This window comes from uncultured Chryseobacterium sp. (assembly GCF_913776365.1).
GTDB lineage: Bacteria > Bacteroidota > Bacteroidia > Flavobacteriales > Weeksellaceae > Chryseobacterium.
On sequence record NZ_CAJYMO010000283.1, the window covers coordinates 1 to 41,825 of the forward strand.

Below are 41,825 nucleotides of genomic sequence, written 5' to 3' on the forward strand. Positions count from 1 at the left end.
GTTATAAATATTTTTTTATTCGAAATTTTGAGGTTGTGAAAATATAAAAATAAATCCAAACCTCAAATTTCCGAATCATTAATTTTAGTTAAGATCTTCGAATTCTTTTTTAGAACCTACGATCACACTCTGGTATTCCTTAAGACCTGTACCTGCAGGGATTCTGTGCCCCACGATTACATTTTCCTTAAGACCGTTCAGATCATCTACTTTCCCTGCTACAGCAGCTTCATTCAGTACTTTAGTCGTTTCCTGGAATGATGCCGCAGACATGAAGGACTTGGTCTGAAGTGCCGCTCTGGTAATTCCCTGCAGCACTGGTGTGGCGGTTGCAGGCAGTGCTTCTCTTACTTCTACCAATGCCTGGTCTTCACGTTTCAGCTTGGAGTTTTCGTCCCTCAGTTCTCTTGCCGTGATCATCTGTCCCGGTTTGAAGACTTTGGAATCTCCTGCCTCAACCACTACCTTCAGTCCGAATACCCTGTTGTTTTCTTCAAGGAAGTCATACTTATGCTCAAGGGCTCCTTCAAGGAACTGGGTATCCCCACCGTCAACAATAGATACTTTCGTCATCATCTGTCTTACAATGATTTCAAAGTGCTTATCATCAATTTTTACCCCCTGAAGACGGTATACTTCCTGAATTTCATTTACCAGATATTCCTGAACCGCCGTTGGGCCTTTGATTCTTAAGATATCGTCCGGAGTGATGGACCCGTCGGAAAGAGGCGAACCTGCTCTCACGAAGTCATTCTCCTGTACTAAGATCTGATTGGATAATTTAACTAAATAAATTTTTCTTTCACCGGTCTTAGCCTCAACGATAAGTTCCCGGTTACCTCTTTTGATTTTTCCGTAAGAAACCACCCCGTCAATTTCGGTAACCACCGCTGGGTTGGATGGGTTTCTCGCTTCGAATAATTCGGTAACTCTCGGAAGACCTCCGGTGATATCCCCTGCTTTGGCAGATTTTCTAGGGATCTTGATCAAGACTTTACCGGCCTTGATTTTTTCACCATCATTTACCATCAAGTGGGCTCCTACCGGTAAGTTGTATGCTTTCTGCTCAACCCCTTTGGAATCTACCACTTTCAGGGTAGGTACGGCTTTCTTGTTTCTGGATTCAGAGATTACTTTCTCTTCGAATCCGGTCTGTTCATCGATTTCCAGCTGGAAGGAAATACCCTGGATGATGTCCTCGTATTCTACCTTACCGGAAGTTTCGGCAATGATAACCGCGTTATACGGATCCCATCTGCAGATTACGTCTCCTTTCTTCACCTTATCACCCGGTTTTACGGATAGTATGGAACCATAAGGAACGTTGGCAACCATTAACGGAGTCCTGGACTCGTTGTCGGCAACCAATCTGAATTCCGTTGAACGGGAAACCACAACCTCAGCCGTGTTGCCGTTTTCATCTTCGGAAGTAATGGTTCTTACTTCGTCCATTTCCACGATACCGTCTCTTCTGGCTACAATGGACGGGTTTTCGGAAACGTTTCCTGCAGTACCCCCCTGGTGGAAGGTTCTCAGCGTAAGCTGGGTTCCCGGTTCCCCGATGGACTGTGCTGCAATAACCCCCACGGCTTCACCCATGTGGATGGTTTTACCGGTGGCCAGGTTTCTACCGTAGCATTTAGCACAGATCCCTTTTTTCGCCTCACAGGTTAACGGTGAACGTACTTCAACCGCTTCCAGTCCTGCTTCTTCAATTCTTCTGGCTAATGCTTCGTTGATTACTTCGTCTGCATTGATGATCAGCTCATCGCTTTCAGGATCGTAAATATTATGTAATGATACCCTACCTAAGATTCTTTCGGAGATTCTTTCAACGATCTCGTCATTCTTCTTAAGCGCAGTAACTTCTGTACCTCTTAGTGTTCCACAGTCATCCTCGGTAACGATAACGTCCTGTGCAACGTCTACCAGTCTTCTCGTTAAGTAACCGGCATCGGCCGTCTTAAGAGCGGTATCCGCAAGACCTTTACGGGCACCGTGGGTAGAGATAAAGTATTCAAGGATGGAAAGACCTTCCTTAAAGTTGGCAAGGATCGGGTTTTCGATGATCTCCGCACCGGTAGAACCGGCTTTCTGCGGCTTGGCCATCAATCCCCTCATCCCTGATAACTGACGGATCTGCTCCTTGGAACCCCTTGCACCGGAATCCAGCATCATGTATACGGAGTTGAAACCACCCTGGTCGGTTTTCATCCTGCTCATGATCATTTCCGTAAGTCCGGCGTTGGTGTTGGTCCATACGTCGATTACCTGGTTGTAACGTTCCGTATCGGTGATAAGACCCATGTTATAGTTGGCTCTGATCTCGTCTACGGTTTCAATAGACTGGGCAATCATTTTCTTTTTCTCTACAGGAACTACGATATCTCCTAATGAGAAAGAAAGACCTCCTTTGAATGCATTGGAATATCCCAAATCCTTCATCGCATCCAGGAACTTCACGGTAGTCGGGAAATCCGTATCCGCGAGAATTTTACCGATAACGTTTCTCAGTGATTTCTTGGTAAGAAGTTCATTGATGTACCCTGACTGTTTCGGTACAATCTGGTTAAACAGGATTCTACCTACTGAAGTTTCGATGAGCCTGGTTACGATTTCTCCGTTTTCTTTAACCGGAAGTCTGCATCTTACTTTAGCATTTAAGGATACCCTTCCTTCCGCATAAGCGATTTCCGCTTCTTCAGGAGAATAGAAGGCAAGGCCTTCCCCTTTCACTTTCATTTCATCCGTAGAGCTCAGTTCTTTGGTCATGAAATACAGACCCAGAACCATGTCCTGAGAAGGTACCGTGATCGGAGAACCGTTTGCCGGGTTCAGAATGTTCTGGGAGCCCAACATCAGCAACTGCGCTTCAAGGATTGCTTCAGGACCCAGCGGTAAGTGTACCGCCATCTGGTCACCATCGAAATCCGCGTTGAAGGCCGTTGTTACCAACGGGTGAAGCTGGATCGCTTTCCCTTCGATCATTTTAGGCTGGAATGCCTGGATCCCCAGTCTGTGAAGCGTAGGTGCCCTGTTCAGAAGAACCGGGTGGCCTTTCATCACGTTTTCAAGGATATCGTATACCACAGGTTCTTTCCTGTCGATAATTCTTTTGGCTGATTTTACGGTTTTTACAATTCCTCTTTCAATCAGTTTTCTGATGATGAACGGCTTGTACAATTCCGCTGCCATATCTTTAGGGATACCGCACTCGTGAAGCTGTAAGTTAGGACCTACAACAATTACCGAACGCGCAGAGTAATCTACCCTTTTTCCTAACAGGTTCTGACGGAAACGACCCTGCTTCCCTTTCAATGAATCAGACAGGGATTTCAATGGTCTGTTGGATTCAGATTTTACTGCAGACGATTTTCTGGTGTTATCGAATAACGAATCTACCGATTCCTGAAGCATACGCTTCTCGTTTCTCAGGATCACTTCCGGAGCTTTAATCTCCAATAGTCTTTTCAGACGGTTGTTTCTGATGATCACCCTTCTGTAAAGGTCATTAAGATCGGAAGTTGCGAAACGTCCACCATCCAACGGAACCAATGGTCTCAATTCCGGCGGGATAACGGGAAGTACACGCATAATCATCCACTCAGGCTTATTGATCATTCTTGTGTTGGCACCTCTCAATGCTTCTACAACGTTCAGTCTCTTAAGCGCTTCTGTTCTTCTCTGTTTAGAACCTTCGTTGTGGGCTTTGTGTCTCAGATCGAAAGACAAGGCATCAAGATCGATTCTTTTCAATAATTCCTCAACCGCTTCAGCCCCCATTTTGGCGATGAATTTATTCGGATCGGAATCATCAAGATACTGGTTCTCTACCGGAAGGGTTTCCATAATGTCCAGGTATTCCTCTTCTGTAAGGAACTCCATGTTTTCAAAATCGGAACCGTCCAGTTTTTTGGCGATACCCTGCTGTACCACTACGTATCTTTCGTAGTAAATAATCATATCCAGTTTCTTGGAAGGGATTCCCAGCAGGTAACCGATTTTATTCGGTAAAGAACGGAAATACCAGATGTGTGCGATAGGGACAACCAGGTTGATATGCCCGATTCTCTCTCTTCTTACCTTTTTCTCGGTAACCTCTACACCACAACGGTCACAAACGATCCCTTTATACCGGATTCTCTTGTACTTTCCGCAGGCACATTCGTAATCTTTTACAGGACCGAAGATTTTTTCACAGAACAAACCGTCTCTTTCAGGCTTATGCGTTCTGTAGTTGATGGTTTCCGGCTTCAATACCTCTCCTCTCGATTCCTGAAGAATGGATTCCGGTGAAGCTAAACCGATCGTTATTTTATTAAATCTACTTGATTTATTTTTATTTGACATTTGTTAGATTTTAAATTTTAGATTTTAGATTTTAGATTAATTTCCGGGTGTTGCCACCCGGTATTGATAATTTAAAATTTAAAATTATTCCTCTAGTCTTACGTCTAATCCAAGACCTTGCAGCTCATGCAGCAATACATTGAATGATTCCGGAATTCCTGGTTCAGGCATCGATTCTCCTTTTGCAATCGCTTCATACGTTTTTGCTCTACCGATAACGTCATCCGACTTCACGGTAAGAATCTCTCTCAGGATGTTGGATGCTCCGAATGCTTCAAGAGCCCAAACCTCCATTTCCCCGAATCTCTGGCCTCCGAACTGTGCTTTACCACCTAACGGCTGCTGTGTAATCAGTGAGTAAGGACCGATGGAACGTGCGTGCATCTTGTCATCTACCATGTGTCCCAGTTTCAGCATATAGATAATTCCCACGGTTGCTGCCTGGGTAAACCTTTCTCCGGTACCACCGTCATACAGGTGGGTATGTCCGAATTTAGGAAGACCTGCCTTATCGGTATATTCCGTAATCTGATCAAGGGTGGCCCCGTCGAAGATCGGTGTAGCGAACTTCAGTCCCAGCTTCTGACCTGCCCATCCGAGAACGGTTTCGTAAATCTGACCGATGTTCATACGGGAAGGTACCCCAAGCGGGTTCAACACGATGTCTACCGGTGTTCCGTCTTCCAGGAACGGCATATCTTCTTCACGAACTATTCTTGAAACGATCCCTTTGTTACCGTGACGTCCCGCCATCTTATCCCCAACATTCAGTTTACGTTTCTTCGCAATGTAAACTTTAGCCAGCTTCATGATTCCTGCCGGAAGCTCATCCCCGATGGAAATTGCAAATTTCTCACGGTTTTTCACTCCCTGGATATCATTGTACTTGATCTTGTAGTTGTGGATCAGCTGTTTGATCAGTTCATTTTTGTCATTATCAACCGTCCAGTCCGAACCGCTCACGTTTACATAGTCTTCTACTGAAGTCAGTAACTTATGCGTGAACTTCACTCCTTTACCGATAATTTCTTCGTCAAGGTCGTTTTTCACGCCTTGTGAAGTTTTACCGCTTACCAGGGTATTCAGCTTTTCAATTAATGTATTTCTCAGGTCGTCAAACTTCGCTTTGTACGTATTTTCAATCTCTTCAAGCTTCAGTTTTTCTTCCGTTCTTTTCTTTTTATCCTTGATGTTTCTGGAGAAGAGCTTTTTATTGATCACCACCCCTCTTAAAGAAGAGTCGGCTTTCAGGGAAGCATCCTTCACATCACCGGCTTTGTCACCGAAGATCGCTCTCAGTAGCTTTTCTTCCGGAGTCGGGTCAGATTCCCCTTTCGGAGTGATCTTACCGATCATGATATCACCAGGCTTCACTTCAGCCCCGATTCTGATCATCCCGTTTTCATCAAGGTCTTTGGTTGCTTCTTCAGAAACGTTCGGAATATCGGCTGTCAGTTCTTCCATACCTAATTTGGTATCACGAACCTCAAGGGAATATTCGTCTACGTGAATGGAAGTAAACCAGTCTTCACGGACTACCTTTTCGTTGATTACGATCGCATCCTCAAAGTTATACCCTTTCCAAGGCATGAACGCAACCACCAGGTTTCTACCCAATGCCAGTTCTCCTTTTTCAGTAGCATATCCGTCGCAAAGCACCTGTCCTTTTTCTACCACATCTCCCACTCTTACGTTCGGTCTCAGGGTAATGGTTGTGCTCTGGTTGGTTTTTCTGAACTTGGTCAGGTTATAGGTTTTTGTAGCAGACTCGAACTGTACCAGATCTTCGTCTTCACTTCTTTCGTATTTGATCACAATCCTGTCGGCATCCACATACTGTACGGTACCGGTACCTTCAGCATTGATGAGGATCCTTGAATCCCTTGCCACCTGCTGTTCAAGCCCTGTACCTACGATCGGAGCCTGCGGCTTCAACAAAGGAACGGCCTGACGCATCATGTTGGATCCCATCAGGGCCCGGTTCGCATCATCATGTTCCAGGAACGGAATCAATGAAGCGGAAATACCGGAAATCTGGTTCGGTGCCACATCGATAAGGTCTACCTGGCTTGGTTCCACTACCGGATAGTCACCATCCAGTCTTGCAATGATCCTGTCGGTTTCGAACTCACCGCTGTCGCTCAGCTCAACGTTGGCCTGTGCAATTACTTTGGATTCTTCATCCTCTGCATTCAGGTAGATAGGATCTGAATTAAGATCGATCTTGCTGTCTTCTACTTTTCTGTACGGCGTTTCAATGAAACCTAACCTGTTGATTTTCGCATAGATCCCTAAAGAGGAGATCAGACCGATGTTCGGTCCTTCCGGCGTTTCAATCGGACAGATTCTTCCGTAGTGGGTATGGTGAACGTCACGTACCTCGAAACCTGCTCTCTCCCTTGATAAACCGCCTGGCCCTAATGCGGAAAGTCTACGCTTGTGCGTAATTTCCGACAGCGGGTTCGTCTGGTCCATGAACTGGGAAAGCTGGTTGGTTCCGAAGAATGAGTTGATTACAGAAGTTAATGTTTTTGCATTCACAAGATCCAGCGGGGTAAAGATTTCGTTATCCCTAACGTTCATCCTTTCCTTGATGGTTCTGGCAATTCTTGAAAGACCTACCCCGAACTGTCCTGCCAGCTGCTCGCCTACGGTTTTGATTCTCCTGTTGGACAAGTGGTCAATATCATCCACATCGGTTTTTGAATTTACCAGCTCGATCAGGTGTCTTACGATGGCAATGATGTCTTCTTTGGTAAGAACCTCAGTCGTTGTAGGGATGTTCAGACTTAATTTCTTATTCAGCCTGTAACGTCCTACTTCCCCTAATGAATATCTTTGTTCGGAGAAGAATAATTTCTCAATAATTCCTCTTGCCGTTTCCTCATCAGGCGGATCTGCATTTCTTAACTGACGGTAGATGTATTCCACCGCTTCTTTTTCAGAGTTGGTTGGATCTTTTTGTAATGTATTCTGAATAATGGAGAATTCATTGCTGTTTTCCTTATGGATCAGGATTGATTTCACACCGGCATCAAGAATAAGATCAAGATGTTCTTTTTCAAGAATGGTTTCCCTGTCCAGGATGATTTCGTTTCTTTCGATAGAAACCACCTCTCCTGTATCTTCATCCACGAAATCCTCGAACCAGGTGTTCAGCACCCTTGCAGCCAATGTCCTTCCTTCTACTTTTTTAAGGGCGGCTTTGGAAACTTTCACTTCCTCAGCAAGGTCGAAGATCTGAAGGATATCCTTATCGGATTCATAACCGATGGCTCTTAATAAAGTGGTTAACGGTAATTTTTTCTTACGGTCGATATACGCGTACATCACGCTGTTGATATCGGTGGTAAATTCCATTCAAGATCCTTTAAAAGGAATGATTCTTGAATAATATAGCTTGGTTCCGTTGGCGTGGTAAGTCTGCCCGAAGAATACACCAGGTGAACGGTGCAGCTGCGTAACGATTACCCTTTCAGCACCATTGATGATGAAAGATCCGCTAGGCGTCATATAAGGAACCGGGCCTAAATATACATCCTGAACGACCGTCTGGAAGTCTTCATGCTCAGGATCAGTACAGTACAGTTTAAGTCTTGCTTTAAGAGGCACGGAATACGTCAATCCTCTTTCCACACACTCATCGATAGAGTAACGCGGAGAATCTACCAGATAATCCAGGAATTCCAGCACAAACTGGTTTCTTGAATCCGTAATCGGGAAGTTTTCCTGAAAAGTCTTGTAAAGACCTTCATCGGTTCTGTCTTCAGGAAGCGTATCCAGCTGGAAAAACTCTTTGAAAGACTCAATCTGGATATCCAGGAAGTCAGGAGTAATGATTTTTCCTTTTGCTGACGAGAAATTGATCCTCGGCGTCCCCTTAGTTGTTGCTGTTGTTTTACTCATAAAACTTGTAAGAAGGGTTAAAAAATATTTTGATTCATTAAAAAATATCAGAAAGATCAGGAACAAAGTATTCTGAAAAAGGAAAAAGTGTTTTGGCGCTCACGAAAGACCTGTTTCTTTTAACTTTATGCTTAGTTCTTTCTAACTGCAACACTGGTATATCTTTTCACAGCGTAATGCAAAATATTTTTATCACTTTTGAAACGGTAACCGTCATGTATTTATAAAACACGAAAGCCCTTTCACAATCATGAAAGAGGTGATATTCAGTATTTTATAGATATATGTACAATTATTCGCGCCAAAAGAGACAGCAAAGATAGGAAAATTTTATTTTTCAGGCAAATAATTATATCTTTTTTATCAGGATATCCATATTATATGGTGCTCACTTTCAAATGCAATCATAAAAAAGAAGGCTGGAGATCCGGAATGGGTTAATTCCTTACTTCAGCCTCCTCCGCTTGTTTTTACAGAGCATCAGGAGCTGTTCTGTACTTGTCATCATTAATAAACAGGCTTTACCTGCTTATGGCCAGACTACTGTATTTTTACGGTTTCCAGAACGACCATACCGTGCCGTTGAATACAGCCAACTGATGGGCCGCCGTATCATAGGCCATCATCCCAGCGGAAGGATTGATGATGTTCAGATGTGGGCTTGCCATCTTTGGAAGTACCATTGCTTTGTTGGTATCCGTAAGGACCAGAATTCCTGGCGTGGGGTCGGTTGCCGGACTGCTGCCGATTGCTACCCTTGCCGACGCCAGTTCCGTTTTGGTATCCTGCAGCAGTGTGCTTACGATTCCGGTAAGATCCACACTCATGTCAATCCAGGATCCCGATTTGCGGTATTTTACTTTTTTATCGGTAATATCATAGACCAGGGTACCATCTACTGCGCCCGAAACTGAGGATGCCGCCGTTACCCAGGGCAGGATCATCCCTCTGTTGCCCGTAGCAAATTCCAGCGATACCGATGAATTGCTGACTGCTGATTTTCCGATGGCCACCTGAGAAAAAGCTATCCCGGAAAGAAAAAGCAATGCTGTTATGATTATTTTTTTCATTATGTAAATTTTTTATTATTAATTAATTCCGATACACAGGGCATTACTGCCCCATGCATCAGAAATTAAAAAGTAATCCCCCATTAGTCCGGACAGGTTTGCGTGGTCATGCAGCTCCATCCGAAGGTTGTTCCGTTATCTGTAGTGGTATACACTTTCAGACAGTTATTGGTGGTATCGTATACCATCATTCCTTCAATAAAATTGGCAGGCGGAATGCCTACAGGGTTCCCTGACGAATCGAAAGCCACCCGGTTTACGACGAAGCCTTTCGTTTTAGCTTCGAGTGCCGTCCAGGCTCCTTTCCTTACCATCGGCCAGTTGTCTGAATTGATCCCGGCTCTTCCAAGCGCTGAGATTCCGAAATCGGTATTCAGGGTTGTCCCGGAAGTAGCGGCTGGCTTGTAACAGCTGAGGCTGATACAGTTGGCAGGCTGGGAGGCCGCATTCTGGGATGTACCAATGCCCTGCCCCTGGTCATTACCGATATCGGCCGCTCCACCAGCGTTAACCAGCACTGGAACACCCTGTGAATCGATGCATGAAGCGGAAGCGCAGATGTTTTTGTTCGGAGCAGTGGATCCTGGTCCTGAAATTACCGCACCTGCGGCAGTTACCAGCTGGTTCGGGCTCACATTTTCATCTCCTTCCACAGCATCCGGACAACCATCGTTGTCGGAATCCAGATCATATTGGTTCGGTATACCGTCGCCATCGGTATCGCATAATTGCAGCTGACTGGCTCCGAACACGAAATTCACATAACTTTCGGCTACAGTGTATTTAAAAGAAATCGAATTATGAACGCCAGGAACTTTCACAATAACGTATGCTTCTTTCCCTGTAATCTGTGTTGGAGAATTTTGCACAAAAGAACATGGCGATCCTGTACAGGTAGACCATACCACTTCTACCGGCCTGTCAAAAATTACAGGTACAGTAGGTCCGCCCCCTAATGAGGCAAACACCAGTACAGGATCTACTAACGATTGATCGAAGGTCATCACGTTATTGGAAATCTGATCATTCCGGATCGTAGGATTGTTATTCGGCACGCCGTATGACGCAGGGAAAACAGAATGCTGGAATACGCCTGTGGTTGAAGACATCGGCTGATCAGACGTAAAAGTATATCCTACTCCGTTAATACTTCCTTTGGCTACCTTATTATCCGGCGAGAAAGATACAGGACCTGTCCAGTAGAATTGCGTCGGACATTCCAGGGTATCCAGGATTCCGTCGTTGTCATCATCCAGATCCACGCTGTTGATGATTCCATCTCCGTCAGAATCATCAGACGGTGCATACGGGCCGCACTCAGCATCCTTAACGGCATTATTCTGCGAGCTGCCAATGCCTTGTCCCTGATCATTGCCGATATCGGCTGTTCCACCTGTATTTACCAGTATTGGAACCCCTTGCGAATCAACGCATGATCCTGAAGCACAGATATTGCTGTTTGGCGCAGAAGATCCCGTACCTGAATTTACCGTACCCGCTGCAGTGACCAGCTGTGACTTTATTACGTTCTCATCTCCTTCCAGGGCATCTACACAGCCATCGTTATCAGAGTCCAGATCCAGACGGTTCGGTATGCCGTCGCCGTCGGTATCGCATTCTCCTGACGATGCATTGAAAAATGCCTTGTTTCGTATTTTCTGAAGATTGGTTGCTCCACCCGTAGAACCGGTGAAACCCATATATGCTTCTGTTGCTCCGTTTAAGAAATCATTGGCAATATCCGTTTTTGTCTGGAAGATCATGGAATTGTCCAGATAGATTTCGAGCATTTTAGTAGAAGCTACATAGTTGATTTCTACAGGATGCCAGGCTCCGTCTTCAAGATTCTTTCTAACGTAGGATACATTATTGTTTATCCAAGGAATGAATGTCGCTCCATTTCCTTTCTCGATAGCAATATGATTGTATCCGTCCAAATCATTTACACTAGCATCATTCGGGTACGTATCAAATTCTACTACCATCGCCGGGTTTACCCCTTGTATGCCAAGGCCTCCCCCCAGACTTCCTGCAGTAGTAATTCCATTGGTCTGCAATGCAAACGCAACACCGTCTGCACCATCATGATTCCCCATGTAAATATCAAAGCGGTAATTAAAGTTATTGGTAACATTAATTTTTTGTTTATACCAAATCTGGCCAGCCTGATTATTTGTGTCATTGGTAATAACGATCTCATCATTATTAATATAAGCATTTGTATTAAGCTGCCAGTTGCCCAAGCTTGTGGCAGAAGGGCATTCTACCGAATCTAGTATTCCGTCATTATCATCATCAAGGTCATCGATATTCAGTATCCCGTCGCCATCAGAGTCATTACCGTTTGCCATTAATGCAAAGTATCCTGTATTCAGATTGGTTAAGCCAATCTGGCCGTTGGAATTCAATGCTCCTAAATCCACTGCTCCGGAAGTGAAATCACCATCTGCATCCCACACCATATGCCAAGATAGATTGACCAGGTCCAGACGGATGAACTGGAGATTTGCAGATTGTGAAAATCCTGTATTTTGTACTCTCCACTCACGGGCAAGCCTTGTATTGAAGCCGGACATCAAATCTGTGGTTATTCTTGTTTCTGCAGAAGCATTATCGTCTCCTACCATCAGATAATTCCTATCATTGTTAACAGGTGTCCTACCTGATATGGCATTTGGAGAACTGAAATCCATATCCGTTGATAATGTCAGGATTGCTCCATTATTAACTGATTTTGAAACTTTCTGCTCCAGTCCTGAAATATCATCTCTTCCAATTCCGGCCACATTGCTGTTATAGCCTGCAATTGCCGTCCAGAAAGCGGTTCCTGAGGAACTGATATAATTTCCGGATTTAGTATACCCGTATTTAAGCGCCAGATAAGATTCTACTTTATTCTGGTCTGCAGCACTCAGCGCTGTATTATAGGTAATATACTCCGGAGAAACCACATAAGAATTTTCACCATTACTGCCTCCGATTGTTCCCCTGAAGGCCGTTGTATTTGAAGTAGTTCCCGAAAGGATGCTGAAACTGTTTCCGTAGAATGCGAACGGTCCGCCATTTCTGATGTAGGTATACTGTCTTACATCCGTAGTAGAAGTCATAACCGAGTTGGTTCCTATGGTCAAGCTGTTAGGATCTCCCTCATAATATACGGTATTCATCTTGTTATTATGATATCCTAATAAGATATTACCCGTTGCAGATCCGAATACACGCCCATTCAATCCTGCTGTTTTAAGCTTCGAAACTCCAAACACGGAATATGTATTGCTTACATCCAATGCAGCAGGAAGTGTAAAGATTCCGGATCCGTTAAAACTATAAGAACCATTGAAGTTGACAAGGTCGTTTTCTGTATTGTAAGAAATTGTCCCTGTACCGGTAGCATCGTTTGTATTCAATGCATTTTTCCAGATCGTACCTGTATTGTATGTATTCTGCTTGTTCCATGAAACCAGTCCTGCATTGACTCCTCCCGGCGCTGTGGCCAGTGCGGAGAAAGTATAAAACTGGCCGGAGCTGAAGCTGGCCGTGGCCGTATAGTATTGGACTCCTGCAATGGTCTCAAGGGTCATTTCCGTTCTGGTATCGCTGCCGTCAAAAGTGGCGTCGTTGCTCACGACCAGATAAGGCCTGGAAACATTACCCGCAAGCTGATCCAGCTGAATAGCCACTTTTACATTTCCAACTGTACCTGTTTTCTGTACTTTCCAGATCCTGGTCATTCGCTGGGAAGAGTTTCCGAAGGCAAACGGAGTGGCAAAATTGGTGTTCCCGGTATCCGATCCCCAGACAAGTGACGAAAGGTCTGCCGTGAAGGCATTGGTATTGGCAGCATTGGTGGCTGAGATACCGATATTCCCGATCACCGGCTGGAAGCCCGTGCTGGAACTTTTTGCCTGCTTCTGGCTGAGTGTGGAAGCGTCATCCCTCATGATCCCGGCAATATTGTTGCTGTATGCGGCATTTGCCGAGGCATCCCAGATCACTCCGGAAGCAGAGTTGGTATAATTCTGCGCCGTAGTCTGGTCTAAGGTAAGTCCGTACTTAATGGCGTTATAAGAATCCACCCGGTTCCTTTCATTGGCAGAAAGTGCCCTGTTGAAGACAATAATATCCCCGATGCGGCCATTATAACCGGATGCAATAGTCATAGCACTATTATTACCGGTATAAGCTACCAACGTACTTCCTGAAGCAATCTGCAATCCATTTCTCCTGAGGGAAGTCTTCGGTGTCAGGGAGCTGTTGTTCCATCCGGTCCACAGATACGGAACGTTAAGCGTTCCGCCCCAGGCAGCCTGGATACGGCTGCTAAGCGCACCATCCCAGTAAAAATTACTGTCACCCCACGGAGCATGCATATTTAACTGACTTCCGGTGCCCAACGATTCAAAGAAGACAGAACTATTTGTTAATGAAGTTGCTGCATTTACAACGAATGCTGAAGCATCGGTGTAGGTATTGCCGCCTAGAATTCCATCCATATCAGACATGTTCTGAGAACCGTTGAAGTTCATCACCGGGTTGAAGTTCAGGTTATCCGTAATGTTATTACGATAAGTAGGACGGCCTGAAGCGGCGGCCTGCATGGTATGATTGCTGCTGCCGCTCTGGTCGGTCCAGTTGGCAACCGCATTGGTATCCGCTGCCGGTGTTACACTTTGTATAACATCTGCCCGCATCGAAGGCCATGAGTTGAAGCCTGTTACCGTGAAACGGATATAACGTGCTGTAACCGGTGAAGTAAAGATATTGGAAACCTCTGAATTCTGATCGAAGTTTGCCTTATACGTCCTTCCCATATCGGTATAGTTTGTCCCGTCTGTGGAATAGCTTACCGTATAACCGGTCACCCATTGGGCTGCGTTGGCACGGCCTTTTGTTACCACTCCGTTCACCGTCTGTGAAGATCCTAAATCAAGGGTCAGGTAGTCGCCTGTTATCTGCGATGCCGGGGTCCATGATGAACCTGAAGTTAAAGTGGAGTTGGCAGGTACCAATGAGGTATCTGAATTGGTTGTACTCGCCGTCCTGCTTCCTGCCGGAACGTTGAAATTTGTTGTTCCTGAAAGGCTTCCCGCGTCAGCGCGCAGCCATACTCCGGCTCCGGCTACTCCTCCGGGTCCTACCCCTTTTCCTGAGAAAGTAAAGAACTGACCATTGGCAAGGTCAACAGTGGCTGTATAATACCTTACACCGCCCAGATCTTCCTGGCTCATGGCAATCCTGTTGTCGCTACCGTCAAAAACGGCATCATTGCTTACCACCAGCTGAGGATCGGTAACCGCTGTAATCTGATTTACCGGCACTGCTACTTTCACAGTTCCCACAGTTCCCGTTTCCTGAACTTTCCAGATCCTGTCCATTCTGTACGTGGAAGTACCGAATACGAATGGGGTTGCAAAGAATGTATTTCCGGTATCGGAACCCCAAACCAGGTAACTCTTATCCGAAGTAAAATCATTGCTGTTGGCTGCATTGTTTACTGTAATATTCCCATTTCCGATAACTGGCTGCAATCCTGCATTCTGGGAAACTGACTGTTTCTGGCTCAGCGCCGTGGCATCATCCCGACCGATTCCTGCAATATTGTTCTGGTAAGTGGTATCACCGGTCCAGTAAGTAGTGGTTCCGTCGGCGCCAAGGTAGCTGAATGGTGTTGCTGTATTTCCCAGAGTAATCCCATACCGTATAGCCAGATAAGAATCAATACGTTGTCTGTCCGTGGTGGAAATTACCTTATTGTACATAATGTATTCTCCGATATTCCCGTTGAAATATCCTCCCATTTCTCCATATCCCAAACGGGCCAGGCTGAATCCTCCCGGTACGGAAGCATTGGTACCGGTACCGGTCTGTACATTATCCCTGTAGGTCAGCATCTGGCCTGAAGGATTGGCATAGGTGTAAGCATTCAGATAGCTGAAATTCGGATTGACAGCTACGGAACCTCCGTAGTTCGGCTGGCTGTTTCCACAGCCTACATCCATCCATAGATTTCCGAAATTATTCCAGATCAGATCACCGTTTCCTCCGCAGGAACTATAGATGTCGGATATCCCGTTGTTTGCAGCTGTACTACTGTTAAATGCCACAATCTGGGTATGGCTGTTATTGATATTACCATTCAGTAACGTGGATAAAGATGAAGAGATATCCATCAGGTCATTTCCGTCAAACCTTGCTACCGTATTAAAATTCATGATTCCTGTGGAAGGCTGGCTTGCAGCATTAGCCTGAAGATAAGTCCTGCCACCCCTTGAAAGGTCCTGCCATTGTCCGGCTGAAAAGCCTTTATCTCCTTTCACCCAAAGGTCAAGTCCTGAGATAACCCCTCCCGGCGCTGCGATATAGCTGGCAAAAGTAAAGAATTCTCCGGAATTCAGATTTGCGTTAGCGGTATAATATGCCACTCCGCCCAATGTTTCCTGGGTCATGGCAACGCTTGTATCATTCCCGTCAAATACATTGTCCGTACTAACTATCAGTACAGGTTTACTGGCAGCAGCCATCTGGCTTACCGGAAGCGCAATTTTTACATTGCCTACAGTTCCGGTTTTCTGCACCTTCCATATTCTGGACATTCTATAATTGGATGTTCCAAATGCAAAAGGCGTTATAAAATCTGTGCTTCCTGTATCCGCTCCCCACAGAAGTGATGAAAGATCCGCAGTAAAGCCATTTGAATTATCAGTATTCGAAGCTGCAATATTACCATGGGCAATCACCGGCTGTATGCCAGGATTTGAGCTTTTCGACTGCTTCTGGTTCAGCATAGAGGCATCGTCTCTCATAATTCCGGCAATATTGGTGTTATAGCCGGCATTCAAAGAAGTATCCCAGACGATTCCGGAGGCAGAATTGGTATAATTCTGTGCGGTGGTCTGATCCAGGGTTAATCCATATTTGATCGCCATATAGGATTCTACACGGTTTCTTTCCGCTGCTGAAACAGCCCTGCTGAATACGATAATATCCCCCATACGGCCATTATAGTTTCCTTGTCCGACATAAGCTCCGAAATACATAGGGCTGTTGTTTCCGGTATAGGCATTCATAACGGTTCCTGAGATAATCTGCAACCCGTTTCTCCTGAGCGAAGTCTTCGGTGTCAGCGAGCTGTTATTCCAGCCGGTCCATAAATAAGGTATTCCCAGCGTTCCCCCCCAGGCTGCCTGGATACGGCTGTTTGTGGCTCCATCCCAGTAAGCCGTCCCATCGGTCCATGGCGTATGAATCTGTAAAAAGTTTCCTATTCCTAATGCTTCCTGGAATATACTGTGGTTGGTAAGTGTTGTGTTTGCCCCGGTAAAGAATGCTGAAGCATCGGTATAGGTGCCTGTTCCCAGGATCCCATCCGGATCCCACATATTCTGGGAACCGTTGAAATTCATCACCGGGTTGAAGTTCAGGTTATCCGTGGTGTTATTACGATAAGTCGGACGGCCTGAAGCAACGGCCTGCATGGCATGGTTGCCGCTTCCGCTCTGGTCGGTCCAGTTAGCCACTGCATTGGTATCCGTTGCCGGTGTTACGTTTTGTATAACATCTGCCCGTAATGACGGATGCCCGTTGAAGCCTGTTACTGTAAAGCGGATATACCTTGCCGTAACCGGAGAGGTAAAGATATTGGAAACCTCGGAGTTGTTATCCGTATTTCCTTTATAATTCCGTCCCATATCGGTATAGTTTGTACCGTCGGTAGAATAGCTCAGCGTATAGCTGGTAACCCACTGTCCGGCGTCTCCCCTTCCTTTGGTCACTACCCCGTTTACGGTCTGTGAAGAACCCAGATCCAGGGTCAGGTAATCGCCTGTAACCGCTGTGGAAGGCAACCACGCATAGGACGAGGCCAGGGTAGAATTGGCTGCCGTATAGGTTGCATTATAGTTTGTGCTTCCTGTCCTGCTTCCTGCCGGAACGTTGAAATTGGTAGTTCCTGAAAGGCTTCCCGCATCGGCACGAAGCCATACTCCGGCTCCGGCTACTCCTCCCGGACCGGTTACCGTTCCCGAGAAGGTATAGAACTGTCCTGTCGTAAAATCCACGGTAGCTGTATAATACCGGATGCCGCCCAGGTTTTCCTCAATCATGGCTACCCTGGTATCGGAGCCGTCGAATGAAGTGTCATCGCTTACCACCAGGCTCAGGTTTTTGACTCCGGAAATCTGGTTTACCGGCACTGCTACTTTCACGGTTCCTACGGTTCCCGTTTCCTGTACTTTCCAGATCCTGTCCATTCTGTATGTGGAAGTACCGAATACGAAAGGAGTAGTGAAGAAAGTACTTCCGGTATCCGAGCCCCAGATCAGTGAGGACCGGTCAGCAGATAAGTTATTGCTGTTGTTGGCATTGGTGTCGGTAATATTCCCATTCCCGATCACCGGCTGCAGACCTGCATTCACACTTTGGGACTGTTTCTGGTTCAGTGCCGAGGCATCGTCCCTGGAAATCCCGGCGATGTTATTCTGATACACAGAATTAGCAGAAGAATTCCACATAACAGTACCGTTAGAGGCTGTATAATTTACCGGGTTAGCAGTATTTCCTAAAGTGATTCCGTATTTTACAGCAAGATAGCTGCTTACCTTATTATTATCGGCAGCATTCCCTACATTGCTGTAGACAACCATTTCTCCGATCCTTCCGTTAAGATAACCATCATCACCATCCCAGCCGATCCAGAAATCAGATTTACCGCCCTGGGTGTTGTTTTCTGAAAACGTCTGGTTCAGATAACCGTTTGATAACAGCCGTGACGTTACGGCACCGGCATTGATGTTATTATAGTCCAGCTGACGCAAATGGGTGATATTGGTCAGTGGATTAGTCAGGCTCGTAGGACCATCGCCATTGCTGACAAAATCATTATATATAAATCGGGACCAGTTATTGGTATCATTTCCATAAAGACCTCCAGAAGCCGTATTCGAAATACTGAATACAGACATATCGCCGATAACAGACGGGTTTATATTTAACGATACATTCAGTAAGCTTCCCGAAAAACCAAGATTCGGGTTGAAGTTGATCAGATTCGACGAGGTATTATACGAGGGGTTCTGATTGGCTACTGTAGCTGCCGAAGCATTAAGGCCCAAACCTGAATAGTCTTTCCAAAGCCCTGCATCACTGGTGATGCTGCTTACCCCTTCATCACCCTTCAGCCAGAGATTCAGATTCGTAAGTACTCCTCCCGGTGCCGTGGCGAATCCTGCAAATGTAAAATACTGGCCCGTAGCAAAATCCACTGTTGCCGTATAATAATCTGTCCCGCCGATAGTTTCCAGGACCATGGTAATTCTTGTATCGCTGCCGTCAAAAGTCGGGTCGCTGCTTACTACTAAGGCAGGCTGAGAAAATCCGGCCGGCAGCTGGCTTGCAGCCAATGCTACTTTTACCGTGCCTACACTTCCTGTTTCCTGTACTTTCCATACCCTGTTCATTCTGCTGTTGGAAGATCCAAAGGCAAAAGAAGTGGTAAAAAAAGCAGATCCGGTATCAGAACCCCAGACCAAGGAGCTCATATTAGAGGAAAAACTGTTGCTGTTCAATGTATTACTTGCCGCAACCGTTATATTTCCGATTACAGGCTGGATCCCCGGATTAATGGACCTGGATTGCTTCTGTAGCAATCCTGAAGCATCATCCCTTCCGATTCCTGCGATGTTATTATTATATGGAGAATTGGTGGCTGCATCCCAGATCATGGCTGAGGAAGAGTTCAGATAATTCTGAAAAGCAGTCTGATCAAGGGTAAGACCGTACTTCAGGGCCACATAAGACTCTACCCGGTTCCTTTCATCTGTGGAAAGGTTGCGGTTATAAATAATAAGGTCTCCGATCTTTCCCACATAGGCGCCGCCGATATACATCGGACTGTTGTTTCCGGTATAGGCGTTCTGCGTCCCGCCGGAAGTGATCTGAAGACCGTTTCTTCGTAAGGAGGTTTTTGGGGTCAGCCCACTGTTGTTCCATCCGGTCCAAAGATAAGGCTGGCCTGTAACCCCTCCCCAGGGAGCGCTTATCCTACTTGTGTTAGCTCCGTCCCAATACGCAAGCCCATCGGCTGCCCATGGCAGATAGATATTGAAAGAATTGCCCACTCCCAGAGGTTCTGAAAAAACCGTGCTGTTAGTGACATTTGTAGTAGAACTTAGTACAAAGGCAGCAGCTCCTGCATTACTTGCTACAGGTACCACTCCGCTGCCGTCGATCAGCTGCTGGGTATTGGCAAAATTAACAATCGGGTTGAAGTTGATATTGTCTGCAGCATTGTCTTTAAAGACAGGCCGGGATGCGCTGCTGGCAGAAGCATTAGACTGGAACGTACTGTTGTTGTTTCCGCTCTGGTCCTGCCACACGGACAAAGAAGTGTTGTCTGCCGTTACATTTCCGATGCTTTGTAATACATCTGCCCGCATGGAAGGATGGCTGTTGAAAGCCGTTACCGTAATGCGCATGTACCGTGCTGTGACGGCAGCCGGAAACTGATTGACGATTTCCGTATTCTGATCAAAATTTCCCCTGAAATTAATCGGAGTACCTGAGGTATTGACTGTAGTATAGGTGATGTTATCCGTAGAATAGCTCACCGTATATGAAGTGACCCATTGGGCAGCATCACCCCGCCCTTTGGTCACAACGCCCCGCAGGCTCTGTACCGACCCCGTATCCAGGGTAAGGTAATCTCCGGCCACCGCTGATGATGCAGACCAGGAGGAACCTGAAGTAAGTACCGAGGAAGAAGGAGGCAGACCGGCAAATGAAGTACTGGCCGTACGGCTGCTGCCGGGGACGTTGATGTAAGCCGTATTTCCTACGCCCTGATCTGCACGGAGCCAAAGGCTGGCTCCCGCAACACCTCCCGGAGATTGTCCGCTGGCATAAATTCCTGTCAGGCAGATCAGCATCAGCAGGGTCTTGCCGATTACTGAATTTCTGCATTCAGCAGGATGTAGTTTGTGTATAGATAAATTCATTATTTGTATGTATAATTATTATATTCTGAAAGGTTATGGATATGTACAGGCCTCCGGCGGCGGTCTGTTGCTGCAGGAAATACAGCTGTTTATAAGCATATAATAAGCCCTGCAGGCATCCGATGATCTGCAGAGCAGCTGTTTTTTAAAAAAAGTACAGGCAAGAAGAACAGCCTGGATGGCATGGATACGTAACGTATTTATGAAAATAATTCTCTTTAGGAAGCCTTTCTCAGGATTGATGCATGCACCTCTAAAAGCACCACATACATCATTGTTACAAATTCCCACCTGGGAGTACATAACGGCTAAAAGGAGGACAGCGGATGCAACAGAATATTTTTTTCTCATAATTTAATGCCTGATGTAAAAGGAGTTTTATCTTTAATGACCCCTGATATTCGATCCCATGCTGCCCCTTCTTTTTCTTATTATCCTGTGATTTAACGTACCGAATTCTACCTGTAAATAGATCTGAATAATAATTTTGGTAAGACAGCTTCGAATGATATGCTTTTATCCGGTAGGAACCTTTTGCATTCCATACTGATATATTTTCCAAAAAGCAAGTCTGAAGAGGGTGTGATCAAATATTTCGCTCATTTATTGCTGTTACAAAAATACTGTTTTGAAAAACTGTTATTTTTCAACTTCAGTCTCATTATTAAGACATTAGTGTATAATTTTTACTACAAATCCTTGCTGATGCAAACGTTGATATCACTATTATTTTTCTTTTACACCATTTTCTTCCCCGCTGATGCCATAGAACCGGAAATTATTCTAATCAGGCATGATGGATGGGAAAAACGGTTATTATAAATTCTTCGTCTTAAGAGCCCTTATCATAACCATTCAGAAGTGTTACAGCAATCCCATGCAAAAAAAGGCAGGACTACGATGAGAACTGCCTTAAATTTTTCAGGTTATCTAATGTTCTGATTATGAAATATACTGATACAGCCAGGGAAAATCTTATTATGCAATTCTTACCTGTATGCTACCGGAAGCTCGGGGGACAGGCGGAGGCAACATCATGTTCCGGAAAAACATTCAGGAGAATGACAGAATATTCCAGGAAATACATACAGACCCGCAAGAGGCAAATCAGTAAAATATATCCTAAGATATACCAACCCTCAATGTATATTATCATTATGATTCTACCTTATACCTGTCTTTTCTTTACCATTTAAATATAAATCCGTCCATTTACTACTGTCAGGATATTCTAGGTTTTCTCATCTGATTTATTGGTTAGACTGGTTTCTTTTCGGAATTCCGTAGGGTTTTCTGAATTTACAATCAGGTTTTCCAATTTTTCATTAAATCTGATGCATTGTATTCCCATCTTAAAATCAAGGAAAAATTCCTTACATTCACCTCTTCTCGGGTATTTTTTAATCAGGTACAGGTAGAATAAAGGAATGATTAAAAATACCATTGATAATAGTACCAACTTAAATACAGTGAACAGGAAAAACATCAGGCATACTATAACTATCATTGCGGTAATCACAGGATACCCAAATACCATAGGTACCTTTTCCAGGCATTTCGGGGTTTTAAACTCCATACGATATGTTTGTTTGTGTTATTCTAAAATGATTATTGCTAAAGGCTCCATTTACCGGCATGTATTCCGGCAGCCTTGCTATTGGTCCATCGATACCATCTAAGAGAAAATATAAGTCCTGTATTAAAGGCCATACACAGCTCTCACTTTATTTATTTGTAAAAATATGATGAACAGATATGGGCTTACATCCGGCAGTATTATGGTATCTTGAAACAGATATATGCACTGTTTTACTTTGCTTTCAGTTTACCCATAATTTTTCCGGGTACTCCTTTCAGAACAGAACCGGTTCTGTTACCAAACCTGTTACCGGATTCCGGATCGACCAGAAGATTGGCAAATTGCGGAACCTTTAATATCATAAGTATCATTATAATCTGAAAAGCAACGGAAAGAAGAACATTGGTAAACTCTGTACTTTCAACAGGTAAAAGGATGATGATAACTTTCATAATCGTTAGTATAGGTTCCCAGAGAAGCACAGACAGGAAGCCGAAAAACCATGATTTCAGAACCCGTTCGTTAGAGATAACAAGCGAAAACGGTAAAACGAAAATTCCCAGAACATAATAAATAAAGATCATAAGCAATTGCCTCAAAAGCATGTATCCGTCGACAACAGAAGCAATAAAATAAATAATAATATGAAAAAGTTCAAGAAAAGGATTGATCTGCAGAATATCATAAACTCCATTTCCATCTGCGCCTGTTCCCTGTACATGGGTTATTGCTCTTTGGAAGGCCTGATCAAAAGCGGCAGGGCTTCGCCCCGTTACTCTGTAAGCCCCCTGTTTAATGATGTCCGTTAAGATATTTACCGTATCAAATAAGAATAATTTTACAAGAGGAATATATAATGTAACAGCCATTAGAGTAAGAACAGGCCTTAGAAGGGTATCCCGGCCAATTTTTTCATCAGGATCAGCCATGGACTTCATTACTTTATATCCAATGAAAATAAAAGTAAAAGTAACGGTTATGAGAAGGATATAGGGTTTCGACTCATTAATGAATAGATCAAATCTGGTATTAAGAATTGATCTGTACTGGTTTAAAATTTCATGTATTGTCATTCAGTTTGCAGTTTTAATCGTCCGTACATTTTTAAGTACACAATTGTGATATATTACTTAATCAAGACTCTGTTGATTACTGAAAGTGATTTTATCTCTTTTTTCAAAGACAAAACGGTGGCTCTGATCTTCAGAATCCTGATCAACAGCTTTGAGAACACCAGATAAACCTGTCCCGGACCGCCGGAAAGAAGCCCTGACGCCACATATCTATAGTAATCAGACTGTGCTTCGCCCAGATACCGTTCTTCAATCGTCAGGCTTTCAGATTTTTTGACCAGTGAATGTTTGAGAAACAAAGGATTGTATTTGATGATATCAATAATTTGTCTTACCGCTTTTATATCTTTTTGAGTATATTCAATCATCATCAGGGAAGTTGATACGAGTGCGAGGCTATTCAGATTGACAACGCTTTTTCTGTCATCAATTTCCTTTTCCAGTTCTATGAGTTCTTCCCATAATTTATTCTGCTGATCCTTCAAATAGATTTCTGCACCCAGTGCCCCTATACCTGAGGTTTTAGTTCCTGCGACCGCGTAGTCATTAATGTCAAAAGACCATGTCTGCGCATGTACAAGGCTAAGGCTGAAAAAAACCGTGAATGCGAATATCATCCTAATATGTTTCATCTTCAAGTGTTACGCGTATTACTTTTTCTAATGCCTGCTGTATCAGGCGCAGCCTTTCCCCTTCGGGCATATAGTTGGAATTCTCGAAATAATTACCGATATTTTCTCCCTCCGTATTAAATATGCTAAAAAATCTTCCTCTCACCAGGATATTTGAAGCTTTACCCTGTACAAAAGGCGATGAAGGCAGAACAGGATATGTATCACGGATGTATTCATAACTCGTCCTGTACACAAATTTCAGGATATCATCTTTTTCTGAAATCAACCGAGGTGATATACGGGTAAGTTCCCTATTGGATTCTGTATAAACTTCCTTTGTCCTTGCTATAACACCTGTTTTTGCTGAAGTATGCTGACCTAATTTCCTGTGTTTTGACACAATATCCCTGTAAAAGTCCCTTGACAGAATATCGTTGGCATGCCAGGGCAGAGTAACATTTACAATAATCTGCGCTTTGAAAACGGTAGTTAGCAGTAATGTTCCTAAAAAAAATGCCCTGCCCCGGTAAGATATGAAATCAATATACGGCATATTCATAACTATAAAAATATATGTTGGTTATTTAACAAATTGCTTAATCACAGTACTTTTCAGATTACTGTATTTTATATTATCTTCCACCTCATCCAGCTGCCTGTTAATTCCGGATAATGATGTTCTCAGATCTTCATACAGGTTAAATTTTTCTCCAGTAATGGCAGTTAATTCGCCATTCAAGAAATGGGAGGACATGTTTTCAATCTGCCTGTCCGCTGAACCCAGAAATATTCGGTTCTGTTTTTTAGCGGAATAAAAGAGGAAAGAAAGCTTTTCATTGTCATGCCTGAGTCTGGCAGACCTGTCTTTGACATCATTGATAATCTCTTTTACCGTAGACAGCCAGAGCATACCGCCATAATATCTAAGCCTTTTAGCATACATTTTTGAAAAGTCCCCTGCCCTTCTCGCTGTTGTTTCTTCTCTTGTTTTTAACGGCAGATAAAGTGCAGCGGTAACTCCTGAAAGTACAAGTGAGGGAACATCCGATAAAGGGCCAACAGGATTATTGGCAACCGGCTGGCAAAAAGCTTTCGCTGAAAACAGCAAGATTATAATTATTTTAAACATATTGAAATAATTTACAGGTTCCAGACAATTTCATAATGGTTAAAGCACAATTTCAAGGTTCTTGATTAAATGGATAAGTTCCGGATTGTTATGGATAAGAAGTGCAAGAGCCGGCAAAGTCATAACACTGATGACTTCCTTATCGTTTTTGGAATATACCCTTACCAGCTGTTCACGCATCCTGTAAATCTCCTGCCTTTCAGCCATCTTTATCTTTGACGCGTCTACATTCTGGAGAGCGAAAAGCACTAATTTATCAAATGCTAAAGATTTCAAATAATCAGTCTTAACATGGGTCATATAGGGCAGTTCCTGGAATGTATTCAATAAAACAGGTCCTGCTCCCAGAGTTCCTGTAAATAAAGACCTGATGATAAAACTATTCTGTTTGTCAAACTGATCTGATTTTCGGTAATTCCTTTCCAGAAATTCCCTGTCATTCCTGATCATTTCCTTCAGGTAATCATTCTGTAACTTCAGTTGTGCTGCTCTCGATACATTATGTACAAGAATTTCCGACAGCTTTCTTCTTGTATCCGAATCTGTATTGTTTAAATGAAAAGCCACATGTACGAACTGGGCGGAGAACAGGGGAAATGTAAAAAAAAGGAAAATAAATACTGCTTTCGTCATATCGTATTTTAATTTACTGCAATTGAATATATACTGAAATTATTTGGGCATGAGACCTAATTTGAAAAACAGATTGCTTTGCTCCGCCTCATATTTCATTTTGTCAAGCTCCCTGATCAGGAAATTTAACGTGTTTAAGAAGCCCTCATCCAGTTTTTCCCTGTTTCCGCGGTTAATTTTTATCCCTATACCTGCTATATACAGGTTTTCAAGCACGCTGTTCGCTGTTTTGATGTATTCCAGCTTTTTTCTGCACCTGCTTTTTTTAACCGGATTAAGGTAAGGACTGCAGACATTGGAATATTCTGAAAAATTAATAAGAGCGTTTCTGGAGACTGCCGTTCTACCTGAATTTTCAAATTCATTTATGCTTTCAATTGTAATAAGTTCTTCCATACTTTTTTTGGAAGCTCTTTCAAAGCCGCCAGCTGCATTGTTCTCAAGAAGCCTGGCAACCAGGCCAGGAGGATCAAAGTACGGCAATTGCCCTTTGTACTTAAAAAAAAAGAAGAAAAAAAACAGGACCAGATATTTCATAGAAGATCAGTTAAATGGTTATATGAATTCCGGAAACAAGAGTTTATTTCTGGGAATACGGATACTTACGCTTCTGCCACCAGCATGTTCGCTTACTTCAAGACTTAGGATCTCATCTTCATTTAGCGTGAATTTGTCAAATATGAAAGTAAGGACTCTCTTTTCGCCCAGCTGAATCTGCTGTTGCTCACCACAGGATTTTACCGGCTTCATAACCCTTTCCTGGTAGACATAATCTTTTTTCAGTGTATTGTTGTTCTTCAGTTTTGATCTGAAAAGGACCTGATCTATATCCAGCGTGATTTTAGATGTATTGTAAATTTCCAGACGTAAGACCATCTTATTCTGGATATTTCTGTAATAAATTCCATTTAACGTCAGATTCAGGCCGTCATTGTGATCTCTGATGTGTACTGTAGAAGGAGCCATTTCGGATAGTAAACATAACTCCTGCAGATCCTGTGCGGTTCTATCTTCCCGTTCCATCCTTCCGGCATTTTCCTCTGCAAAATAATCTATCATGGTCAGGGTTTCAACGGCTTTATATGTAGTGACTTCCGGATCTCTGTTATATCCTGTATCAATAGAATAATAGCTTCCTTTGCCGGTAATGACCGTAATATTTGACTGCCGGCTCTTCAGGTTTTCCAATTCTTCTCCTGTATGTTTCAATTTCAGGATGTTACCGACTGTATCTGCTACAAAGTAAGCAGAGCCCACATCAATGTATTTTATCTTTTCACTGAAAATAATATGGGTGGTCTTCACGTCTGAAACATCGATAGCCTGACGTTGATATAAAGGCTGCAGTATCTCCTGTGCAAAATAGAGTTGAGAGCAGATCAAAAACAGGATCCACAGTAGAACAGGTCTTTTCATTTTTTCTCAGAGTTTAAGTCAATAAAATCGTTAATAGCAACCACCATGTTTCCTTTAGTACCGTATATGTCCCGGATTATTTTATTTTCGTCAGCATTGGAAGAATAGCAAGCATACCGTTCAGGAGAAACTTTGATTTTATATACATTGGACATGCTTCCTACTTTGATGTATACCTCCCCTTTATCTGCAGAATACAGTTTTTGAAGATCGGATTCGCTGAGTGACAAATACTTGGAAAACTTATCTTTGGAAGCCATTTTCTTTTTATGGGAGAGCATGATCAGTGTATCCGTATTGTTCACCATCGCAGGTCCGGCAGCGGTATCCAGAATATCTTCAAGATCCTGGGTTGCAATGGCAACTTCCCCGTAAAACTTACGGACGGTTTTATATAGATATTTAATGAACTCGGCCATTTCCCCCTTTGAAATAGGTTTCCAGCATTCGTCAATGAATATTGATTTCTTTTCTGCCGGAATCCCCTGTATCTTATTCATAACCAAATTAATACACAACATAGTCACCAGAGGAAACAATACAGGATGATCCTTGATATTGTCCATTTCAAATACAATGAATCGTTCATGGATGAGGTTGGCAGGTTGCGCTGCATTCAATATGTTTTTGTAATGTCCGTCGTAAAAATTTCTAAGGGAGAGTTTAAAGCTGATCTTATCGAAATAACATGATTCTTCTTCAAAAACCGTATGCTCTGATATAAACTCATAGAAAGTAGACATGCAGGGAAAAATGCTGTTCTTGACAATATGTTCATAATAGAGATCCAGATAGTTGGACAATATCTGCCGTTCTTCCTTAGACGCGCTTTCTTCCCCTTTCCATAAAAAGAAGATCAGTGAAAGGAGAAAGTTTTTTTTATCTATGTTTATTTCCTCTTGACTGTAGTAATAAAAAGGATTGAATTGTAAAGGAGCATTGATCTCATACGTAAAATAAACACCATTCACCAGTTCACATAATTTTTTATAAGAATTTCCTATATCTATCATTACGATATGGTGTCCCTGCTCATAATACTGGCTTGCCATATGGTTAATCAAAAAGGATTTACCGGTTCCGGAAGGCCCGAAAATCAATCTGTTTCTATTGACGATGATGCCTTTTTTTACGGGCTCATCCCATAAATCAAGACGTAAAGGAGATTCGTTTTTACGATCACAGAAAAGGATTCCATCTTTATGGCTCTCATAATAAGACTCAAAATTCAGCAATGAAGACGTTTGTTCAGAGATCCCGATAAATTTGTGATTTTCCGGAATATAAGCAGCTGCCCCAGGACAGTTGTTCATATATAACTCCTTCAATGCATATTTTACCTGATACGGAGTGATTCCCAATTCCCTGAAAGCATTTTCCAGCAGATTAACATCATTCTCCAATTTTTTCTGCGAAATATTCCAGACAATTACGCTGAAATGCTGATAAATAAATCTCAGTTCCCGTTCCAGCACCTCTTCCACCAGATCTTCTACCTGAGCATAGGTAACCTGGTTTTCTCTTGAAAGTATTGCCATACTTTTAAACTGGTTCATCTTGGTCTTTAGAGAAGAAAAAACTTTTTCTGAATCTTCTATAAAGATTACCTGATTGTAAATATGGTTTACGTCCAATCCTGTGGCTATCGGTTGTATAAAAGGTATCCTGAAATCAGTTTTCGGGGTGGAATATTCAATGCTTCTGATGGTGCTGTTAATCGTAATAGGAAGCTGATTATTTGAAGCTATCGAATACAGTTCAGCAAATTTATTTCCGATCTGCAGGTTTTTATCAAAGAACATATCCCTGAGATTTGTCTCTCCTTCTTTTGATAAAGATAAATATTTTCCCAGCAGACCGATAATCTGATCATTGCCAAGCCTTTTCACTGTAAAAAAATTTTCCTTTGTTAAAAATGAAAGACTTGATTCTACAGCCTTAATAAAATCATAGATCCCGTCCAGGTATTTGTTATACTGACCTGAATTATTAAGTATGCTTACTTTGTTTCCCGAATCTTTTATCACAGAGAGATAGCATTCATGGTTCATGGTGGGCTTTTCATGGAAAAACCTGTTATCGCTTGCTGATAAAAAATCAGGACTTTCAGATACCTGCCCCTGAACGGAGCTTACAAAAAAGAAATCCTGTTTCTGTAAAATTGTTCCGGATGGCAATGACCTGATTACTTTGTCAAAAATAATACTGACCTGCTCAATCTGTTCACTATCTAATGAATAAATCTGAGGAAGCATCACTTTATAGACCATACCCACATCCCCTTTATTACTGATTATCAAATCATTATCTACAGCAAATATATTAAACACTTTTTTGATATCTATATCTTTCATATCTACGGAAATTAATACTGTCATTTTTTCTTTATTCCGGAATACGGAACTTTTCTAATTGGAAAGTGCAACAGGATCTGACGATCTTATGTTTATCCACAGCTGGTATTTTTTAGGCAGGAAGACCCTTTTTCTTTCAAATACTTCTTTACTGATTTCTTTTCCTGCTGATAAAACAGCCAGATTTTTAGCCTCCTTTAAATCGATGCCTGTATTGACAGAACCGGTAAGTGAGCCGGCCGAATTGGTTCCCCTTTCATATGAATATTCAAAAACATCTTTAGAAACAGCTGACGGAATCTTGATCCAGGAGTGGTTATTCATCTGAATCCCTTCCCTCCCATCATAGTCATATACTTTAAAGTTTAACAGATAGAGAACATTATCTTTCCTGTAACTTTCAATATCAACGTTTATCCGGTCTTCTCCCAGGGATATTCTTCCGTACACGATTGTGTTCTTAGGAATTACAAGCCCTCCGGGAATGTCTGAAAGCCTTATGTCTTCTTTTATTCTGATAGGAATAATATTTCTGTCCACTATTCTCTTCTGTTCTATGGTTTCTGACGAGACCAGTTGTAAAATTCTTTTACTGCCTGCCGATGCTGTTCCCCGGAAAAAATTCTTCTTGTCACCCATATCATTTTGGGCTATATGCTTTTTGCGGTCTCCGGCACCGGAAGCACTGGCCGAATCCGGGTACTCAGCATCAATACTACGGGCGGCGGCCCCTGCGGTTAATCCTGAACGAATCTTATCCTGAATGTCGAATATTTTACTCAGACTGTTATTGGAACCGTAATCAAAACTGCTTCCGTAGCCGGAAGAATAGCTTTTCTCTCTTGATGAAATATCAGATAAAGCCTTCATATAACGTTCCTGTCTTTCGGCATAGTCATTTTCTTCATTTGAACCGTTACTGTTTCCAAGCAGATCTTCCCTTAATTTTTTGTCCTCAGAACGTTCAGCTTCCGTAGCACTTTTTGAAAAGTATTTATTCAGATCCTTTTCATCCTGATTATAGATTTCCAGTTTTGACTTTTCTTCAAGCTGATTTTCATCTACGTTAGGAGTTAAAATCACTTTATCATCTGTTCCCCTGCTTTCCGGGGATAGGATCAGACTCATAGCCAGAGCCAGAATGCCCAAAGCAGCTACAAATACAACACAAATAATGATCTTTTTCTTTTTATCCAGATTTTCAAACATATATTGTAAAATAATTTATATATACACGATTTACCCAACAGGCATCAGTTTTTCAATCCAACCGTTTTTTATAATAAGGATTATGACAGGTAATATGTATTATTTTGCCGTAATCCCTGTCAACTGTCCGGTTAAAACCATGTATGCTAAAGTTTTATGCCCGGCGGCTTAACGGCAACGTCAGCTTCTTCACGGTAAATTCTATACAATTCATTTTCGATAAGAATGTCCACCTCTTTGACGATTCTTTCGAAATTCCCATTCAATATCTGATCGATGGATTCTTTTTCTATCACTGCCGGTATCTCTTTTCTTATCTGATCGGTACGTTTTTCCACCTCTATTTTTCCTCTGAAAATTTTTCTGCTGATCTCTTCTCCGAAATTATCTGCAACAACACCTACAAATTCTCCCTGGGAAAGCTGGGATATGACCGATACCGGAATGGCATATTCCAAATTTTCATTTATTGAATATGAATTATTGGTATCAATAGTGACATTTTTTAATTTCTGTTTTTTCTTTCCGAATATTTCCTGAAGCTTATTTGCCGTTTCACTTCGCACCGAACCGCTGAAAATATTTCCCACAATGTTAAATATGGTTTCGGCTACCTTATCGCCATAATCCCGTTTAAGCTGTTCAAGATCCTGCATCCCGATGGTAGTGGAGACTTTATTGGATCTGGCTGTTGCAATCAGGTTATCCAGTCCCATAAAATACATTGTCGGCAACTCATCCAGTATTACGGAACACGGTTGCCTTCCCTGTTGATTAATTTCTTTCAGAAGCTGGGTAACTACGAGTCCCAGAGAAGGGGAATTTGTAGTCTGGGTAGCAGGGGAATTTCCGATGATTAATATACACGGGCTTTCGGAACTGTTGATGCTCAATGAAATATTCTGTTCGGGATAGACATTATTGCCCATTACCCAGAACAATTCTTTTGTTGCCAGTTGTGACAGAGGTATTCTTGCAGAAGCTGTCTGGCCTGAAAGCTGTTCGTAAGCCTTTTTTGCCAAAGCATCGGCAAAGGGTGTCATAAAGAATCTTAATTCCGTGTACTTACCAAATACCTTGAAAACTTTTTCATCCGGTAAGGATGCTAATGATATGGCATGTGGCAATGTACAGAACTTACCATCTTCATAAATCCTCAGGAAATAGATACATGCAGCAAAATAAGAGATTGCGGACTGGGCAAAAAAATCTTTTTCAGTAATCCATTCTTTATTAAGATTAAACAATATGGTTTGTGAAGCTTCGATGGCATCTGCGGCTTTTCTGATCAGTTTAGGATCAAGTGGGTTCACAAAATTGGATTTTTCCAGATGGTCCAGAGAGACTACACAGAAACGGGGTTCTGTTTTATATTGTGCTTTGTAATATTCATAAAAAGCATAAGTCTCTTTAGCCAGTGCAGGAAATTTAAAATCATATACCATCATCGAAAACTCCTTCTGTATATGCTGCCGGATGAATTCTTCAATCACAGAGTAAGACTTCCCTGATCCAGGCGTTCCCAGAACCATGGTAGCCCTGAAAGGATTCACTACGTTGATGACTCCGTTTTCTGTTTTAAAATTTACTGAATAAGGATTTTTCTTAACGACTTTTTCCTGCTGGAAAACCTGGTTCTTATCATTGAATTCATCCTTTTTATCATAAAAATTGAAAAATTTCCTTAGCTTTAAAAAGGTGACTATGTAGATAATAAAAGAAAGAAATGTTATAACACTGTAAAATACAATTCCGGTTTTCAGAAATGATATGCCTAAGAAAATAACAAGGGATACTCCAGCAATAATAAGATTCTTTTCAAAAGAAGGACCATCTCCCACTTCTCTTTTTACTTCAAAACCAAAACAGCAGAATGAAATAATAGAAATGCTTAAAATCCTTGATAATAAAGGGTTTTTGATCAGTGGAAAAGTTCTGAATAACTTTATGATGAACATATCAATATATTCATTTCTCAGATCTTTTTCGGTAAGATAATTATATTCATTATAATAAATATCCACCAGAACAAGCAGTATACTTACCAAAAAAGAGAATATAATTAAAATGTCCAAAGAATATTTATCATTTTTCATTATATGCAGTTTGTAATTGAATGATTGGGATTGCAGATGCTTTTTTTATCAGGTACCAAGCAGGGATCAATTATCTTCCGGATCCGGAGAACCTCCTGTGCTAAAACGGTCTTGCTCCTGCGCAGCATTGCCGGCGTCTTTAGTGAGTGCACCTTCAAGCCCTTCGCTTCTGAAAAGATAATTTTCAATAAGTAATCCATGGGGATTATTTTCAGTTCTTGCAACATTATACAAATCGAATGAAGCATAGAAGAGACTTTTTGTCCTGACATTCTGATCAACTCTGGAAACACTAAGCTTTCCATAAACAGATGCATGGTAAGGATATTCCTTATCATTAATCCTTATGGAGTCTATTTCCAGCTTCTGAACCAAATTCTGAGATTGTATTCTTGCAAAATGCCCGTTCGCCTTAAAAGACAGATACAGCTGCTTTCCGGAATTTCCTATCAGATACAGAGCTTCATTTATATTCTTGTCATAACTGAACTGGTCATATCCGAAAAACAACCTGTGAAATACTTTGATATGATTCTTTATCTCAGGCAATCTGTAATTTTCATAGTCATGATCGGTACTGATAGAATTTGCAATGGCAGCCTGCCCCTTTTCAGTAATGATATAGATCTTTTCCGTAAACACTTTACTTACATAAATAGCCCAGGCCACACTGGAAACTATCGCTGTGAACGTAATAAGAGAACTGAAAAGCAATGCTTTTTTAATAATAGAATAAGACGAAGGAATTTCACGTAATTTTTTTAAATCCATTGGTATTTTAAGTGTTAGCAAATTATGATTCTGGCAGCAGAACCTCTGATCAGAGATAAAATTCAGACAAAATACTCCGGCTGCCGGAAAAGGAAGCCTGAAGATGTATGTGCCCTGATCAAGCCGTTTTAATCGGTACTCTATCTTCATAGAACTACCGGATACAGCCGGCATTCCCTGATTTTTTTAAAAGATAACAGTAGTATTAATCCATCGGTTGCTTTATATCAGTACAAAAGATAATATCCGCCGAATCCTGTGGGTAATGGTACTCGCTCATGTAAACAGGTCCTAAGGCAGTATCTGCTATGGTTGCTATTGCCGGAAAAACAGATCGACAAAGCGCCATGCCCATTTGACTCACTATAAATGCAGGTTTTAAAAAACCTGTATCTATACGAATACATGAGTAATAACATCAACCAAACCAAAGATGGCCAGGCCAATGACGAAACGGATAAAATTTTTCTGGGCCTGATCGTTCCCCTGCATATACTGGATGAATATCAGAAACGCACCCACAATTGCAAAAGCAGTTACTCCCGCATTCAGTGAAGTTTTAAGGGTAGTTGACCATTCTTTAATTTTTGTATCAATGCTTCCGCTTTGCTGGGAATATAATAAACTGCCCACCGGTAATAAGAAGAATGTAAGCACACTACTTTTGTTACATCTTAATTTTTTCATTTTCTGTATTTTAAAACGTTATTTGTTTAGGTTTATCTGTAACCGGAATACCTGTTAAATCCAGGTTCCGTTTCTGGCAATTGGTCACCAGCAATTATTCCGTCCATTATTGTTTTTAATTCACTTATATATACAACTGTATGAATCAAAATCTGTTTCGCATCATTCTTATATTCCTGTCATTGGCTTTCTGTATCTCTTGCTGTTGCATTCCGGGTTCTGATCCGGATGCGCCTTTTCTGATATCAGGATGAAGGCTGTTCAGCGGCTTAGTAAACATTGCCAGACCGGGTTCGCCCGTACCCGCAGCAGATTTCCTGACATTACTTTTACGGTCGGTGTTTGCAGATATTTCAGTATGCTGCTTCACATCATCCTTACGGATATCCTTTTTTTCCTGACGGTTGATATGCTCTATTATAGCGCCTGCCTCAGACGCCTTTTTATCAGAGCTTTTTTCTGCTTTCGGATGAGTATAGCTATGTGCTACTTTTGCACCTATTGCAGTAATACCGGTTATGACAGAAAGCATCATGAGTGCAATTCCCGCCGGAGGAAATAGTAGTGACATTGCCAGCCCGGCAGCCAATCCGGTTCCGGTAAACTTTACAGTTTTCTGAACGGCAGTACCATTTTCCCTGAGAGAATCGAGTAAACGCAGACTTTTTGCCTTTGTTGACTTTTCAGGCAGAGGGATATCAGTTGTTGTACTTTTTTTCATACCCCGGATATTTTCATAAAAATCCTGTTGCTTTATATTGGAGTCCGTTTTTTTCACATTTTCCAGCTGTCTGTATAATTCTTTGTTTTCCGTTCTGGGCATGTTGCTATTTTTTTAATATTCGAAGTATGAGGCAATAATATACCGTTTAAAATAAACCCTCTTCAGACCATAGACTGAATTATCTCTTATGTATCTTTCCTTTATGTACGCAGTCTGCCAGAACAGGAATTAAAAAAACGGGATGTGTGCAATGCAGGCCGCAGTTTTTTTATCCTCTACTGTATTTTGATTTAAATAATAAAATATCTAAAGTTTTCATAGCCGGATCATTTCATAAATCAGATCACAGACGTGTTGTCTTTATTTGTCCGTTCTGGAGTCCCGTTTCTACTGCATACACTTCTGTATTCTGTGCTATTTGCTGCACGACAGGAACGGCAAATGCATTCAGATCCATTGCAGCAATCTGTGAAGCGGGCTGAACCGGTTGAGCTGACAGCTGATTTTGCTGCACTTGAAGATTTACTGCCGGATCTGGCTGCATCTGCTGAGCTAATATTTGTTCTGCCTGAACCGGGAGCACCGGCGGCATCTGTTGTACTACCTCCTGCATTTGCTGAGCTATTACCGGACCTTGCGGCAGCTGTTGAGACGGCATCTGCCCTGTCTGAACCCATAGATTTTCTTGAGCATGCTGTGCGGCCACCTGATTGCTTAAAACCGGCGATTGCCCGGCCTCTGAATACATTTCAGAAATTAACGTGACATCCGGGTGGAATGATACGCTTTTCCGGATATTATCCGTAATATCTTGTTTTGTACTAACCTCTCCGACTGGCGATGCAGAGGCAGAAGGTATGACTTCCTTAATATCGGACTGGTTCTGTTGAACTGCCTGAGATATCTCATTGACCTGCAAATTGTGCTGATTCATCTGGATGGGTTGGCGTAGTATCCCCTGTAAAGGCAGATCCTGCTCCTGCTGAGGCAGGTGCTGTTGCTGTTGTTTCTCCTGCTCCATTTTCATCAATATCTCATTTGCTGACGGAAGCTCTTCAACAAGGTTACTAAATGGAATTCTCTCATCAGAAGAATTAACTTTCTTGTATTCGCTGAAAATTTCTGAATCGCCGAATGCCGTTTGTACATTCCGGATAAAATTATGACCGGGAGTTTCACCATAGGCTTCTATAATGCTGGATGCCATCTGCAAAGCAATTACCCGGTGCGCCCTTTCTGTCGGGTGCGCCTGATCCGAAGTAGCAACAAACCCCAGATTATTGGCTGTTATGTCCTCTATCAGTCTTCGGAATTCCGGATCCTTCGTCTCGTCCAATACCCTGGAAACCGCATCATACAGATCTGTATGGGAAGCATACAAGTCATCTTTTGTATCTTTAAGAAGATTGAAATCCTTTGAAGTTATTTTATCGGAGTCACTCCGTTGTTGTTTCGGAGCTATTTTATTGATTTCTCCCCTGATCCTGTCAATATCAGCCTGGCTCTTTCCGTTATAGGCTGTTTCATAGTATTTTGTTGCAAAGTCCAGCTGTTCCGCGTAGGTTCCATTCACCATCAATGCGTCACTGATGAACTTAATTTCCTCGGATATATTGCCTGTACGTGTATGGTTTTCTCTGATGCTTTCAATAACTACCTCAGTAGCTGTCTTATGAAGAGGCTTCTCATTATCTGTACGCAGTGCCGTTTTCAAAGGTTCTTCAATCCTCCCCCATATTTTCTTACCTTCCTCAGTTTGCCCATACATCTCTTTAAACTTCTTAAGTGTACCGACAAGTGAGGCATCCACTTCATCCGGTGCCTGATATTGTACTTTCATTCCTTTGCTTTGTGCAGCCTTAATGAGATGCAACTGGGAGAGATTGCTGCTTTTCAGCAACTCATTCATATCAACAAATTTTATATTACCTCCAGCATTTTCAAAATTTAATCTCAGATATTCATTAAGTTCATCATTAGCTTTCTGGGCTTCAAGCAATAGGGGTCTATCCTGTTGATTCACATACCGTACGGCTTCTTTCGGATCTGGATTATTGACAATCATAAAATATGCCTGGCGCCCATCTTTTTCAACAACTTTACGGGTATCATCCGTGAACTCTCTGATTTTTGCTGCCAGTTGTTCCATCTGTTCCGGCTTTTTTTCATCCGTAACCGTATCGTTCAGACCGGCCCAGATGATATGCAGTGTCCTTTCAGGATGAACATCCTCTTTGGCAAATTGTTTTAAATATTCTTTTTTCTGCTTATCTAGAAGTGTAAGCCCCATTTTTCCTGAAATTTTTTCACTTTCCCCGATTATCGCACCTCCCACCGCATAGTTTACAAAAGAAAATTTACCGTCAACACTTCCATGTGTTGAGTTATCTAGAGAAAAATGATTTTTTGTTAAAATATCAGTCGTTTTCTTGTCCTGATTATCGATAAAACTGGTACCGCCGGACCACTCCCAAAGGTAATCAGCCCAGTTCTTTGAGTCACTGTAACGCCCTACCTCATTCACCCGCATCAGATGTAAGAATCTTGCAAGAATACCTGATCCGGTATCTTTTTTTCTGCCAAGATCTGACATGCTGTCTCCGAAAATTGCGATTCTATCTATCATGATTAAAAAATTAATAATTAATAAATATTGTTGTACGATCAGCCTTCATTTTCCGTCCGGCAGATATTTCTTGTCTGCAAACTCACGCAGATAAAGTGTGTTACAGATGCGGGATCGCTTATCGCGTTCCAAGCAACCTGTTTTCGTCATTTTTACCTTATGCATGTACAATCTATAAACTGTTTTTTGACATATAAAGACTTTGTGTTTATTTCCAGTATGGTATCGTTATCATCCGTTAGTACCGGAATTCCCGTCGTAAGATTGGCTACCGGGCTACTGCCGATCTTTACCTTTGCTGATGCCAGTTATATTCTGATCACTGAGTTTCTGCATTCAGCAGGATAAAGTTTGTGTATAGATAAATTCATTATTTGTATGTATAATAATTATATTCTGAAAGGTTACGGATATGTACAGGCCTCCGGCGGTGGTCTGTTGCTGCAGGAAATACAGCTGTTTATAAGTATATAATAAGCCCTGCAGGCATCCGATGATATGCAGAACAACTGTTTTTTTAAAAAGGTACAGGCAAGAAGAACAGCCTGGCCAGCATGGATACATAACGTATTGATGAAAATAATTCTCTTCAGGAAGCCTTTCTCAGGATTGATGCATGCACCTCTAAAAGCAACACATACACCACTGTTGCGAATTCCCACCTGGGAATACATAATAACCAAAAGGAGGACAGCGAATGCAACAGAATAATTTTTTCTCATAATTTAATGCCTGATGATGAGGATGCCATAATCTTCAAGTCCCCAGATCTTCTATCATATTCTGACCCCAGTTTCAATTCACAATAGTATCAAATTCTACTTTTGAATGGATTGCTATTGATAGGTAACGTCAGATCACTTTATGACTGAGCGTCATTGTCTTTGGTCAGGAGCCGGCTACATTATTTTCTGGTAGGCCCGTCGTAAAAGAGTCTAGAAAAAACTGGCCTGCAAAACTTTCCCTCTTTTACTACTACAAAAATACTGCTTTAACACACCGGTTTTTTTCAACTTCAGTCTCATTATTAATACATAACTGTATAATTTTTAATACAAAACATCTACTAAATGAGATTAGAACTTTCCTTTTGCCGGTAAATAAATGATTCTGCCGGCAGGTCAGGAAGCCTCATGGTATTTCAGCAGCAGGCATGATTATTCTGAAACGCCCAGCAATTTCAGCTCATGACCGTCTTATCTTCAGGATCTTTCAGAATAATAAAGCGGACATGACAAATAAAAGCGGGCAGATAAAGCTGAGGATTACCATGTCCATTCCGGAAACGGAAAAGAATGCGGGCAAAAAAGGCGGTATAAAAGGATGAATAATAAAAAAGGTATCAGAAGCTACGTAAGGTCCGCTGCCAAAAGGCAAAAAATTTCCGATCAGGGGTTATCAGAAGCTCCTTAACAGTCCGGATTTATGCCTGCCTGATAATTGAGATCCAGAGTACGCCCGTGTAGTTGGTAAATATAATCTGAATGAGGCAAACAAAAGCATATTAGTTAAAGTATGATCTGAGCAAGCATTTCTATCTGGCTAATGACCGATGCTTTGGCTTTCATGGCACTGTATTTTTTTGGTATTATAATAAAAAAGGACCTGGTCCGTAGCAGAATGCCAATCTGCAATATGCCGGCAGAATGCCAGGCGGAAGACAGCATGTATGCTGTTCTCCGCAGAAGCCTGGATCAGCAGAGGGCCGTTCTGCTGAATCTGTTCCAATGACTCTTTTGCAGGCATAACCAAGGCAATATGCCCGGGTTTGTGCCGGTCAGGATTTTGCGCACAGGCTACCACCATAAATCCTTCATCCGCCATTTTCTGGGCTTCAGATAAAATATTCTTTGTTATGGGATACCATCCGTCATCTTTCGCCTGATCAGAATTCAGCCATTTAAACTGTGCATTGGCCAGAAGTTCCTGCTTGTGCTGCGGCGGTCTTAAGATATAGATGCCCTGCCGTTCACAGGCTGCTGCCACAAAAGCACTGCAATGAGTTCTTATTCCAGAAACGGCATCCGGATCATCCGGCTCACCGGTCTGCCAGTCGACGTGCCGGCCGGCCTGCCATTGATGAAGGACATCCATAGCCAGGTAAGAATCCCGTAATGCCTGTCCATAGGGAGTTATACGAAGGCTATCCTGACCGTAACTGTATACGGCAATGATAAGGAACACAAAAAAACCGGTCTTTTTCATATCTGCTTGGTAGGGTATAAGGCTGCAATTAACAAAGCTGAAAGATACTCTATTTAATAATCTGTAAAAATACAAGAATACAGATTTTTATGTGCCGCCAGTACGTCTTGAGAGGAAAGCAAAATGCCATCCCGGATGGGATGGCATTTTTATAAGGTAGGTAAAAAGAATTACTTCAATTCTACTTCAGCACCAGCTTCTTCCAATTGCTTCTTAAGCGCTTCAGCTTCGTCTTTAGAGATTCCTTGCTTGATAGCAGCAGGAGCTCCGTCTACGATATCTTTAGCTTCTTTAAGACCTGCACCGGTTAAATCTTTTACCAATTTAACGATAGCTAATTTAGAAGCACCTGCAGACTTAAGAATTACGTCGAATTCAGTCTTTTCTTCAGCAGCTTCACCAGCACCAGGACCAGCCATTACTACTGCAGCAGCAGCAGGCTCGATTCCGTACTCATCCTTAAGGATAGCAGCTAATTCGTTTACGTCTTTTACAGTTAGGTTTACCAGCGTTTCAGCTAAATTTTTTAAATCTGACATTGTTGTAATGTTTTTGTTGATTATTGATTATTTTTTGAGTGTAATTATTCAGCAGCAGGAGTTTCTCCTTCTGCAGCAGCTTCCGGAGCTTCGGTAGCCGCAGTTTCTTCCTGAGCAGGAGCCGCTTCTTCAGCGTTTGCTTCTGCAGATTCAGATTTGTTTTGAAGAGCAGAAACCACTCTCTGGATTGGAGACTGAAGCAATCCGATGATTTCACCGATCATTTCTTCTCTGGACTTGATGTTAGCCAGCATATCCAGGTTGTTGTCACCAACATAGAAAGTTTCCTGAACAAAAGCAGACTTCAATGCCGGCTTCTCTTCTTTCTTTCTGAACCCTTGGATTAATTTTGCAGGAGCATTTGCTGTTTCAGCGATCATCAATGCAGAGTTTCCTTTGAAAGTTTCGAACATTTCAGAGAAATCCACTCCGTCGATCTGCTCCATTGCTTTTTGCAAAAGGGTGTTTTTCACCACTTTTACTTTGATATTCTGTTTGAAAGCCTGTCTTCTGAAATCAGAAGATTTAGCTGCATTCAAACCGTCAAGATCTGCTACATAAACTACTTTGGCATCCTGAAGCAAGTCTTTGATCTCTTGTATCGCTACAACTTTTTGGTCTTTTGTCATTGTCTTAAGGATTTATATTAGTTAACAGATTTAGTATCGATTGCAATACCAGGACTCATGGTAGAAGACAGATAAATGCTTTTTACGTAAGTACCTTTAGCAGCAGTCGGCTTCATTTTAATCAGTGTGGAGATCAGTTCCTGAGCATTTTCCTTGATTTTCGCAGCGTCGAAAGATACTTTACCGATACCGGCGTGGATAATTCCGTATTTGTCTACTTTGAAATCAATTTTACCTGCTTTTACTTCAGTTACCGCTTTCCCGATTTCCATCGTTACAGTTCCTGATTTAGGGTTCGGCATCAGACCTCTTGGTCCTAAAACTCTACCCAATGGTCCTAATTTACCCATTACAGCCGGCATGGTAACGATTACGTCAACATCAGTCCAGCCTTCTTTGATTTTTTGTAAATATTCATCAAGACCTACATAGTCAGCACCCGCTTCTTTAGCTTCTGCTTCTTTATCCGGAGTTACCAAAGCCAATACTTTAACATCTTTACCGGTACCGTGAGGAAGGGATACAACTCCTCTTACCATCTGGTTTGCTTTTCTAGGGTCTACCCCAAGTCGAACAGCGATATCTACAGAAGCATCAAACTTGGTGGTGTTCACTTCTTTTACAAGAGCTGAACCTTCTTCCAGGTTATAGATTCTTCCTTTTTCTACTTTGCTTAAAGCTTCCTTTTGCTTTTTTGTTAATTTTGCCATTTCTCTAAGTTTTAAGCGTTAAAAGTTGGTTTAGTTCCTGTTACTCTTAATCCCATTGATCTGGCAGTACCTGCAACCATAGAAACCGCAGATTCCATTGTGAAGCAGTTAAGGTCAGTCATTTTGTCTTCAGCGATTTTCTTCACCTGATCCCAAGATACAGCCCCTACTTTGTTTCTGTTCGGTTCACCGGATCCTCCTTTGATTTTAGCCGCATCCATTAACTGGATTGCTGCAGGTGGGGTTTTAATAACGAATTCAAAAGATTTGTCTTCGTAAACTGTAATTACTACAGGTAAAACCTGACCTGGCTTGTCCTGGGTTCTTCCGTTAAATTGCTTACAAAACTCCATGATGTTCACACCTGCAGAACCCAATGCTGGACCTACCGGTGGAGAAGGGTTAGCTGCGCCACCTTTCACCTGAAGCTTTACCATTTTAAAGACTTTTTTAGCCATTGTTTGTTTTTTAAATTTGAATAATGAATGAGTTTGGAAGCATTATTATTCAGCAG

The 41,825-nt window shown here is 42.2% G+C and carries 22 protein-coding genes and 1 pseudogene; all 23 read right to left on the reverse strand.

Features of this window, described 5'->3' with window-relative positions; translation table 11 throughout:
• Positions 1–84: 84 nt before the first annotated feature.
• The 23 genes and pseudogenes from rpoC to rplK all read right to left on the reverse strand — a co-directional run bounded on the left by rpoC (position 85) and on the right by rplK (position 41,769).
• Complete coding sequence (gene rpoC, locus QZ735_RS14810; protein ID WP_294249864.1) at positions 85–4,350, reverse strand: DNA-directed RNA polymerase subunit beta'; 4,266 nt, start codon at positions 4,348–4,350, stop codon at positions 85–87.
• Between the two features lie 84 nt (positions 4,351–4,434).
• Positions 4,435–8,256 (reverse strand): annotated as a pseudogene (gene rpoB / locus QZ735_RS14815) (DNA-directed RNA polymerase subunit beta).
• A gap of 551 nt (positions 8,257–8,807) precedes the next feature.
• Entirely contained in the window at positions 8,808–9,326 is a 519-nt protein-coding gene (locus QZ735_RS14820; RefSeq protein ID WP_294249866.1) for a hypothetical protein, read from the reverse strand.
• Between the two features lie 83 nt (positions 9,327–9,409).
• Positions 9,410–20,317, reverse strand: a complete 10,908-nt coding sequence (locus QZ735_RS14825; RefSeq protein ID WP_294249867.1) for a discoidin domain-containing protein — start codon at positions 20,315–20,317, stop codon at positions 9,410–9,412.
• A 1,809-nt stretch (positions 20,318–22,126) separates the two neighbouring features.
• A complete protein-coding gene (locus tag QZ735_RS14830) occupies positions 22,127–22,825 on the reverse strand; it encodes a hypothetical protein (RefSeq protein ID WP_294249869.1) in 699 nt (232 codons plus the stop codon).
• Between the two features lie 197 nt (positions 22,826–23,022).
• A complete protein-coding gene (locus QZ735_RS14835; protein ID WP_294249871.1) occupies positions 23,023–23,586 on the reverse strand; it encodes a hypothetical protein in 564 nt (187 codons plus the stop codon).
• Between the two features lies 1 nt (position 23,587).
• On the reverse strand, positions 23,588–24,136 hold the full coding sequence (locus tag QZ735_RS14840) for a hypothetical protein (RefSeq protein WP_294249874.1): 549 nt from the start codon (positions 24,134–24,136) through the stop codon (positions 23,588–23,590).
• A gap of 27 nt (positions 24,137–24,163) precedes the next feature.
• Entirely contained in the window at positions 24,164–24,712 is a 549-nt protein-coding gene (locus tag QZ735_RS14845; RefSeq protein ID WP_294249876.1) for a hypothetical protein, read from the reverse strand.
• Positions 24,713–24,751: 39 nt separating this feature from the next.
• Complete coding sequence (locus QZ735_RS14850; protein ID WP_294249878.1) at positions 24,752–25,345, reverse strand: hypothetical protein; 594 nt, start codon at positions 25,343–25,345, stop codon at positions 24,752–24,754.
• 39 nt (positions 25,346–25,384) lie between these two features.
• The gene (locus QZ735_RS14855; RefSeq protein ID WP_294249880.1) at positions 25,385–25,882 is read right to left on the reverse strand and encodes a hypothetical protein; all 498 of its coding nucleotides are present in this window, start codon (positions 25,880–25,882) and stop codon (positions 25,385–25,387) included.
• Between the two features lie 18 nt (positions 25,883–25,900).
• A complete protein-coding gene (locus tag QZ735_RS14860; protein ID WP_294249882.1) occupies positions 25,901–26,761 on the reverse strand; it encodes a DUF4138 domain-containing protein in 861 nt (286 codons plus the stop codon).
• Entirely contained in the window at positions 26,758–29,115 is a 2,358-nt protein-coding gene (locus QZ735_RS14865; RefSeq protein ID WP_294249884.1) for a TraG family conjugative transposon ATPase, read from the reverse strand. The genes QZ735_RS14860 and QZ735_RS14865 overlap by 4 nt, the downstream gene beginning before the upstream one ends.
• 54 nt (positions 29,116–29,169) lie before the next feature.
• Positions 29,170–30,324: a conjugative transposon protein TraM gene (gene traM / locus QZ735_RS14870; RefSeq protein WP_294249886.1), complete on the reverse strand. Its 1,155-nt coding sequence runs from the start codon at positions 30,322–30,324 to the stop codon at positions 29,170–29,172.
• A gap of 146 nt (positions 30,325–30,470) precedes the next feature.
• On the reverse strand, positions 30,471–32,372 hold the full coding sequence (locus QZ735_RS14875) for a type IV secretory system conjugative DNA transfer family protein (RefSeq protein ID WP_294249887.1): 1,902 nt from the start codon (positions 32,370–32,372) through the stop codon (positions 30,471–30,473).
• 114 nt (positions 32,373–32,486) lie between these two features.
• Positions 32,487–33,191: a hypothetical protein gene (locus QZ735_RS14880; RefSeq protein ID WP_294249889.1), complete on the reverse strand. Its 705-nt coding sequence runs from the start codon at positions 33,189–33,191 to the stop codon at positions 32,487–32,489.
• 393 nt (positions 33,192–33,584) lie between these two features.
• Positions 33,585–33,878 carry a hypothetical protein gene (locus QZ735_RS14885; protein ID WP_294249891.1) on the reverse strand — a complete coding sequence of 98 codons (294 nt, stop codon included), beginning with the start codon at positions 33,876–33,878 and terminating at the stop codon, positions 33,585–33,587.
• A gap of 145 nt (positions 33,879–34,023) precedes the next feature.
• Positions 34,024–34,599 carry a hypothetical protein gene (locus tag QZ735_RS14890; protein WP_294249894.1) on the reverse strand — a complete coding sequence of 192 codons (576 nt, stop codon included), beginning with the start codon at positions 34,597–34,599 and terminating at the stop codon, positions 34,024–34,026.
• Between the two features lie 346 nt (positions 34,600–34,945).
• Positions 34,946–37,228, reverse strand: a complete 2,283-nt coding sequence (locus QZ735_RS14895; protein ID WP_294249896.1) for an SGNH/GDSL hydrolase family protein — start codon at positions 37,226–37,228, stop codon at positions 34,946–34,948.
• A gap of 1,542 nt (positions 37,229–38,770) precedes the next feature.
• Positions 38,771–39,433: a hypothetical protein gene (locus tag QZ735_RS14900; protein ID WP_294249898.1), complete on the reverse strand. Its 663-nt coding sequence runs from the start codon at positions 39,431–39,433 to the stop codon at positions 38,771–38,773.
• 170 nt (positions 39,434–39,603) lie between these two features.
• Positions 39,604–39,972, reverse strand: a complete 369-nt coding sequence (gene rplL, locus QZ735_RS14905) for a 50S ribosomal protein L7/L12 (protein WP_100075645.1) — start codon at positions 39,970–39,972, stop codon at positions 39,604–39,606.
• Positions 39,973–40,016: 44 nt separating this feature from the next.
• On the reverse strand, positions 40,017–40,601 hold the full coding sequence (rplJ, locus tag QZ735_RS14910) for a 50S ribosomal protein L10 (protein ID WP_294249900.1): 585 nt from the start codon (positions 40,599–40,601) through the stop codon (positions 40,017–40,019).
• 17 nt (positions 40,602–40,618) lie between these two features.
• A complete protein-coding gene (gene rplA / locus QZ735_RS14915; RefSeq protein ID WP_034702035.1) occupies positions 40,619–41,311 on the reverse strand; it encodes a 50S ribosomal protein L1 in 693 nt (230 codons plus the stop codon).
• Between the two features lie 11 nt (positions 41,312–41,322).
• Positions 41,323–41,769 carry a 50S ribosomal protein L11 gene (rplK, locus tag QZ735_RS14920; RefSeq protein ID WP_294249903.1) on the reverse strand — a complete coding sequence of 149 codons (447 nt, stop codon included), beginning with the start codon at positions 41,767–41,769 and terminating at the stop codon, positions 41,323–41,325.
• Positions 41,770–41,825 lie beyond the last annotated feature (56 nt).

Bases quoted from the DNA above. Each gene is read 5' to 3' on its own strand.
- rpoC (WP_294249864.1), bottom strand. From the start codon at position 4,350: ATGTCAAATAAAAATAAATCAAGTAGATTTAATAAAATAACGATCGGT.
- QZ735_RS14820 (WP_294249866.1), bottom strand. From the start codon at position 9,326: ATGAAAAAAATAATCATAACAGCATTGCTTTTTCTTTCCGGGATAGCT.
- QZ735_RS14825 (WP_294249867.1), bottom strand. From the start codon at position 20,317: ATGAATTTATCTATACACAAACTACATCCTGCTGAATGCAGAAATTCA.
- QZ735_RS14830 (WP_294249869.1), bottom strand. From the start codon at position 22,825: ATGGCTGATCCTGATGAAAAAATTGGCCGGGATACCCTTCTAAGGCCT.
- QZ735_RS14835 (WP_294249871.1), bottom strand. From the start codon at position 23,586: ATGATATTCGCATTCACGGTTTTTTTCAGCCTTAGCCTTGTACATGCG.
- QZ735_RS14840 (WP_294249874.1), bottom strand. From the start codon at position 24,136: ATGCCGTATATTGATTTCATATCTTACCGGGGCAGGGCATTTTTTTTA.
- QZ735_RS14845 (WP_294249876.1), bottom strand. From the start codon at position 24,712: ATGTTTAAAATAATTATAATCTTGCTGTTTTCAGCGAAAGCTTTTTGC.
- QZ735_RS14850 (WP_294249878.1), bottom strand. From the start codon at position 25,345: ATGACGAAAGCAGTATTTATTTTCCTTTTTTTTACATTTCCCCTGTTC.
- QZ735_RS14855 (WP_294249880.1), bottom strand. From the start codon at position 25,882: ATGAAATATCTGGTCCTGTTTTTTTTCTTCTTTTTTTTTAAGTACAAA.
- QZ735_RS14860 (WP_294249882.1), bottom strand. From the start codon at position 26,761: ATGAAAAGACCTGTTCTACTGTGGATCCTGTTTTTGATCTGCTCTCAA.
- QZ735_RS14865 (WP_294249884.1), bottom strand. From the start codon at position 29,115: ATGAAAGATATAGATATCAAAAAAGTGTTTAATATATTTGCTGTAGAT.
- traM (WP_294249886.1), bottom strand. From the start codon at position 30,324: ATGTTTGAAAATCTGGATAAAAAGAAAAAGATCATTATTTGTGTTGTA.
- QZ735_RS14880 (WP_294249889.1), bottom strand. From the start codon at position 33,191: ATGGATTTAAAAAAATTACGTGAAATTCCTTCGTCTTATTCTATTATT.
- QZ735_RS14885 (WP_294249891.1), bottom strand. From the start codon at position 33,878: ATGAAAAAATTAAGATGTAACAAAAGTAGTGTGCTTACATTCTTCTTA.
- QZ735_RS14890 (WP_294249894.1), bottom strand. From the start codon at position 34,599: ATGAAAAAAAGTACAACAACTGATATCCCTCTGCCTGAAAAGTCAACA.
- QZ735_RS14895 (WP_294249896.1), bottom strand. From the start codon at position 37,228: ATGATAGATAGAATCGCAATTTTCGGAGACAGCATGTCAGATCTTGGC.
- QZ735_RS14900 (WP_294249898.1), bottom strand. From the start codon at position 39,433: ATGAAAAAGACCGGTTTTTTTGTGTTCCTTATCATTGCCGTATACAGT.
- rplL (WP_100075645.1), bottom strand. From the start codon at position 39,972: ATGTCAGATTTAAAAAATTTAGCTGAAACGCTGGTAAACCTAACTGTA.
- rplJ (WP_294249900.1), bottom strand. From the start codon at position 40,601: ATGACAAAAGACCAAAAAGTTGTAGCGATACAAGAGATCAAAGACTTG.
- rplA (WP_034702035.1), bottom strand. From the start codon at position 41,311: ATGGCAAAATTAACAAAAAAGCAAAAGGAAGCTTTAAGCAAAGTAGAA.
- rplK (WP_294249903.1), bottom strand. From the start codon at position 41,769: ATGGCTAAAAAAGTCTTTAAAATGGTAAAGCTTCAGGTGAAAGGTGGC.